This is a genomic window from Streptomyces sp. NPDC050534 (assembly GCF_044457745.1).
GTDB lineage: Bacteria > Actinomycetota > Actinomycetes > Streptomycetales > Streptomycetaceae > Streptomyces.
This window is the reverse complement of the sequence record NZ_JBITHF010000010.1, coordinates 1-56,862: the sequence shown is the minus strand read 5'-3', so window position 1 is coordinate 56,862 and position 56,862 is coordinate 1. Positions and strand designations below refer to the sequence as shown.

The window sequence follows — 56,862 nt, the reverse complement described above, 5'->3', positions numbered from 1 at the left end:
CCGGAAGGGCAAGATCCCGGCGCGCGTCATCGACCAGCGGTTCGGCCGCGGTGCGGTCCTGGAGGAGGCGGTCAACGACGCGCTTCCGAAGTTCTACACCGAAGCGGTCAACGAGGCCGAGCTGAACGTCCTGGGCCAGCCCGAGGTGGACATCACGGACCTGAAGGACGGCGAGACGCTGAACTTCACCGCCGAGGTCGACATCCGACCCGCCCTGGAGATCCCGGACTACTCCGGCATCGAGGTCGAGGTCGACGCGGTCGAGGTGACCGACGAGGACATCGAGAAGTCCGTGGAGCAGCTGCGTGAGCGCTTCGCGTCCACCTCTCCCGTCGAGCGTGCCGCCGAGGACGGCGACGTCGTCACGATCGACCTCGAGGCCAAGGTCGAGGGCGAGGTCCTCGAGGACGGTGTGGCGAGCGGCGTCTCCTACACCATCGGCTCCGGCGAGCTGCTGGACGGCATCGACGACGCCGTGAAGGGCCTGGAGGCCGGTGGCGAGGCCACCTTCGCCTCCGAGCTCAAGGGCGGCTCCGCGGCCGGCAAGGAGGCCGAGGTCACCGTCAAGGTCACCCAGGTCGCCGCCCGCGAACTGCCCGAGCTGGACGACGACTTCGCGCAGCTCGCGTCCGAGTTCGACACCCTCGAGGAGCTCAAGGCGGACAGCCGCAAGCGCCTGGAGAACATGAAGCAGTACGACCAGGCCACGCAGGCCCAGGAGCGCGTCCTGGAGAAGCTGCTGGAGCTCGTCGAGGTGCCCGTCCCCGAGAAGCTGCTCGAGGACGAGATCAACACCCGCAAGCACAACCTGGAGCACCACCAGCTCGGCCAGATGGGCCTCGACCTCGAGAAGTACCTCGAGATCCAGGGCAAGACGGTCGAGGAGTTCGACGCCGAGACCAAGGAAGCCGCGGTCAAGGGCATCAAGACCCAGTTCGTCCTCGACGAGCTGGTCAAGCAGGAGAAGCTCAACGTCAACCAGGAGGAGCTCACCGAGCACCTCATGCGGCGTGCGGCCTCCTCCGGCATGTCCCCCGACCAGTTCGCGCAGGCCGTCGTCGAGGGCGGCCAGGTTCCGCTGCTGGTCGGCGAGGTCGCCCGCGGCAAGGCCCTCGCGGTCGTCGTGGAGTCCGCCACGGTCAAGGACACCAACGGCGAGGTCATCGACCTCGACGACGAGGACGAGACCGAGGCGGCCGCCGACGTCGCCGCCGAGGCCACGGAGGCCGACGCCACCGAGGCCGAGGAGAAGACCGAGGGCTGACGCCCACGGCGCCCTGTACGGGTCGTAGGACGGGTCCCGGGTCATGTTGCTGACCCGGGACCCGTTTGCCTACCAGGGGCCCGGGGAAGTCCGCGAGCGACCGCGGACGACCCCCAGCCTCCCGCGTACGAAATGTCACCGCGGCGCTACGCCCCCGGCGAACAGTCCCCGCTCCGGGATTCACCGAAGGGACCAGCGCGTTAGGGTCCATGAATACGGGCCGGAGAAGTCGGCGGGAACCGCCGGAGGCCCCCGCAGGGAAACGTGAGACGGCCCGGCGCCGTCGTAAGACGAGCAGGTGGATACGTGACGAATCTGATGCCCTCAGCCGCCGGCGAGCCTTCCATCGGTGGTGGCCTCGGCGACCAGGTCTACAACCGGCTGCTCAACGAGCGGATCATCTTCCTCGGCCAGCCGGTCGACGACGACATCGCGAACAAGATCACCGCACAGCTGCTGCTCCTTGCCGCGGACCCGGACAAGGACATCTACCTCTACATCAACAGCCCCGGCGGATCGATCACGGCCGGCATGGCGATCTACGACACCATGCAGTTCATCAAGAACGACGTGGTGACCATCGCCATGGGCCTCGCGGCCTCGATGGGTCAGTTCCTGCTCAGCGCGGGCACCCCCGGCAAGCGCTTCGCGCTGCCGAACGCCGAGATCCTGATCCACCAGCCCTCCGCGGGTCTGGCCGGTTCGGCATCCGACATCAAGATCCACGCCGAGCGGCTTCTGCACACCAAGAGGCGCATGGCCGAGCTCACCTCGCAGCACACCGGCCAGTCGATCGAGCAGATCACCCGCGACTCGGACCGTGACCGCTGGTTCGACGCCTTCGAGGCCAAGGAGTACGGCCTCATCGACGACGTCATCCCGACGGCCGCCGGAATGCCGGGCGGCGGCGGCACCGGGGCGGCCTGAGGCCCCCCGCACAGCCCCCAGCCGACCGCCACAGCTCCTAGGAGAGAGACAGTGAACGACTTCCCCGGCAGCGGCCTGCACGACCGCACGCGCGCCGAGTACACGGGTCCGGCCGCCGAGTCCCGCTACGTCATCCCGCGCTTCGTCGAGCGCACCTCGCAGGGCATCCGCGAGTACGACCCGTACGCGAAGCTCTTCGAGGAGCGGGTGATCTTCCTCGGCGTGCAGATCGACGACGCCTCCGCCAACGACGTCATGGCGCAGCTGCTGTGCCTGGAGTCGATGGACCCCGACCGGGACATCTCGGTCTACATCAACAGCCCGGGCGGCTCCTTCACGGCGCTTACGGCCATCTACGACACGATGCAGTTCGTGAAGCCCGACATCCAGACGGTCTGCATGGGCCAGGCGGCGTCCGCCGCCGCCATCCTGCTGGCCGCCGGTACGCCGGGCAAGCGCATGGCGCTGCCGAACGCCCGCGTGCTGATCCACCAGCCCTACAGCGAGACGGGCCGCGGTCAGGTCTCCGACCTGGAGATCGCCGCCAACGAGATCCTCCGGATGCGTTCGCAGCTGGAGGAGATGCTGGCCAAGCACTCGACCACGCCGATCGAGAAGATCCGCGAGGACATCGAGCGCGACAAGATCCTCACGGCCGAGGACGCGCTGGAGTACGGCCTGATCGACCAGATCATCTCCACCCGCAAGATGAACAACGCGTCCGTCCGCTGACACTGAGGGACACGGACGCTGTATCGTCTGCCGCCCCTTGGCACTGTTGGTGTGCTTTGACACGCTGCACGTCAAAGTGAACCGCGCCAAGGGGGGCCCGAACGGGGGGCTCGGCAAGGTACCGTCGGATGAAGGCAGCACCAGGAGCCGCTGGACCTAGGCGTCTCCCAGGCGAAGGGGAAGCACACCGTGGCACGCATCGGTGACGGCGGCGATCTGCTCAAGTGCTCGTTCTGCGGCAAGAGCCAGAAGCAGGTCAAGAAGCTCATCGCAGGGCCCGGTGTGTACATCTGCGACGAGTGCATCGACCTCTGCAACGAGATCATCGAGGAAGAGCTCGCGGAGACCAGCGAGGTGCGCTGGGAGGAACTCCCCAAGCCCCGCGAGATCTACGAGTTCCTCGAGGGCTACGTCGTCGGCCAGGAGCCGGCGAAGAAGGCCCTCTCGGTGGCGGTCTACAACCACTACAAGCGTGTCCAGGCCGGCGAGAACGGCGGGGCCAACGGCCGTGACGACGCGATCGAGTTGGCGAAGTCCAACATCCTGCTGCTCGGCCCCACGGGCTCGGGCAAGACGCTGCTCGCGCAGACCCTGGCCCGCATGCTGAACGTCCCGTTCGCCATCGCGGACGCGACGGCGCTGACGGAGGCGGGTTATGTCGGCGAGGACGTCGAGAACATCCTGCTGAAGCTGATCCAGGCGGCGGACTACGACGTCAAGAAGGCCGAGACCGGGATCATCTACATCGACGAGATCGACAAGGTCGCGAGGAAGAGTGAAAACCCTTCCATCACGCGCGACGTGTCGGGCGAGGGCGTTCAGCAGGCCCTGCTCAAGATCCTTGAGGGCACCACGGCCTCGGTGCCGCCGCAGGGCGGGCGCAAGCACCCCCACCAGGAGTTCATCCAGATCGACACGACGAACGTGCTGTTCATCGTGGGCGGTGCCTTCGCGGGCCTGGAGAAGCTCATCGAGTCCCGGGCCGGCGCGAAGGGCATCGGTTTCGGCGCGACGATCCGCTCCAAGCGGGAGCTCGAGGCCAAGGACCAGTTCGAGGACGTCATGCCCGAGGACCTGGTCAAGTTCGGCATGATCCCCGAGTTCATCGGCCGCCTCCCCGTCATCACCTCGGTCCACAACCTCGACCGCGAGGCGCTGCTGCAGATCCTGGTGGAGCCGCGCAACGCCCTGGTGAAGCAGTACCAGCGCCTCTTCGAACTCGACGGTGTGGAGCTGGACTTCGAGCGCGAGGCGCTGGAGGCCATCGCCGACCAGGCCATCCTCCGCCAGACCGGCGCGCGCGGCCTGCGCGCCATCATGGAAGAGGTGCTGATGTCGGTCATGTACGAGGTCCCGTCCCGCAAGGACGTGGCCCGCGTGGTCGTCACGGCCGACGTCGTCCACTCGAACGTGAACCCGACCCTGATCCCACGGGACGCCCGCAACGGCCGGGGGCCGGGGGAGCAGAAGACGGCCTGACCGGCCTCACAAACCCAAGAAGTGCCCGACGCTGAGAAAGCGCCGGGCACTTTGCATGTCCCGGCCACCTGGTCAGAAGGATCACGCCATTCTGACGTCCGGCCACGGAACGGTGCCTGCTTCGTGATCTAGTGGATCCGACCGCATCGATCGCCAGTTCGAGTGATCGGTGGAATGGAAACGGGAGGGCTCCACATGAAGCAGCGGAAGTCGAAGAGGCTGCTCGTGGCAGCGGGAGTCGTTCCCCTGCTGACAGCGACGTCGGCCAGCGCCGCCCAGAGCAACTGCGTGAACTACATCGGAAACCACGGCTACCGAGTGGGCCCGAAAGTGAAGGCTGCCTGCAGTAACGGGCGGATCGCTCCCGGGCAGCCCAACCCGTACTGCGAGTACGACCTTGTGGCGGCGGGCGTCAAGAACGGTGACGCGTACGAGGCTTGCGTCAGGGCCTGACAAGGCAGCCGACGGAGCAACGAACGGGCGCCCGGCGGTCCGGCCGGGCGCCCACCGTCGCGCTCGGGTCACGCCTTGACGCGGACGTCCTTGCGGAGCTTGGCCGCGAGGGCCGAGGCTTCATCGATCGTGGTGGACTTGCCGGTGGCCATGGAGGCGAGATCGTACGAGAGCACGTACGTCAGCGTGCTGTGGTCACCCCAGATGCAGATCGGCATCTTGGTGGTCTTGCCGGACGACGTGGTCTCGGCGTACTGGCACTTCATGATGCCGTTCGAGAAGCCGGCCGGCTTGACCACCTCCGGGCTGCCGACGAGCTTGGTGTCGGAACCGGAGGACGAAGAGGACGACTCCTTCTGGGAGTTCTCCTTGGATTTGGCGAACATCGCGTCGACGGCCTTCTCCGGGTCGTCGATGGTGCCGTACACACCGGCGAACATGAGGCTCTTCGCGGTGAGGCCGGACCCCGAGGTGTAAGTGGCGCTGACGTCCTTGGCGTTCTTGACCCCCCACGACTCCGCGTCCTTGACGTCGTCGCTCGTCATGGTGTTGGTCTCGCTGTTGCCGCTCTTCTTGTACTCGCCGCTGAGTACCGACGACTGCGCCACCAGCTTGTGCGGCCCGTCGTCCGCGATGCCCCCGCCACCGCTGCTGGACCCCCCACCCCCGCCCACCACGAAGTACACGCCGACGCCGATGGCGACGACGACCGCGACCGCGCCGAGGATCAGGCCCGTCTTCTTGCCGCCGCCACCGGGCTGCGGCGGCTGCGGGGGATACGGCTGCTGGCCGTACGGGGCCTGGCCGTACGGGGGCTGCTGGGGCGGTACGCCCTGCGGGGGCTGCTGCGGGTAGCCGTAGCCCGGCTGGGCCGGCGGCTGCTGAGGGTAGCCATAGCCGGGCTGGGGCGCCTGCGGCGGCTGCTGGCCGTAGGGTCCCGGCTGACCGTACGGTCCGGGCTGCTGGGGCTGCCCGCCGTACGGGCCCGGCTGGTTGTGACTCATTTCTGGGTTCCCCTCCAGAGGCTTATGTGGCCTGAACATCTTGACGGAAGGGGTGGGTGCGCGTCGCGCGCGGGGGGTATTGATGCTTAGTTGTTGGCAGGTTGTTCCAGATGTTCCACATACCGACGCAGCCCGCCAGACGAGTGTGCCCCAACAGATGCCGCGTAGTAGTGCTTTGTCCATGCATGGTCGCTCGTGCTCCCCGACTGCCGTATGGCTCGTTCTGCGGCCCTTCTCAATCGCTTGGCAAGGTTCATGATGGACGTGTCGGCCCGATAACTCACCGTGATCTCGACGAGGTGGGCCTGGACGTGTAACTGCTCGATCTCCGCCTCGAGTTCTCGCGCCTCAGTGCGCATCGCGTGCTCGGCTACTGAGAACAGTTCGGAGGTGAGAGGCGAGCGGCGAAGCTCGGTTGCGAATGCCAGGAGCGCGCGAAGGTGTGCCAGTCCTGGGCCGTGCTTCGCTCGGAGGCTTGATGCTTGGCATGCCTGCGCGCGGGCCGCTTCGAAGGGTGGGCTGCCCGCCAGGCATCCAACTGCGATGACGTCCACATCGGGGTCCGGCCGATGTAGACGGGCTCTGGAAACCCGTTCTCCTTCCTGGAGTTGAGGGCGTACACGGCATCCCGGGATACGCCGAGCCGTGTGAATGCCCTGACGGTCTTCCGGTGGGGCCGGTTGAGTCGGGTAGATGGGGGACTAGCTGTGAAGAGGCGCAGGAGAGCAGCCGGGAAGACCAACGAAGCCGCTGGCATCGGTCGCAAGTACCGCCTCCATCCCACACCTCAGCAGGCCGAGCGACTCAGGGAGTGGGGGCACACTTGCCGTGCTGTCTGGAACGTGCCGCTGGAGCAGCGGCTCTATGTGTACGACCAACGGCGCAAGCATCTGTCGGCTGGTGAACAGTGCCGCTATCTGACCAAGGCGCGCCACGATCTCGAGTGGATCGCCGACCTTCCCTCTCAGGTGCCGCAGCAGGTCCTCAGGCACTTCGACCAGGCTTACCAGAACTTCTGGAACCCGGAACATCCAGCACGATTCCCCCGATTCAAGAAGCGCGCCTCCCGCTTGGCGATCCCCCTGCCAGGGCAGGCGGTGCGGGAAACAAGCTGAACCGCAAATGGGCCTGCGTGCGTATCCCCAAGCTAGGGGAGGTCAAGTTCAGGCTGACCCGTCCGCTTGGCGGCCGGATCAAGACTGCGGCGATCCGAAGGGATGCGGCAGGACGTTGGCACGTCAGTTTCGGCGTCCATACGGGAAGAGATGCCGCGCCGCCGAACGGACAACCGCCAGTCGGAGTCGACTTCGGCGTGAAGCAGGCGGCGTACCTCTCGGCTGAGACGGAGCCTCGGCTCATGCCTCACACGCTGACCAAAGGCGAGCAGCGGAGGCTGGCAGGGCTGGAACGACGTAGAGAAAGGCAGATCCGGGAAGCCAAAAGACATTGTGGGGGCAAGTACAGCAACCGACTACGACGCACACTCCGCGCCATCGCGGAGTTGAAAGCGCGGCAAGCCCGTCGCCGAGCGGACTTCACGCACAAGCTCACCACCGACCTGGCCAAGAGCCACGGCCTGGTCGCCATCGAAGATCTTCGTGTGAAGCAGATGACGCGCAGCGCCAGGGGCACGCAGTCTGAGCCCGGCGTACACGTCTCTCAGAAAGCGGGCTTGAACCGGGCGGTCCTCGACAACGCTCCGGGCGAGCGACGGCGACAGCTGGCTTACAAGTGGCCGGCCTACGGATCCGAGCTCATTCTGGTGCCGCCGGCCAGGACATCGCAGACATGTGGTGCCTGCAACCTCTGGGACCCCGCATCACGGACCACCCGGGACACCTTCGCCTGCACGGGGTGCGGGCACACGGACGACGCGGACCACAACGCCTCGGTCGTGATCCTCGGTCGCGCCTTCCCCGACCAGGCTGGCGCGGCCTCAGCCGCAGGACATTGCGGTGTACAGCACGCATCGACAGGCCAAGCCCGGCCTGCCACGCCCCGTACGTGTACGGGGAGCACGCGTGAACCCCTGAACCCCTCGTCCGCGGTGGCCCAGTCACTGTCGGATATCGAGGGCTACAAGGAATCCCTGCAGGTCACTGCCGGGAGGATGTCAAAGAACAAACGCGTTTCGGGACTGCCCCGTGACACCCCTAAACTGAGCGCGTGACCGAGAACGCTCAGCAGCAGCCACCAGCGCCCTTCACCGAACTGCCGACCCAGTACGCGCCGGCCGACGTAGAGGGGCCGCTGTACGAGCGCTGGGTGGAGCGGGGCTACTTCGAGGCGGACGAGAAGAGCGACAAGCCTCCGTACACCATCGTCATCCCGCCGCCGAACGTCACCGGCAGCCTGCACCTCGGGCACGCCTTCGAGCACACCCTCATCGACGCGCTGACGCGCCGTAAGCGCATGCAGGGGTTCGAGACGCTGTGGCAGCCCGGCATGGACCACGCCGGCATCGCCACGCAGAACGTCGTCGAGCGCGAACTGGGCAAGGAGGGCAAGTCCCGACACGACCTCGGCCGTGAGGCCTTCGTCGAGCGCGTCTGGCAGTGGAAGGCCGAGTCCGGCGGGCAGATCTCCGGCCAGATGCGCCGCCTCGGCGACGCCGTCGCCTGGTCCCGCGAGCGCTTCACGATGGACGAGGGCCTCTCCCAGGCCGTCCAGACCATCTTCAAGCGGCTCTACGACGACGAGCTGATCTACCGCGCCGAGCGCATCATCAACTGGTGCCCGCGCTGTCTGACGGCGATCTCCGACATCGAGGTCGAGTACCAGGACGACGACGGCGAGCTCGTCTCCATGAAGTACGGGGAGGGGGACGACACCATCGTCGTCGCCACCACCCGCGCGGAGACGATGCTCGGCGACACGGCCGTCGCCGTTCACCCCGAGGACGAGCGGTACAAGCACCTCGTCGGCAAGCTCATCAAGCTCCCGCTGACCGACCGCTCCATCCCCGTCGTCGCCGACGAGCACGTCGACCCGGAGTTCGGCACGGGCGCCGTCAAGGTCACCCCGGCCCACGACCCGAACGACTTCGAGATCGGCCGGCGCCACGACCTGCCGGCCATCACCGTGATGGACGAGCACGCCGTCATCACCGTCCACGGCCCCTTCCAGGGCCAGGACCGCTTCGAGGCCCGTTCGGCGATCGTCGCCGCGCTGCGCGCCGAGGGCCGGATCGTCTCCGAGAAGCGGCCCTACGTCCACTCCGTCGGCCACTGCTCGCGCTGCAAGACCACGGTCGAGCCGCGCCTGTCCATGCAGTGGTGGGTCAAGGTCGGCCCGCTCGCCAAGGCCGCCGGCGACGCGGTCCGCGACGGCCGCGTCAAGATCCACCCGCAGGAGATGGAGAAGCGGTACTTCGACTGGGTCGACAACCTCCACGACTGGTGCATCTCACGGCAGTTGTGGTGGGGCCACCGCATCCCGGTCTGGTACGGCCCGAACGGCGAGGTCGTCTGCGTCGGCCCCGACGAGCAGCCGCCCGGCACCGAGACGGAGGGCTGGAAGCAGGACACGGACGTCCTGGACACCTGGTTCTCCTCCGGTCTGTGGCCGTTCTCCACGCTCGGCTGGCCCGAACAGACCGAGTCGCTCGCGAAGTTCTACCCGAACTCCGTCCTGGTCACCGGCTACGACATCCTCTTCTTCTGGGTCGCCCGGATGATGATGTTCGGCCTCTACGCGATGGACGGCACCCCGCCCTTCCACACCATCGCTCTGCACGGCATGGTCCGCGACCAGTTCGGCAAGAAGATGTCGAAGTCCTTCGGCAACGCGGTCAACCCGCTGGACTGGATGGACAAGTACGGCTCCGACGCGCTCCGGTTCACCCTCGCGCGCGGCGCCAACCCGGGCGTCGACGTCCCGATCGGCGAGGACTGGGTCCAGGGCTCCCGCAACTTCGCCAACAAGATCTGGAACGCCACGCGCTTCGCGCTGATGAACGGCGCGACGGTCGAGGGGCCGCTGCCCGACGCGTCGGAGTTGTCGTCCACGGACCGGTGGATCCTGTCCCGGCTCGACTCCGTCGTGGCCGAGGTCGACGCGCTCTACGAGGACTACCAGTTCGCGAAGTTGTCGGACGCGCTGTTCCACTTCGCCTGGGACGAGGTCTTCGACTGGTACGTCGAGCTGTCCAAGACGACGTTCCAGGCGGGCGGGGCGGCCGCGAAGGTTTCCCAGCGGGTCCTCGGCGAGGTCCTCGACGTCACCCTGCGGCTGCTGCACCCGGTCGTCCCGTTCGTCACGGAGACGCTGTGGACCACCCTCACCGGCGGCGAGTCGGTCGTCGTCGCCGAGTGGCCGACGGCTGTGTCCGTTCCCGGTGCCGACGCACCGGGCGGCTTCCGTGACACGGCCGCCGAGAAGGAGATCGAGTCCCTCCAGTCGGTCATCACCGAGGTCCGCCGCTTCCGCGCCGACCAGGGCCTGCAGCCCGGCCAGCGGGTCCCGGCGCGCCTGGCCCTGGACGGTACGGCCCTGGCCCCGCACGAGGCCGCCATCCGTCAGCTGCTGCGCCTGCAGCCGGAGGGCGAGGACTTCACGGCCACGGCCACCCTGCCGGTCGCCGGCGCGGAGGTCGCTCTCGACCTCTCCGGCACGATCGACGTCGCGGCGGAGCGCAAGCGCCTCGCCAAGGACCTCGCCGCCGCGGAGAAGGAGAGGGCCCAGGCGACGGCGAAGCTCGGCAACGAGGCGTTCCTGGCGAAGGCCCCCGACAACGTCGTGGACAAGATCCGGGGCCGCCTGGCCAAGGCGGACGAGGACATCGCCCGCATCCAGGCCCAGCTGGACCGCTTGCCTCAGCAGTAAGCACCCCAGGGGCGCGGGGAACTGCGCGACCAGCCACAGACTCCCCGCGCCCGCCGACCATGACCGGCCACCCCACTCCGTGGGCACGCTGTCAGTCCGCCTCCGTAGACTGGCCCCGTGAGCGACCAGAACGAGCCCGACCCCTTCGACGAGCTGATCGCGGAGGAGACCGGCCGAGACCCCGATCTCGCGGTGATCGAGGCCGGCAGCCGCACCCTGCGTACCCAGGGCGGTCCGCCGGAGGCAGACGTGCCGACGCGCCCCGAGGACCCCGAGACGGACGCCGCGCTGCGCGAGGTCGAGACGGAGCTGGCCTCCCGGTGGGGCGAGACCAAGCTGGAGCCGTCGGTCAGCAGGATCGCCGCGCTGATGGACCTGCTGGGCGAGCCGCAGCGCGCGTACCCCTCGATCCACATCACGGGCACGAACGGCAAGACCTCCACGGCCCGCATGATCGAGGCCCTGCTCGGCGCCTTCGACCTGCGCACCGGCCGCTACACCTCCCCCCACGTGCAGTCGATCACCGAGCGCATCAGCCTCGACGGCGCGCCCATCGGCGCCGAGCGCTTCGTCGAGACGTACGAGGACATCAAGCCGTACATCGAGATGGTCGACTCCCAGCAGGAGTACCGGCTGTCCTTCTTCGAGGTGCTGACCGGCATGGCGTACGCCGCCTTCGCCGACGCGCCGGTGGACGTCGCGGTCGTCGAGGTCGGCATGGGCGGTTCCTGGGACGCCACGAACGTCATCGACGGGGACGTCGCCGTCGTCACCCCCATCGACCTCGACCACACCGACCGGCTCGGCGAGACACCCGGCGAGATCGCCACGGAAAAGGCCGGGATCATCAAGCAGGACGCCACGGTCATCCTGGCCCAGCAGCCCGTCGACGCGGCCCAGGTGCTGCTCAAGAAGGCCGTCGACGTCGACGCCACGGTGGCCAGGGAAGGGCTCGAGTTCGGCGTCGTCTCCCGTCAGGTCGCCGTCGGCGGACAACTGCTCACCCTGCGCGGCCTGGGCGGCGAGTACGACGAGGTGTACCTCCCCCTGCACGGCCCGTACCAGGCGCACAACGCCGCCGTGGCGCTCGCCGCCGTCGAGGCGTTCTTCGGCGTCGGCGCCCAGCGGCCCGAGCCGCTCGACATCGACACCGTGCGCAAGGCGTTCGCCGCCGTCTCCTCGCCGGGCCGTCTGGAAGTCGTACGGCGCTCGCCCACCGTCGTCCTGGACGCGGCCCACAACCCGGCGGGCGCCCGCGCCACCGCCGAGGCCGTGGGGGAGGCGTTCGACTTCAGCCGGCTGATCGGCGTCGTCGGCGCGAGCGGCGACAAGAACGTACGCGGCCTCCTCGAGGCCTTCGAGCCGATCTTCGCCGAGGTCGTCGTCACGCAGAACTCCAGCCACCGCGCGATGGACGCCGACGAACTCGCCGCGATCGCCGTGGAGGTTTTCGGGGACGAGCGCGTCCAGGTCGAACCGCGGCTGCCCGACGCCCTGGAGGCCGCGATCACGCTGGCCGAGGAGGAGGGCGAGTTCGCGGGCGGCGGTGTGCTCGTCACCGGCTCCGTCATCACCGTCGGCGAGGCCCGACTGCTCCTGGGAAGGCGCTGACCACCTTTGCGTACGCTCTGTGCTTCGACCCTGATCGGCGAGTTCTTCGTGATCGGCTTCGCCGGCCTGGTCGCCATGAAGGACCCCGACCTGACCACGGCGACGGTGTGGACGGTCAGCGGCATCGCGATGTTCCTGTGCCTGGCGCTGTGCGGCGTCGTGACGCGTCCGGGCGGGATCGCCCTCGGCTGGATCCTCCAGGTGGCGCTGATCGCCTCCGGCTTCGTCGTCCCGACGATGTTCTTCCTGGGCGCGGTCTTCGCGGCCCTGTGGTGGGCCTCGGTGCACTACGGCAGAAAGATCGACGAGGCGAAGGCCCGGTTCGCGGCGGAGGCCGCCTCCTCCACTCCTGACGCTGCGTAACTCCGGCCCGGACACGCCCTGTAATCTTCGAACACCTCGCACAAGCCTTGATCCATAGGAGCCCGCAGTGAGCCAGCGCACCCTCGTCCTGCTCAAGCCCGACGCCGTCCGCCGTGGCCTGAGCGGCGAGATCATCAGCCGCATCGAACGCAAGGCCGGCTGGCGGATCACGGCGCTGGAGCTGCGCACCCTGGACCAGGAGACGCTGGAGCAGCACTACGGCGAGCACAAGGGCAAGCCCTTCTACGAGCCGCTGGTCGAGTTCATGGCCTCCGGGCCGGTCGTGGCGCTGATCGTCGAGGGCGAGCGGGTCATCGAGGGTGTGCGCGCGCTCGCCGGACCGACCGACCCGATCGCCGCCGCCCCCGGCTCCATCCGCGGCGACTACGGCGTGATCGTGCGGGAGAACCTCATCCACGCCTCCGACTCCGAGGAGTCCGCCGAGCGCGAGGTGAAGATCTTCTTCCCCGGCCGTGCGTGAGCCCCGGCCGACAGAAGTGTGAGGTCGAGGCGTTTACCCTCGACCATCTGGCATATGCGTGGCGATCGAGGGAACGAGAGCCCCCGAACGCCCCTCTCACCAAGCGAACGCACCCAGCATCTGCTGACAATGGCGGAGACCCTTACGCAGTGTTCGTGCAGGCGCCATTACGATGGAAGCCTTCACGTCACAGCACCCACTTCGCCTACCTGAAAAGCCCTCAAAAGCTCCCAGGAAGGCCAGACGAATCCTGATGGGGAACTCAATGTCGTTCATCGGCCGTGACATGGCTGTCGACCTCGGGACCGCCAACACGCTGGTGTACGTCAGGGGTCGCGGGATCGTACTCAACGAGCCGTCAGTCGTCGCGATCAACACCAATACCGGTGGCATCCTCGCGGTCGGCGCCGAGGCGAAGAAGATGATCGGCCGGACTCCTGGCAACATCGTCGCCGTACGACCTCTGAAGGACGGCGTCATCGCCGACTTCGAGATCACCGAGCGGATGCTCCGCTACTTCATCCTGAAGATCCACAAGCGGAGGTATCTGGCCCGTCCGCGGGTCGTCGTCTGTGTGCCCTCGGGCATCACGGGCGTCGAGCGCCGTGCCGTCATCGAGGCGTCGTCCCAGGCGGGCGCGCGCCAGGTCCACATCATCGAAGAGCCCATGGCGGCCGCCATCGGCTCCGGCCTCCCGGTCCACGAGGCCACGGGCAACATGGTGGTGGACATCGGCGGCGGCACCACCGAGGTCGCGGTCATCTCGCTCGGCGGCATCGTCACCGCCCAGTCCATCCGCGTCGCGGGGGACGAGCTGGACAACGCGATCATCCAGCACATCAAGAAGGAGTACAGCCTTCTTCTCGGTGAACGGACGGCCGAACAGATCAAGATCACGATCGGTTCGGCGTACGAACTGGACTCCGACGAACACACCGAAATCCGCGGCCGGGACCTCGTCTCCGGGCTGCCCAAGACCGTCGTGATCTCCGCGGGCGAAGTGCGCAAGGCGATCGAGGAGCCGGTCAACGCCATCGTCGACGCCGTCAAGACGACCCTGGACAAGTGCCCGCCGGAGCTGTCCGGCGACATCATGGACCGGGGCATCGTGCTGACGGGCGGCGGGGCGCTGCTGCGCGGACTCGACGAGCGGCTGCGCCGGGAGACCGGCATGCCCATCCACATCGCCGAGGATCCGCTGGACAGCGTGGCGCTCGGATCCGGCAAGTGCGTCGAGGAGTTCGAGGCGCTCCAGCAGGTGCTGGACGCCCAGCCGCGCAGATGAAGTAACTCTTCGATTCCGCCGTACGAGACGATCTCTTCTCGTGCGGCGGATCGTTGATATTGAGGCATAAGCTCACCCATAAGCCTCTGCACGCCCGACACCTGAACATCCAGACCTCTGCACATTCCTATGAGGAAGGCACGGCCGCCGCACGTGAGGGACACACGAGAGAGCCGGCTGCTCCTGGTGCTGCTGATCGCCATCGCGTTCGCGTTGATCACGGTGGACATCCGCGGTGGGGAGGACTCACCGGTCGACGGTGCCCGCCAGGTGGCGGCCACGGTGTTCGGCCCGGTCGAGGACGGGGTGTCGTCGGCGGTCAACCCGGTCGGGGACGCGGTCTCCGCGGTCCGCGACTCGGGCACCCGCCACGACCGGCTCGCCCGCCTGGAGACGGAGAACGCGGCCCTCAAGGCGAGGCTCGGCAGCGACGATCGCAACGCCAGCCGGCTCAGGCAGCTCGACAAGATGCTGAAGGTCTCCGCCGAGGGGCAGTACGGCATCAAGGGCGCTCAGGTCATCGCCATAGGAGCGGCCCAGGGCTTCTCCTGGACGATCACCATCGACATCGGCGCCAACGACGGCATCAGGCGCGACATGACCGTGCTGAACGGCGACGGTCTGGTCGGGCGGGTCACCAACGTCGGCCCCGACGTCTCGACCGTACTGCTCGCCAACGACCCGGACTTCACCGTCGGCACCCGCATGGAGAACAGCGACGAGCTCGGATTCGCCTCCGGACAGGGCGACCGCCCGCTGCGCGTCGAACTCCTCAACAGCAAGGCGGACGTGAAGAAGGGCGACCGGCTCGTCACCTTCGGCTCCCAGGCCGACAAGCCCTTCGTGCCGGGCGTGCCGGTCGGCGTGGTCTCCCGCGTCGACCCGTCCGGCGGCGCCCTGACCCGCACCATCTACGTGACGCCGTACGCGAGTTTCACCAAGCTCGACGTCGTCGGCGTCGTCGTGGAGGCCCCGAAGAAGGACCCGCGCGACACGGTGCTGCCGCAGAAGCCCAAGCCGACCCCCACGCCGACGGTCACCGTCACGGCCACCCCGTCGGCCAGTGCGCCCGTCCCCAGCCCGACCTCGTAGCTGTAGGAGCTGAATCCCCATGCGCGTCAACCGGATCCTGCTCTCCTCGGCCCTGATCGTGGTGGCCATGGTGCTTCAGGTCAGCGTCCTCGCCCGGCTCCATCTGCCGGGCGCGGTGCCCGACCTGCTGCTGCTGACCGTGCTGGGCCTGGCCCTGGTGTACGGCCATGTCGGCGGCGCCCTCGTCGGGTTCGGCGCCGGCCTGCTCGCCGACCTCGCGCCGCCCGCCGACCACGCCGCCGGGCGCTACGCCCTGGTGCTGTGCGTCATCGGCTATCTCGCCGGGCTGGTCAAGCCGGACCACGGACGGCTGAAGTCGGCCACCGGCCCGATGGTCGTCGTGGTCGCCGCCGCCATCGGCTCGACCCTGCTGTACGCGGGCGTCGGCGCCCTCGTCGGCGACACCGCCGCCCGTCATGTCGGCCTCGCCGGCCTGCTGTTCACGGCCGCGCTCTACGACCTGCTCCTCGCGCCCTTCGTGGTCCCCGGGATCATGTTCCTGGCCCGGCGCGCGGAGAACGACCCGCTCGCCGCGGAGGCGGCCTCCTCGTCCAAGAAGGCGACCGACATCTCCTCCGGCTGGATCTCCGCCGGGACCGGCCTCAAGGTCGGCGGCCAGCGAGGCGCCCTGGGCAGCCTGAAGACCAGGGCCAGAACCCGCACCGCGCGCGTGGGGCGCATCAAGGGGGTCAAGCGGTTGTGAGGGCACGTGAGTTGGCGGCCGCCGTTCACAGGTCCGTCGGATATGACACGTACACACACTGAGAGGGGGAGGCAGCCGCAGTGACCAACATCCCCGAGACCGGACGGACCCCACGGGTCCAGATCCGACTCGTCGTCATCCAGATCCTCGTCCTCTCCCTGCTCGGGACCCTCGGCGGCCGGCTGTGGTACCTGCAGATCCGTGAGGGCTCCGCCTACGCCAAGGAGGCGTCCGGCAACCACGTCCAGCAGGTCGTCCAGCCCGCCGTGCGCGGCTCGATCCTGGACGCGCGCGGCGTGCCGCTCGCCGACAACGAGACCCGCCTGGTGGTCTCCGCCTCCCGCACCGACCTGCTGAAGATGAAGGACGACGGCAAGGCCGTCCTGACCAAGCTGGCCGGGGTCCTGGGCATGAAGCCCACGGACGTCATGATGCGGGTCCGGCTGTGCGACGCCAAGACGCCGCAGCCGTGCTGGAACGGCTCGCCGTACCAGCCGATCCCCATCACCGACGAGGCCACGCCCCGCCAGGCCATGCAGATCCGCGAGCGTTCCGAGGACTTCCCCGGCATCAGCGCCGAACCCGAGGCGCTGCGCCGCTACCCGGCCCCCGGCAAGGCCAACACCTCCCAGGTCCTCGGCTATCTCTCGCCGGTCACCGACGAGGAGATCACCAAGGCCCAGCACACCAGCTCGCCGTATCTGCGCTCCGACCAGGTCGGCCGCAGCGGCCTGGAGCGACAGTACGACAAGGACCTGCGCGGCAAGGCGGGGGTCACCCGCTACGAGGTCGACAACCTCGGGCGTGTCATCGGCAAGGCCAAGTCCGATGCCGCCCAGCCCGGTTCGAACCTCGTCACCAGCATCGACTCCCGCGTCCAGCGCGTCGCCGAGTACGAGCTGGACAACGCGATGAAGATCGCCCGGACCCAGTACGACAAGGTCACCGGCGAGAAGTACAAGGCCGACTCGGGCGCCGTCGTCGTGATGGAGGCCAAGACCGGCCGTATCGTCGCCATGGCGTCCGCGCCGACGTACGACCCGAACGTCTGGGTCGGCGGCATCTCCGCCAAGGACTACAAGCAGCTCACCGGCAAGGGTTCCGACTACCCGCTGCTCAATCGCGCCATACAGGGTCAGTCCGCGCCCGGTTCGACGTTCAAGGTGGTCTCCACGGCCGCCGCGGTCGAGGCCGGCTACGCCTGGGACGGCGGCTACCCCTGCACCAGCTCGTACTCGGTCGGCGGCCAGGTCTTCAAGAACTTCGAGGGCGAGAGCTTCGGCCCCATCTCGCTGGGCCGCGCGCTCGAGGTCTCCTGCGACACCGTCTTCTACGGCCTCGCCGACCGCGAGTGGAAGAAGGACGGCGGCATCAACCCGAAGAAGGGCGAGCCGAAGGACTACTTCTACAAGGCCGCCCACCAGTTCGGCCTCGGCAAGCAGACCGGCGTCGACCTCCCGAACGAGGTCTCCGGCCGCGTCCCGGACCGCCAGTGGAAGCTGGACTACTGGAAGGCCAACAAGGACGCCTGGTGCAAGTCCGGCAAGAAGGACGGCAGTTACGTCGAGAAGATCGCCTACGAGAACTGCCTCGAGGGCAACAAGATGCGCGAGGGCGACTCGATCAACTACTCCATCGGGCAGGGTGACACGCTGCTCACCCCGATCCAGGAGGCGATGATCTACGGGGCGCTCGCCAACGGCGGCACCGAGTACGTCCCCACCATCGGCAAGGCGGTCATCAGCGCCGACGGCAAGACGGTCACGCCGATCAAGCCGCAGGTCAAGGCGAAGCTCCCGGTCAGCAAGGCCACCCTCAAGGGCATGGACAAGGCGCTCGCGGGCGTCATCACCAGCGGTACCGCCGCCTGGAAGTTCCAGGGCTGGCCGCAGGACAAGATCACGCTGCACGCCAAGACCGGTACCGCGGAGGTCTACGGCAAGCAGACCACCTCGTGGCTGGCCACGTACTCCAAGGACTACACGGTCGTCATGACGATCGCCCAGGCCGGTACGGGTTCCGGCGCTTCCGGTGAGGCCGTGCGCAACATCTACAGCTCCCTCTACGGCGTCCAGGGCGACGGCTCGATCGACCGGAAGAAGGCGCTGCTTCCCACCCCGCAGAAGGGCCTGCCGAAGGTCAAGACGGACGGCACGATCGACTCCCCGAAGGTCGGCAAGGACCCGGTCAAGGACCTGAAGAAGGCCCAGGAGAAGGGCGCGGCCACCCCGGGCGGGACCCAGCCGCCCGCGGCCACGGCCTCGCCGACCGCGACGACGAACCGGAACACCCGCAGGCGGGCGCGCAGGCGCGGGAACCGGAGGATGCTCACATGACCGGAAACAGCTTCTCCGTCCCGGGGTACGGGCCCCAGCGGGCGGGCTGGACGCGGATCTTCGCCCGCGACTCGCTCGCGCGCCGGCTGGACTGGCCGATACTGCTCGCGGCGATCGCGCTGTCGCTGATCGGCACGGCCCTCGTCTACTCGGCGACCCGCAACCGCACCGAGATCAACCAGGGCGACCCGTACTACTTCCTCATCCGGCATCTCATGAACACCGGCATCGGGATCGGCCTGATGATCGGCACGATCTGGATCGGCCACCGCGCCCTGCGCACCGTCATCCCGTTCCTGTACGGCCTCTCGGTCTTGCTGATCCTGTTGGTGCTCACTCCGCTCGGTTCCACCGTCAACGGCGCGCACTCGTGGATCGTGCTCGGCGGCGGCTTCTCCCTCCAGCCCTCGGAGTTCGTGAAGATCACGATCATCCTGGGCATGGCGATGCTGCTGTCGGCGCGGGTCGACGCGGGCGACAAGAAGTACCCCGACCACCGCACGGTCCTGCAGGCCCTGGGCCTGGCCTCCGTACCGATCCTGGTCGTGCTGCTCATGCCCGACCTCGGATCGGTCATGGTGATGGTGGTGATCATCCTCGGCGTGCTGCTCGCCTCCGGCGCCTCCAACCGCTGGGTGTTCGGCCTCATCGCGGCCGGCGCCACGGGCGCGGTCGCCGTCTGGCAGCTGCACATCCTGGACGAGTACCAGATCAACCGGTTCGCGGCCTTCGCCAACCCCGCGCTGGACCCGGCGGGCGTCGGCTACAACACCAACCAGGCCCGGATTGCGATCGGTTCGGGTGGTCTGACCGGCTCGGGACTCTTCCACGGCTCGCAGACCACCGGCCAGTTCGTGCCCGAGCAGCAGACGGACTTCGTCTTCACGGTGGCGGGGGAGGAGCTCGGCTTCGTCGGCGCGGGGCTGATCATCCTGCTTCTCGGCCTGATCCTGTGGCGGGCCTGCCGTATCGCCCGCGACTCGACGGAGCTGTACGGCACGATCGTCGCCGCCGGGATCGTCGCCTGGTTCGCCTTCCAGATCTTCGAGAACGTCGGCATGACCCTCGGCATCATGCCGGTCACGGGCCTGCCACTGCCGTTCGTCTCGTACGGCGGCTCGTCGATGTTCGCCGTCTGGCTGGCCGTGGGGCTGTTGCAGTCCATCAAGGCGCAGCGGCCCATGTCGGCGTAGTGAGCCTGGTGTTGCATCCGCCTTTGCCTGGGATTCGCCCCCGAAGGGCCCTGCCGCTCGGGGGTGAATCCCACTAGATTCAGTTCATGGCGGACACGAAGCGTGAGATCGAGCGGAAGTACGAATCCGACGACAGTGGCCTGCCGGACCTGACCGGCGTGACCGGCGTCGACGCCGTCGTCGACAAAGGTGTGGCGCATCTCGACGCCACGTACTACGACACCGCCGACGAGCGCCTCGCCGCCTCCTCGATCACGCTGCGCCGCCGCACCGGCGGTGCCGACGCGGGCTGGCACCTGAAGTTCCCCGTCGCCCCCGGCGTCCGCGACGAGATCCACGCCCCGCTCTCCGACAGCCTGCCGCGCAGCCTCGCCGGCCTGATCCGCTCCCGTGTGCGCGACGCCGAGCTGCGGCCCGTGGTCCGGCTGCTGTCCGACCGCGACATCCGCGACCTCGTCGACGCCGGGGGCCGGCTGCTCGCCGAGGTCAGCGTGGACGCCGTACGCGCGGAGCGGCTCACCGGCGACGGCGGCGTCGCCCAGTGGACCGAGCTGGAGGTGGAGCTCGCCGACGGCGGCGACCCCGCCTTCCTCGACAGGGTCGACAAGCGGCTGCGCAAGGCGGGCGTACGGCCGTCCGCGTCGGCGTCGAAACTGGCGCGGGCCCTGGCGGAGACGGCACCGCGCAAGAAGAGCGGGAAGACCGGGAAGGCCGTGAATGCCGGGAAGGCCGGCGGGCAACGGCGGCCCGGGCCCCCGGATACGGCCGGTGACCATGTCCTCGCCTATGTCCGCGAGCAGCGGGACGCCCTCGTCGAGCTCGACCCGGCCGTACGGCAGGACACGTACGACTCCGTGCACCGCATGCGCGTCGCCACCCGCCGTATGCGCAGCGCCTTCCTCTCGTACGCCAAGGTCCTCGACCGGACCGTCACCGACCCGATCGGCGAGGAGCTGAAGTGGCTGGCCGGCGAGCTCGGCGTGGACCGGGACCAGGAGGTGCTGGCCGAGCGTCTCACCGCGGCCCTGACCGAGCTGCCCCGCACCCTCGTCTACGGCCCCGTCCGCACCCGGCTGCGCACCTGGACGCACGCCCGGCACGGCGGATCGCGGCGCAGGCTGATCGGTGTCCTGGACTCCACGCGGTACCTGACGCTGCTCGACAGCGTGGACGCGCTGGTCGCCGAACCGCCGCTGCTGCGGGCGGCCGCCGGCAGTCCGGAGAAGGTGATCGGCAAGGCCGTACGCAAGGACTTCGGGAGGCTGGCCGGCATGGTGGAGCAGGCCATCGCCGCGGAGCCCGGCACCGAGCGCGACCTCGCCCTGCACGAGGCGCGCAAGAAGGCCAAGCGGACGCGGTATGCGGCGGAGGCCGCCATCGCCTCCCTCGGCGACCCGGCGACCGCGCTGGCCAAGTCGATGAAGTCGCTCCAGAACCTGCTCGGCGACCACCAGGACAGCGTCATGACCCGCCAGACCCTGCGCGAGCTGTCGGCCGTGGCGCACGCGGCGGGGGAGAACGTCTTCACGTACGGACTCCTCTACGGCCGCGAGGAGGCACGCGCCGCGGCGGACGAGGCGGAGCTGCCGGGGGCCTGGCGGGAGGTCACGGACGGGATGCGGGTGTGAGTGGCGGGCGCGGGCCGGTCGGTCCGAGGGGCCTCGTGGCGATCCGGCCGACGGGCCCCGCGGCGATCCGGGCGGTCAGGGCGACCGCGGCGCCGCGTTAGGCTAGATGGTCACCCCTGTCAGTTCCGTCCAGCCCCCCGAAGGTTTGCGAGATGCCTGCCGAAGTCGCTGCGGCCGCCGAGTCCGTGTTCCCGCAGCTCGAAGCTCTGCTCCCGCATGTGCAGAAGCCGATCCAGTACGTCGGCGGTGAGCTCAACTCCACCGTCAAGCCGTGGGAGTCCTGTGACGTCCGCTGGGCGCTGATGTACCCCGACGCCTACGAGGTCGGCCTGCCGAACCAGGGCGTCATGATCCTCTACGAGGTCCTGAACGAGCAGGAGGGCGTCCTCGCCGAGCGCACCTACAGCGTGTGGCCGGACCTGGAGGCGCTGATGCGGGAGCACGGCGTCCCGCAGTTCACGGTGGACAGCCACCGGCCGGTGAAGGCCTTCGACGTGTTCGGGCTCTCCTTCTCCACGGAGCTGGGCTACACGAACATGCTGACGGCGCTGGACCTGGCGGGCATCCCGCTGGAGTCGAAGGACCGCGGCCTGGACGACCCGATCGTGCTGGCGGGCGGCCACGCCGCCTTCAACCCCGAGCCGATCGCGGACTTCATCGACGCGGCGATCATCGGCGACGGCGAGCAGGCCGTGCTCGACATGACGCGGATCATCAAGGAGTGGAAGGCGGAGGGCCGCCCCGGCGGCCGCGAGGAGGTCCTCTTCCGCCTGGCCAAGACCGGCGGGGTGTACATCCCGGCGTTCTACGACGTCGAGTACCTCCCCGACGGCCGGATCGCCCGCGTGGTGCCCAACAAGTCGGGCGTCCCGTGGCGCGTGTCCAAGCACACGGTCATGGACCTCGACGAGTGGCCGTATCCGAAGCAGCCCCTCGTCCCCCTGGCCGAGACGGTCCACGAGCGCATGTCGGTGGAGATCTTCCGCGGCTGCACCCGCGGCTGCCGCTTCTGCCAGGCGGGCATGATCACACGCCCGGTCCGCGAGCGCTCCATCACCGGCATCGGCGACATGGTCGACAAGGGCCTGAAGGCGACGGGCTTCGAGGAGGTCGGCCTCCTCTCGCTCTCGTCCGCGGACCACTCGGAGATCGGCGACATCGCCAAGGGCCTGGCGGACCGCTACGAGGAAGACAAGATCGGCCTCTCCCTCCCCTCCACCCGCGTGGACGCCTTCAACGTCGACCTGGCGAACGAACTGACCCGCAACGGTCGCCGTTCGGGCCTGACCTTCGCCCCCGAGGGCGGCTCGGAGCGCATGCGCAAGGTCATCAACAAGATGGTCTCGGAGGAGGACCTGATCCGGACCGTCTCCACCGCCTACGGCAACGGCTGGCGCCAGGTGAAGCTGTACTTCATGTGCGGCCTGCCGACGGAGACCGACGAGGACGTCCTGCAGATCGCCGACATGGCGATGAACGTGATCGCCGAGGGCCGCAAGGTCTCCGGCCAGAACGACATCCGCTGCACCGTCTCGATCGGCGGCTTCGTCCCCAAGCCGCACACGCCCTTCCAGTGGGCGCCGCAGCTCTCGGCGGAGGAGACGGACGCCCGCCTGGAGAAGCTCCGCGACAAGATCCGCGGCGACAAGAAGTACGGCCGCTCGATCGGCTTCCGGTACCACGACGGCAAGCCGGGCATCGTCGAGGGCCTGCTCTCCCGCGGCGACCGCCGTATCGGCGCGGTCATCCGCGCGGTCTACGAGGACGGCGGCCGCTTCGACGGCTGGCGTGAGCACTTCTCCTACGACCGCTGGATGAGCTGCGCGGACAAGACGCTGCCCGCCTTCGGCGTGGACGTCGACTGGTACACGACGCGCGAGAAGACGTACGAGGAGGTCCTCCCCTGGGACCACCTCGACTCGGGCCTCGACAAGGACTGGCTCTGGGAGGACTGGCAGGACGCCCTCGACGAGACGGAGGTCGAGGACTGCCGGTGGACGCCTTGCTTCGATTGCGGGGTGTGCCCCCAGATGGACACGTCCATTCAAATCGGCCCGACCGGGAAGAAGTTGCTGCCTCTTACGGTCAAGAACACCGGCCCGGCAGCTGCTTCGAGCGGGCACTCGCACTGAGGTGAGCGAGGCGTCGCGGATCGTCTCCGAGGTCGGGTGTTGGTCGAGCGCCGATCGACCCAGGAGGCGTGACCTGCATGAAGGTGCTGGCCATCGCGACTTTGGCCAGCATCCAACCTGCCGTGGATGTCGGTGATCCGTAGATCGTCAGCACCCGCCGGACGTGCGGGGTGCGTCGGTGCCGATGTGCAGGGTGGCCGGGGCTGCGCAGCAGCCTCCGTCTTCGCTGCTCCGGGCCGCGTCGGGATCGTCGTAGAGGCCCGCGCCGCCGCAGACGCCGGTTTCGGGCAGGGTCAGTTCGACGCGTTCGGCGGCCTCACGGTCGCCGGCGATCGCCGCGGCGATGGATCGGACCTGCTCGTAGCCGGTCATGGCGAGGAAGGTCGGGGCGCGGCCGTAGGACTTCATGCCGACCAGATGGATGCCCTGCTCCGGGTGGGTCAGCTCGTTCACGCCGTGTGGGTAGACCGTGCCGCAGGAATGGACGTTGGGGTCGATGAGCGGGGCCAGCGCGGTCGGGGCCTGGAGTCGCTCGTCGAGGCCGAGGCGGACCTCGGAGAGGAAGGACAGGTCGGGGCGGAATCCGGTCAGCACGATGGCCTCGTCGACCGGGTCCAGGCGGCGGCCGTCCTCGGCGACCAGGACGAGCCGGTCACCGTCGCGTTCGACCGCCTGTGTGCGGAAGCCGGTGACCGCGCCGGCGTGACCGGCCTCGACCGCGGCCTTGGCTCGCAGGCCCAGGGCGCCGCGAGCGGGGAGCTGGTCGGCTTCGCCGCCGCCGTAGGTGTTTGCGCCGATGCCTCGACGCAAGACCCACGCGGTGTGCGTGCCCGGCTCGTCCTCGGCCAAGTCGGCGAGGTAGGCGAGTGCGGTGAAGGCGGAGGCGCCGGAGCCGATGACGGCCGTGCGCCTGCCTGCGTAGCGGGCGCGGACGGCAGGGTCCTTCAGGTCGGGAACCCGGTAGGAGATCTGGGCAGCCGCCGCCTTCTCGCCGAGTGCGGGCAGGCCGTCGGCGCCCATGGGGCCGGGGATGCTCCAGGTGCCGGAGGCGTCGATGACGGCACGGGCGGTGAGGCGTTCCTCGCCACCGTCGGCCGTCTGGATGTGGACGGTGAAGGGCTGCTGGTCGCGGTCGGCGTCGACGATACGGTCCCGTCCCGCGCGAGCCACCCCTGTGACGGTCGCGCTGTAGCGGACCTTGCCTTCGAGTACGTCGGCGAGGGGCTGGAGGTAGTGCTCCGCCCAGTCGGCGCCGGTGGGGTAGGTGGCGCCGTCGGGGCGGGTCCAGCCGGTGGGGGCAAGGAGCTTTTCGGCGGCGGGGTCCGTGACCTCCGCCCACGGGGAGAACAGCCGGACGTGCGACCAGTTGCGTACGGCGGTGGCGGCGGTGGGTCCGGCCTCCAGGACCAGCGGTTCGAGGCCGCGCTCGACGAGGTGAGCGGCGGCGGCCAGGCCGACGGGGCCGGCTCCGATGACCACGACGGGTAGCTGGTCGGTGGTGGGCTCGTTCACTGTGTTCCCCTTTGATTCGACGTCTGTCGATCCCCTGCGCGCCCCAGGATGGCATCTGTATCGACAGGCGTCAACATAGACATTTGTCGAATCAGTGATGATGCCTCACCTGGCCCGCTTGGTTCGATGTGTGTCAACATAGATGTATGTCGAATACCAAGGCGCTGCCGCTGCTGGAACCCGCCGTCGGCGAGGCGGCATGGCTGTGCTGCCCGCCGCTCACCGAGCGCCCGTTCACCGCAGAGGAGGCAGAGACGGCCGCCCGGATGTTCAAGGCGCTCGGTGACCCCGTGCGGCTGCGGCTGTTCTCGGCAGTGGCCTCGCACGAGGGCGGCGAAGCGTGCGTGTGCGACATCTCCGACGTGGGCGTCTCCCAGCCGACGGTGTCCCACCACCTGAAGAAGCTCAAGGAGGCCGGGCTGCTCACCTCCGAGCGGCGCGGCACCTGGGTCTACTACCGGGTTGAGCCGTCCGTGCTGGCCACGATGGGCAGGCTGCTGACCATCCCGTCGGCCGGGGTGTGACCAGCACGTCGGGATTCGGGCCCCCGGTGGCCGTCAAGCCACCGGTACGACGCGTGCTATGCACCACCTGCGCCGCACGTGCACGTCAGGAACTGCTCGTGCGCCGATCTCGTGGCAGTCCAGGCAGATCATCAGCCCTCCTGCGGCACCGGTGTCAGCTGTCGGGAGGCGACGAACGTCCGCCGCCAGGCGAGCGAGACGTAGACCAGGGCCACCAGCACCGGGACCTCGATGAGCGGGCCGACCACGCCGGACAGGGCCTGACCGGAGGTGACGCCGAAGGTGGCGATGGCGACCGCGATGGCCAGTTCGAAGTTGTTGCCCGCGGCGGTGAAGGCGAGCGTGGCGGTGCGGTCATAGGCCAGCCCGATGGCCTTGCCGAGGGCGAAGGTGCCGAACCACATGATCGCGAAGTAGGCCAGCAGCGGCAGCGCGATGCGGGCGACGTCGAGCGGCTGTGAGGTGATCGTCCTTCCCTGCAGGGCGAAGAGGATGACGATGGTGAACAGCAGGCCGTACAGCGCCCACGGGCCGATCTTCGGCAGGAAGTTCGTCTCGTACTTCTCGCGGCCCAGCTTCTTCTCACCGACGCGCCGGGTGAGGAAGCCGGCCAGCAGCGGGATGCCCAGGAAGACGAGGACATTCAGCGCGATCTTCCACATGGAGATGTTCAGGTGCCGGCCCTCGCCCAGGTTCAGCCAGTTGGGCAGGAGGTCGAGGTAGAACCAGCCGAGCAGGCCGAATGCGAGGACCTGGAAGACCGAGTTCAGGGCGACCAGGACGGCGGCGGCTTCGCGGTCGCCGCAGGCGAGGTCGTTCCAGATGATGACCATGGCGATGCAGCGGGCCAGGCCGACGATGATCAGACCGGTGCGGTACTCGGGCAGGTCCGGCAGGAAGATCCACGCCAGCGCGAACATCACGGCCGGACCGATCAGCCAGTTGATGACCAGGGACGACACCATCAGCTTCTTGTCGCCGGTGACGGCGTCGAGCTTGTCGTAGCGGACCTTGGCCAGAACCGGATACATCATGATCAGCAGGCCGATGGCGATCGGCAGGGAGATACCGCTGATCTCAACCTTGGCCAAGGCGCCGTTCAGGCCGGGAACAGCCCGGCCCAGACCGAGTCCGACGGCCATGGCGAGCAGGATCCAGACGGCGAGGAAACGGTCGAGCGTCGACAGCTTCGCGACGACCGAGGACTCCTCGGCGGACGCGGCTGGATCGGTGCGGGTCACGGGCAGGCCCTCTTGTTCTCGGCGGCGTGGCGAGCGGACTCGGCCAGCTCGGCGAACTGACCGGCGAGCGATGCGATGACGTCCGCGCGCAGTTTGTAGTAGGTGAACCGGCCGCACGGCTCCGTCTGAACGACCCCGGCCTCGCGCAGCACCTTCAGGTGGTTGGAGAGGTTGGTCTGACGGGCGCCCGTCTCCTCCACCAGGTGCGTGGTGCACAGCGTCTCTTCGGCGAGCAGGGTCACGATTTTCAGCCTGAGCGGGTCCGCCAGAACCCGGATCAGATCAGTGTCGACTGACGTCAGCATGCGCTGATACTGTCACATCAATGGTGGCTGATATCACCAGGCGCTGATGTGATTCGATCCCGTTCCGGTTCCCGTTCCCGTTCCGTTTTCCTTTCCCGTTTCCGTTTCCGTTGCAGAGGCAAGTGAGACCTTCGATGTCCGACAAGCCCTCCGTGCTCTTCGTCTGTGTTCACAACGCCGGCCGGTCCCAGATGGCCGCGGCATGGCTGAGCCGCCTGGCCGGGGACCGCGTTGAGGTCCGCTCCGCCGGATCCGACCCGGGTGAGCAGGTCAACCCCGCCGCCGTTGCGGCGATGGCCGAGGTGGGTATCGACATCTCCGCAGAGGTCCCGAAGGTCCTCACCGTGGATGCGGTCAAGGACTCGGACGTGTGCATCACCATGGGATGCGGCGACGCCTGCCCCGTCTTCCCCGGCAAGCGCTACCTCGACTGGATCCTCGACGATCCCGCCGGCAAATCCGTCGCCGACGTCCGGCCCGTCCGCGACGAGATCGAGCGCCGTGTTCGCGGCCTCCTCGACGAACTCGGAGTGCCGACGCAGCACTGACTCTTCCGGGTGTCCTCAGAAGCGCTTCACTCCGGTACGGAGCACGTGGGCGGCCATGGCTTCCAGGCCGCTTCATGAAGCGACCTTCGGGCTCAGGTTCGCGGATCGGCTACGCGGATCGGCTACGCGGATCGGCTAACACTCAGTCGCCGTCCGGCCCGGTGTGAGGGCGGCCAGGATCGGGGGCCGACGTGAAGACGGTGGTCTGGATGTCGCGGATGACTTTGTCCAGGCGCGCGGTCACGTCCATCACGGACGTCTGATGATCGGCCCGAAGAGTGGTGGCGAGACCGTTGAGGGTCATGGTGATGGCGAAGATCTCTTTGATGGTGCGGTCGCGCAGTGCCGCGGCGATGCGGTCGCGGTCCTCCATCTGGTGCATGAGTTCGAGATGGGCCCGCTGGGCGGCCAGTTGCAGGGCAAGGGCGGCCTGGCCGGCGAACAGCGTCAGCATGTCCAGCTCACCCTGGTCGAAGCGCGGACCGCCTTGGACGCGGGCTACGAAGAGCACCCCTGTGGTGTGTCGGCCCTCGGCCAGCGGCGCGATCATCACCGGTCCGAGTCGGTCCATGCCGGTGTCGCGGCAGGCGCCGCCGGGCACGTCCGTGATCATGCTGTCGCTGATCAGTGGTACTCCTTCACCGTAGACCCGGCCGCACAGCGAACCGTCCACCGGCAACTGCAGGCCGGCGAGGTCGGCCGCGTGGGGTCCGGTCGGCTCGCTCACCATGAGTACGGACGTGCCGGGAAGCGGCAGGGCGAGCGCGGCCATGTCCGCCTCCGCGACCTCGCAAGCCCGCTCGGCGATCAGACGCAGCGCCTGCCCCAGATCCTGCCCCTGCAGCAGTGTCGTGGTGATCTCGGCGTGAGCCCGCTCCCAGGCATGACGCCGCTCAGCCTGCACATGCAGCCGGCTTTGTTCGTCGCGCGCGGCTCGCAACTGTTCGTTGAGCCGCTGCATCTCCTGGGCGCGCGTGTAGAGCTCGGCCTCCATCTCCTCCTCGGCGCGGCTCGCTCCGCCGGCTCCGCCGCGGGCCTGGATGAACGCGGTGATCTCCTCCACCCGGTGGAGCAGCAGCACCACCTGGCCCTCGGCGTCCAGGACAGGGACGTTGACCGGGCTCCAGTACCGCTCCTCGAACACCCCCGGCCGCCCGGCCACCGGGATGTCGTACTTCTGCACCGCCATCGTGTCCCGCGCGCCGGTGGCCAGGACCCGGTTCAAGGAGGCGCTCAGGTTTCGCGTCCCGTCCGCGTGAGGATCATCGGGGTTGTCGGGGAACGCTTCGAACAGGAACCGGCCGACCAGGTCCTCATACGTACGGCCGGTGGCTTCCAGATACGCCGGGTTCGCGTCGACGATCACCAACCCGGTGGTCAGCACCAGGCATGGACTTGGGACAGCCCCGAACACAGCCCTGAAGTCGATGTCCACGCCGTCCATGACCTCTCCATCGGGAACAACTGTTCGCCGTTGTGGCGAGCAGTCTAAGAGCCGCGTCCATGCGGGAGCCAGAACCGAACGGCGCAGTGCCGCCTTTCCGGCCGCTCCCGATCACCGGGTGACGATCAGTCGGTTCGGAACGCGCACCCAAGGCATCCAGGAATGTTCGCAGGGCCTGCCCGGGCTGCGGGCGGTGTTTGCCGAGTTCCGTAGTGACTCCCCTCCCGGCACTCTTCGTGTGATTGAGCCGTTCGGCCCATGGCCGGGGTGGGCCGACGGGCCGAGTGTCTTACGAGGCGTTCTACTTGCTCTCGAACTCCGAGGGGAGCCGGCTCATGACAGGACATCCGCTTTCCGATGGAAGCGTGCTTGCCGCGCCCATCGATCTCAACGGGACCGGGAGCTATGTGCACTGGGGTGTGGTGCAGCTGTCCGTCGCCAACCTGGTGGTGATCGGGTTGATGCTGGTCGTCTTCGTGGCGGCCCTGCTCCTGCCGTTCCCCAGAGGGCGAGGCCGGCGATGAGCGGGGTGCCGGAGAGCGGCGGCGGCTGGACCGGAGCGGTACGGCGGAAGTCGGTGCGGGCACTGCCCCCGGACAAGCTGATGCCGGACACGCAACCCGCGTACATGGCCTCATGGATCTACGTCTTCGGTGTGCTCACCCTCACCTCGCTGATCGTCGTCCTGGTCACCGGTGGGGTGCTGGCCCTGAAGGGGCCGGCCTGGTGGCACGTCTCGGACGTCGGCAAGTACGTGAACAGCCTGCACCTGTGGAGCGTCGAGCTGTTCATGTTCTTCATGGTCATCCACCTGTGGGGCAAGTTCTTCATGGCCGCCTGGCGGGGTCGGCGGGCGCTGACCTGGATCACCGGCACGGTGTGCTTCTTCACCTCGATCGGCACGGCCTTCACCGGCTACCTGGTCCAGCAGAACTTCGACTCCCAGTGGATCGCAGGGCAGGCCAAGGACGGGCTCAACTCGGTGGGGATCGGCGCGTTCTTCAACGTGCTGGACTTCGGCCAGATGCTGATGTGGCACATCACTCTGCTGCCGTTCGTCCTGTTCCTGCTGACGGGCTGGCACCTCCTGCTGGTCCGGCTGCGCGGGATCGTGCCGCCGATCGACGCCACCGCACCTTCCGCGGACGCCATCACGCAGGAGGAGGCGGCGCCGTGATGAACCGACGTACCCGCAAGGCGGCCGTTCCCGACCCGTCCACCTTCCCGACCAGGCCGTACGACCTGGTCAAGGAGTTCACCATCACGTTGGTCGTGGTGGCGCTGCTGACCGTGGGCCTGGCCGCCGTGTTCTCGTCGCCCGACGTCACGCCGGTGACGCTGGCCTCCTGGTCGAGGGCCGACGGTGCCGACTTCACCGCGACCTCCGTGTCCGAACTCGGCGGCACCAGCGGTACGGCCGAGTACGGGCCGCCGTACAACCACACGCCGGGCGCGGCGCAGAAGCTGGGCCCGCTCGGGCTGCAGAGCGCCGCGGGGGTCCGCATCCCGGTGGACACGGCGAACGACTTCGTTCTGGGGCCGCTGCGCAACGTTCCGGAACCGCCCGTCGTCACCGCTGCCCTCGCCGCCTGGGACGCCGCCTCCGCCGCCCGGCACCAGGCATGGACCACGGCCTACTCCGATGCCCTGGCCAAGGCCCACGGCGGTGCCCCCGCGCAGGGCAACTACGGCCCTGTTCCCATCCTCACCGCGCGCCTGCTCCAACTCGCTCGCAGCGGCGCGCTGGACGGCCAGCTCCAGGCGCAGGGCAAGTTCTACGAGACCGACTACACCCGCTCGCTGCTCTTCCTCTCCGACGGCTCCTACCTGGAGTCCCTGGCCCGTGCCGAGCACCTGGGCGGTGACCAGTGGGGGATGATGAACGAGACCGGGAACTACCCGGGCCAGGCGTGGCTGTGGCTGTACACCTTCTGGTACCAGATCGAGCCCTTCAAGTCGTCCGGCAACGCCGACGCCCTGATCTGGGGTCTGATGGCCCTGCTCAGCCTCGCCCTGCTGCTGGTCCCCTTCATCCCCGGAGTGCGCTCGGTGCCGCGCTGGACGCGGGTCCACCGGCTGATCTGGCGCACGTACTACCGCGAACAGGCCGCGGATCGGGGCCGGCGGGAGTGATTCCCGCGCCCGGACAAGGGTCGGTGCGGCCGGTCTGATCCGGACGGTTCGATTCGGCCGGTCTGATCCCGACCGGTCCGATCCGGCCGACCTGATCCGGCCGCCTCGATCGCCGGGCCGGGCCCGGCCCGGCCGCGCTGCCCCTGTCCGGATGCAGCCTGCCCGGGCGGGTGACAGACTGTGGAGCCACGGAGTCCAGCTGTGATCGATCCGCTCGCCGACCGGTTGGGGACTGTTCATGACTTCCGAGACCTCCGGGACCTCCGCGGCACGGCACGCGCCGGGTGAGACCCTCGCCGGGCAGACGGTCGTGGTGGTGGGCGGCAGCGCGGGGATCGGTCTGGAGACCGCGCGGCAGGTACGTGCGGCGGGCGGCCAGGTGGTGCTCGCGGCACGCAACGCCGAACGTCTGAAGCGGGCGGCGGACGAGCTGAACGCGCTGAGCACGGCCGCCTTCGACGCCCACGACACCGATCGTCTGGAGCGCTTCCTCGGGGAGCTGCCCGGACAGGTCGACCATGTGCTGGTCACGGCGGGCAGTCCGTCGTACACCCCCCTCGACGAGATCGATCTGGCCGACGCCGGACGGGACTTCGGCGGGCGTATCGCGATGCTGCTGGCGGTGGCGCGGGCGAGCCGGGCGAAGGTCAGGGCCGGCGGTACGCTGCTGTTCATCGGCGGTACGGGTGGCCGGCGGCCCGCCCTCGGGATGGCCGTGACGGGCGCCCTCACCGCTGCGCTGCCCGCGCTGACCGCCAACCTGGCACTGGAGATCGCGCCGATCCGGGTCAACCTCATCGCGGCCGGATTCGTGGACACTCCGTTGTCGGCGTCCCTGCTGGGCGACCAACTCGACGCGCGCCGCGATCACTTGAGGAAGACTCTGCCGATCGGGCGGGTGGTCGGCCCGGCGGACGTCGCCGCCCTGGCCCTGCACCTCATGGCCAACGACGCGCTCACCGGCGCCACTTACGACATCGACGGCGGCCAGCAGCTCGTCGCACCCTGATCGCTCCGTCGTACCGCCCAGGGTGACGGTTGCTGGCTACAGTCATATCGTCACGGCCGGTTGCGGGGACAACCGGAGTTCTGGTCGGTTTCGGCCGGCGTCCTGGGGAGGGCTTGCGGTTCATGGGTCGTCGCTCTAGCGGTTTTGTCGGCGTCTGGGCCGAGATGCAACGCGAGCAGCAGCGTCAGGCGGAGGCCGAGGCCAGGCGGCAGAGGGAGCAGGCGCGGCAGGCGCGGGCCTATCAGCGGCAGGTCGCCCAGTCCCAGCGGGAGTACCGGCAGGCGGAGGCCCGGCGGCGTACCGAGGAGATGGAGGCGGAGGTCGCGGCGCTCCAGGGAATCCTTGCCGCCGGCTGCCGGGCACCGGCCTTCCGGGCGGCCTCGCTCATGCGCTCCGTGGACGTGCGGCCCTTCGCGCCGGGGCAGTTGGCCGTCCCCCTCTCCATGCCGGACCCGAACCAGTACCAGGCGCAGGGCGGCTGGACCGCGAACCGGCGCGCGCAGGCGGAGGCCGAGGCGCGGGCCCGCTTCGAGCGCGACTGGTATGCGGCGCAGGCCGCGGAGCAGCAGCGGCAGCAGCAGTTGGCCGCGCAGCAGCGTGAGTACACGCAGTGGGCACAGGCGCAGCTGTCGGAGGTGCGCCGGCACAACGCCGGCATCACCGAGGTCACCGAAGGGGTCCGCCGCAGGGACCCTGATGCCGCCGTGGAGTACTTCTCCGCGGCCCTCTACTCGTCGTCGGCGTGGCCCGAGGGATTTCCCCGGCAGGTCACGGCGGCCTACGACCCGGCGGCCCGGGAGCTGGTGCTCGACTGGGAGCTGCCGGGCTACGGCGTCGTCCCCGGGACGAAGTCGGTGCGGTACATGCCGACCGTCGACCAGGACAAGGAGACCCCGCGCCCGGTGGGGCAGCGCCGGGCCCTGTACCGCGAGGTGCTCGCGCAGTCCATGGTGCTGGTGCTGCACGAACTCTTCGCGGCCGACGAGTTCGACGCGCTCGAGTCAGTGGCGCTGAACGGCTTCGTGGACGACCACGATCCGGCGACCGGGCGGCGGGCGCACATCTTCCTGGCGACCGTCATGGCACGGCGGTGCGTCTTCGGCGGGCTGCACCTGGAGCAGGTGGACGCGGTGAGCTGCCTGACCGACGGCCTGCGGGGGCAGCTCGCGGCACGGCCGGACCAGCTCGCTCCGGTGCGGCCCGGGCGCAGGCCGCAGGACGTCGGGAACGCCGTCGTCACCCATGGCGGGGACGAGCCCCAGGGCGGGGACGAGGAACCCGATCTGTTCGAGATGGATCCGATCGCCTTCGAGATGCTCGTCGCCGACCTCTTCCGGGCGATGGGGATGCAGGCCGTGACGACCCAGCGCTCGAACGACGGCGGCGTGGACGTCGACGCCGTGGACCCCGCGCCGATCCGCGGCGGCAAGATCGTCGTGCAGGTGAAGCGCTACCGCCACACCGTGCCGCCGACGGCCGTCCGCGACCTGTACGGCACGGTGCAGGACGTCGGCGCCAACAAGGGTGTCCTGGTGACGACGGCGGGGTTCGGCCCCGGCTCGCACACCTTCGCCAACGGCAAGCCGCTGGAACTCGTCTCGGGCGGCGAACTCGTCGACCTGCTGCACCGGCACGGACTGCGGGGGCGTTTGGGCACGGGCGGACGGGCGACGCCGGCGCGGCCCGCGCCGCCCGGCGCCACCGCCCCGCCCGAGGACCACAACATCCTGGGCATGACCTGGTCCGGCGGGGTGGCGCTGGACGTGTGCGCGCTCGTCTGCTCCGGCGAGCGCGTCCTCAGCGACGACCACTTCGTCTTCTTCAACAACAGGCGGACGCCGGACGGTTCGGTGGTCGCGCTTGCGGCCACGCCGCCGGACAAGGCGGCCGTACGCGTCTCCTTCGACGCGCTGCCGGCGAGCGCCGACCGGCTCGTCCTGGTGGCCGCCGTCGACCCGCAGGCCGACCCTGGGGCCGACCTGTCGGGGTTCACGAACGCCTGCATCCGCCTGCTGGACCCGGGCATGACCGAACTCGACCGCCTCGTGGTCTCCGACGGCCGCCCCGGCGAGACCGCCTTGGTGCTCGGCTCCTTCCGGCGCAGGAGCAGCGGCAACTGGGAGTTCGTGCTCGGCGGCAAGGGCTACCCGGGCGGGCTGGAGCAACTCGTTCAGGACTACGGCATCGAGGTGGCGTAAGCGGATCACGATGCCGGGCGCGGAGTGCTCGCGGCGGGGCGGACACTGCGAAGGCTGCGCGGCTGATGCCGTATCAGCGAGTCGGACGGGGCATCGTGCCGGGCACGGCGTGCTCCCGCAGGGGGCCGATCCTCCAGCCCTGCGTCTCGCAGGTGTCGAGGATGCGGGGGAGTGCCCGGAGGGTGGTGCGCCAGGAGCCGGGGGCCGAGGTGCAGTCGGAGTCGTGCAGGAGGATCGTGCCGCCGCCGCGCAGGTCGCGCAGGACGGTGTCCTGGACCGATCCGGGCGTGGCCCGTCGGCGCCAGTCCTCGCCCCAGCAGGTCCACAGGACCGGGGTCAGGCCGAGGCGGCGGCAGGCCAGATGGGCGGCGGTCGTCATCACGCCGTACGGGGGCCGGAAGAGCGTCGGCTGCTTTCCGGTGGCGTCGGCCACGGCGTCGCGGGCGCGGGCCAGGTCGTCGTACGTGGCCCGGGGCCCGCGCAGCAGCAGGGGGCGGTGGTGCCACCCGTGGACGCCGATCTCGTGGCCGGCCGCCGCCGTCTCCTGCGCCGGTCCGGGCGAGCGGACCAGCATCGAGCCGAGCAGGAAGAAGGTGGCGCGGATTCCGCGCGCCGCGAGAAGGTCCACGAAGTGCGGGGTCGACAGGTGATCGGGACCGTCGTCGAAGGTCAGGGCTATGTGGTCCGGGCGGCCCTGTCCCGCCAGCCGGGGCATGGCCCTGTTGCGCAGGGGCCCGAAGGTCGAGATCACCGGTGCGGCGTGCACGGCGGCGGCGAGCGCGGGCAGCGCCACGGCCGCGGTGCGCAGGGCAGCGCGGCGGGCCGGGGTCATCGTCCGTCTCCGTCCAGGTAGTGGGCCACGGCGGCGAACCGCGCCGGGGTCTCGGCGTAGGTGTGGGCGAGCGGGGCGGCGACGCCGAGTGTGACGATGGCCGCCGCCGTGGATGCCGTCAGGGCGAGCCGCCGGCCGCGCGGGAGGCGGCCTGCGGGGGCCGGCCGTGTGCGCGGCGCGGGCTGCGGCCCGGTTCGCGCGGCGATGGCGGGCACGGGTCCGGGGCCGGTGCGGTGCAGGGTGAGTCCTGCCGCGCGCTGGGACCTGCCGCGCGGGCCGTGGAGGAGTTCGGTGAGCGTCGGGCCGAGGTCCGCGCGGTCGCGTATCCAGGCCGCGAGACCCGCCTCGTCGAGGGCGGCGGCGTTGGTCCGGCCGTGACCGGGGATGCAGCGGTAGCTCGCCACCGGCAGTCCGGCTGCCAACGCCTCCAGTGACGTCAGCCCGCCCGCGTTCTGGACCAGCACGTCGCAGGCGTGCATCAGGCCGGGCATGTCGCCCACCCAGCCGAAGGCGTGCTCGATCCCGTCCTGGCGCAGCTGCGCTGCCAGTGCCTCGTTCCGCCCGCACACCACCACCGGCACCGCGACCTCTGTCGCACTGATCTCGGCGGCGGCCCGCCGTATCGCGCCGACTCCCCACGAACCGGCGACCAGCAGGGCCAGCGGTGCGTGCCCCGGCAGCCCGAACCGGTCGCGGGCGGCGGCCCGTTGACCTTGGGTGCGCGGGGTGAAGCGCGGATCGGTGACCGGTCCGGCGACGGTGACGGCGGCCGCGCCCTGTGCGTGGGCCTGGGCCGCCGGCACCGCGTGCACGGCCAGGTGCGCGTCGATGCCGGGGGCCACCCACAGGGCGTGGACGGAGAAGTCGGTCAGGTAGGTGAGGGCCGGCACCGTCAGCAGCCCGCGCCGCCGCAGTCCGCCGAGGACCTGGCAGGCGCCGGGGTAGGTCGAGACGACCGCGCAGGTGTCCGGCCGCAGTGTCGCCAGCAGACGTCGCTGGGTACGGCGGAACAGTGCCCGCCACACGGCACCGGGGCGCACGGCGTGCTCGGTGGCCTGGTAGAGGCGCTGGTAACCCTCCGGTGCCCAGGTCAGCATGCGGCGGTAGGTGCCGCGGAGCAGCGTGCCCGTGCCGGCGGGCAGCAGGTCGAGGAGGTCGTACCGGTCCACCAGGAAGCCGTGCGCGGACAGCCGGGCGGCCAGTCCCGCGGCCGCGCCGTCGTGCCCCGCGCCGACACTCGCGGAGATGATCGCGATCCGCCGGGGCCCGGGCCCCGGCAGCAGCGGCACGGCGAACGGCGAAGGGGCCGGTTCCGGCACCCGGTCGTCACGGTGAAGCACGCTCGATCAGCCTCCTGACGGGATGTGCGCCGTGGGCTGTGGGCGCCGGGAGCCGAAGCTACTACATGATGTAAAAGTTGGGGAACGGCGCGGAGGGAGTGAGCGTGTAAATCTTCTACGACATGTAGAAATAGGATGCCGTCGTGGAACCGGAAGCAGGAGAGGTGGGCACGGAGTGCGAGCCGGGTGCGGGAAGGCGGCCGCCGGCGGTCGCGGGCCGCCTGCGCCGCTGGGCCGCGGCCGTGCTCCTGACGGTGATCCCGGCCGTGTACCTGGCGATCTCGGCCGACCAGAGCCACAACGTGACCGCCGCGCGGAAGTTGCGGGCCGAGCAGAAGGGGCTCGTCCACGAGACGCCCTCGGCGGTGCAGCGCGGCGTGTACCAGGTGCCGGTACCGCCCGGCGCGGGCGATGTCGCCTTCTTCGAGGCCAACACATGGGAGAAGGACTCGCTGTACGTGCAGTTCACCACCACCCGCGCCGGGCTCACCGGCTTCCTGGCCCGGACCGGCACCAGCCGCGCGCACCTGCGCCACGGCCGCGTCACGATCGCAGTTCCCCGCGGCCAAAGCGCCCGCGTCCGCTGGCGCTTCCCGGCGGGCCGCCACTGGGCGGGAACGACGCTGCCCGCACCGGGCCTGCATCCCTCACGCGAGATCACGGTGAACCTCGACGACCCGGGCAGACCCGCCGTGTACGTGGTCTCCACCATCCGCTTCGTCCACTACGGCCACGCGACGCGGCGCCCGTCCCGGCAGCATGGCTCCACCTCCCCCGGGTACCCCGCCGGTCGAGGCTCTGATCGATCCAGAGGTGATCCCTGATGGCCGCGCCTCAACTGCCGGGCGTGTTCGCCGACCTCGCGCCGCTCCTGAACCACTGGGGCTACACGGCGGTCGGCGGTCTGCTCTTCCTGGAGGACTTCGGCGTGCCCGCCCCCGGGGAGACGGTGCTGATCGCCGCCGCCGTGTACGCGGGAGCGGGGCAGCTGAACGTCGTCGCGGTCGCCGTGATCGCCTTCCTCGCCGCCGTCTGCGGCGACAACATCGGCTACGTCATCGGCCGGTACGGCGGCCACCGCCTCGTCACCCGCTACGGCAGCTACGTGCTGCTCACCCCGGCCCGGGTCGAGAAGGCGGAGGCGTTCTTCGTCCGCAACGGCGGAAAGGTCATCACGGTCGCCCGCTTCGTCGAGGGACTGCGCCAGGCCAACGGCATCGTCGCCGGACTGAGCGAGCTGCCCTGGCGCCGGTTCATCTTCTTCAACGCCCTGGGCGCGGCGCTGTGGGTGGGCGTCTGGGTGACTCTCGGCGAGCTGGCCGGAACCCACATCGGCACCCTGTACCCGACCATCCGGCGCTACGAGCTCTACGTGCTCGTCGGCGCGGGTGCCGTCCTGGCCGCCCTGGTGGCACGTCATCTGCTGCGCCGCCGCCAGCGGGGGCCGGAGCGCTCTTCCCCGTCGAGCCCGGTGGAGCGGGAGCGCACGGTGCGGGAGGAGAGGAGCCAGGGCTGAGGGTGGGGGCGCGTCCGGCGCCATTCGCAGGGCGGACGGCCGGGCTTCGGGCGCCTGCGGTCGCAGCCGTTGACCAGGGGCCGGCCCGCGACGCGTGCCACGATCCCCACCCGTGCGGCGGCATCGGCGGTGCCTGCTCCCGGCGGAGGCAGCGCGGATCGGCGCCCCGCCCCGACGCGACCGCTGCCGCGCGCGTCACGGCAAGGCCGGCCGACCCGCACCGGTCAGTCGGGGGCGCCGCCTGTGGCCTGGGCGGAGTCGGTGAGGGTGTCGAGGCGGGCGGCGAGGTCGGGGTGGTCGTCCGTCAGGTGGGGGCGTGCCGCGTTCAGGGGGCGGACGAGGGCGGTGGGATCGTCCCGCGCCAGGGCCGCGTCGAGCTGGCTGACGGGCAGGCGGGCGGCGGTGGGCAGGTCGGTGAGGGCGGTGATCTGGCCGGCGATGCGGCGCAGGTCGGCGGCGTTGTTCCGGGCCCAGGCGGTGAGGGTGCGGTCGGCGGCGCGGCGTTCGCGGGTGGCCTTGACGCGTTGTTCCCCGGTGCTTCCGGCCGGGCCGGGCCGGTTTCGCAGATAACGGCGTTCGGCGGCCTGGCGGCTGGCGACGCCGAGGGGGTGGGCGAGGTCGGCCCAGCTGGCGCCCGCGTCCCGGGCTGTCTCGATCAGGCCGGCCTCCCAGCCGGCGAGCTGCTCACGCACCTGCCGCAGCAGCAGGAGGGAGGCCAGGGCCTGCTCCCGCCCGGCATCCATGTGGTCGGGGGCCTCGGACGCCTCGTCCTGGGCGGCGCGCAGGGCGTCGTTGATGGTGTCCAGGGCCGCCGCGGCAGCGAGAAACGATGCCGGGTTCTGGGTGCCGGGACGGGATTCCGGTCGCTCGGCTGCTGTCACGGGTACCTCTCTCCGATGTGTCGTCCTTTCGATGACCCCATGTTTGTCATCCATTGGATGACATGTTACAACGGTTTCCGTGAGGCGCATTGGCAGGTACTGCCCTGAACCTTCTGGAGGTGTTTCACGATGTTGATGCGCACCGACCCCTTCCGTGAGCTCGACCGGCTGACCCAGCAGCTGATGGGCCCCGGCACCTGGTCACGGCCGTCCGCGATGCCGATGGACGCCTACCGCGAGGGCGACGAGTACGTGGTGGCCTTCGACCTGCCGGGCGTCAGCCCCGAGGCGATCGACATCGACGTCGAGCGGAACATGCTGACCGTCAAGGCCGAGCGCCGGCCCGTGGCGAAGAGCGACGACGTGCAGATGGACCTGGCGGAGCGTCCGCTGGGCGTCTTCTCCCGCCAGATCGTGCTGGCCGACACACTCGACACCGAGCGCATCAGGGCCGACTACGACGCCGGGGTGCTCACCCTGCGCATCCCGATCGCCGAGCGCGCCAAGCCCCGCAAGATCGCGATCGGCGGGGAGTCCTCCCGCAAGGAGATCTCCGGCTGAGCCCGGCGTACCGGGCCGGTCAACGGCGGAGGACGGGAGCCTGATCTCCCCCTCACCCGTCCTCCGCCCCCGACGGAGTGCAGCAGCTGAAGAAGGGCGGCGGCCGACGTGACCCTGCGACGGGAAGCCTTCCTCGACCATGTGAAGGAACGCGGCGAGTACCGCAGTGCGCAGGAAGCGGAGCGCGCAGCCCGCGTGGTCCTCGCCCTGCTGGGCGCACACCTGGTCGGCGAGGTACGCGCCCAGCTGGCGGCGCGCCTGCCGGAGGACTACGCCCTGATCCTGCTGAACCCGCTGCAAAGCGCCGAACCGCTGTCACCCGAGCGGTTCGTGCGGGCGACGGCGGCCTGGATCGAGGGGGCCACCGAGCAGACCGCGACCTGGGACGTCGGCGCCGTCCTCAGCACGGTCGCCGACGCCGCCGGTGACGACCTCGTGGGGCGGATCCTGCTCCAGCTCCCCGCCGGCTACGACCTCCTCTTCGGCCGCCCGCAGCCCACCTGACCACCCCCACGCACGGTGCCCGCGCGCCCTGCCGGGCACCGGCGTCCCCACCTCGGCGACAGAAAGGCAACCACCGCAGTGATGTCCGACCGGCTTGCACCGCTCGAGCACCTGCCCGCGATGACGTTCGAGCAGATGCTGGACAAGGTCCGTTACGAAGGGGCCTACCCCACCCGGGAACGGGCCGAGGAAGCCGTCCGTCTGGTCCTTTCGGGACTCGGGCGCCAGCTGACGGGCGAGGAACGCGTCGACCTGGCCGCCCGCCTGCCCCTTCAAGCGGCACGGATCCTCACCGAGCAGATCCCCGACACCCGGCCCCTCACCGGCTGGGCCTTCGTCAAGGACCTCGCCACCCGCAGCGGCGCCACCCTCGGCACCACCCGCTGGGACACCGGCTCCGTCCTCGTCGCCGTCGCCGCCCTGGCCGGCCCCGAACTGCTCACCCGCATCCTGCGCCGGCTTCCCGGCGGCTACGCACTGCTGTTCGGCCGCGCCGAACTCACCCAGGCCGCCTGACCAGCAGAGGAAATCTATTGTGGCGGCAGTAGACATTGGCGTGCTGCCGAGCTACTGTATGTGCCGTACCCAGGAAGTCGAAGTGGGCACGGCAGAGACGAACTGCCGTGCGAGCAGATCAGGCAGGACGCGACCCGAAGGGTCGTGGGCAGTACCCGCGGTATCCAGCAGTACGACCGAGAAGTCGAAGGTAAGGAGCCGAACGCCATCAGGATCGCCCGGGCGAGGACGTGTCCGCCCGGGTACCGCAAGGCCCCGGATTGGAAGGTGGTCCCCGGTCACGCATCCGCGATCCCCGCAGCCCCGCCCTCCCAGGCGGCCGCCGCGGATACAGAAGCCGGCGCAGCCCGCCGGTAGATGGTGTTGAAAGCTCGGGGCCCGGGTGCCGTACGGCACCCGGGCCCCTCGGCGAGCGACTGCGCACCCGAGGCGGCCGGCCGTAGGGATCCTCGTGCCGTTACGTCCGCTCGGGGCCGTCCCCGCGCAGCAGCTGCTCCAGCATCCGCTCGTCCTCCGCCGACAGGTCGGACACGAACCGGGCCAGCACGGCCGCCCGGTCCCCGCCCTCGTCCAGCAGCGAGTGCATCCCGGCCGCCGCGAGGCCCGGCTGGTCGTGCACGGGTGCGTACAGGTGGCTGCGGCCCTCCTTGCGCCGGGTCACCAGTCCCTTGTCGCACAGCCGCGTCAGGATCGTCAGCACCGTGGTGTACGCCGTGTCACCGACCAGGTGCTTTTGCACCACGGCCGCGCTCGCGGGCCCGCCGGCCGCCCACAGGGCCGCCAGCACCCCGCTCTCCAGCTCACCACGCGCACGCCGCCCGGACTCCCTGTCGCCCGCCACTCAGGCACCTCTTTCCGCTCGGCGTCCCGTCCGCCCACGGGCTCACTCTCCGGCCGGTCCAAATTACTACGAGACGTAGAAAAGCGGGCCGACGGACGCCCGCCGATCAGCAGGGCAGGTCGAGCGCGACGATGACGCCGTGCCCGTCGTTCTCGGCGTGCGCGGTGCCGCCGTGCGCGGTGGCCACCGCGTGGACGAAGGCGAGCCCCAGGCCCGACCCCTCGCCGGTGCGGCTCGCCTCGGCGCGGGCGAAGCGGTCGAAGGCCCGGGGCAGGAACCCGGGCGGGAACCCGGGTCCCTCGTCCCTGACGCACAGCCGGAGCCTGCCGTCCTCGACGGTGGCCATGACGTGGACGGCGCCGTGGCCGTGGCGCAGGGCGTTGTCGACCAGGTTGCCGAGGGCGGGCCGCAGCCACCGGGCGTCCACGTCGGCACTCGTGCCGGCCGCCTCGGCGGTCAGCGTGCGCCCGGTCTGTTCGGCGGTGTGCAGATGGGCGGCGATCGCGTCCTGGACCAGGTCGGACAGGGGCACGGGGGAGCGGGTGATGTGTCCGGTACTGCCGAGCTCCTCCAGGTCGAGGAGGGCGTTGGAGAGGTCGATCAGCCGCTGCACCTCGGTGTCCACGGAGCGCAGTGTGCCGGTGAGCTCCTGCGCCGAGCGGGGGCGGTGCAGGGCGACGTCGATCTCGGCCCGCATCAGGGTCAGCGGGGTGCGCAGCTCGTGGCTGGCGTCCGCAACGAACCGGCGCTCGCGTTCGGCGGACGCGTCGAGGCGGTCGAGCATGTGGTTGAGGGTGTGGCCGAGCCGGGTGATCTCGTCGTGGCGGTCGGCCGGCACGTCCAGGCGCAGGTGCTTGTTGCCGTCGGCCAGCGTCGTGGCCCCGCTGCGGTAGCGCTCGACCGGGCGCAGGGCGCCGCGGGCGGTGCGGTAGCCGGCGTAGGAGGCCGCGATCAGGGTCAGGGCGGAGGCGAACGCCAGCTGGGCGAGGAGTTCGCGCAGCGCCTCGTCGCGGTGGCCGCGCCGCACGGCGGCCACCACGATCCTGCCGTGCCCGTCCGCCGTGACGGGCCTGGCCTGCAGACGCAGCGTGCCCGAGGTGATCGGCAGCAGGGAGCCGATGTCGCGCCGGACGGTGGCACCGTGCACCACGCGCCTCAACTCGGCCGGGGTGAGCAGCAGTTGGTGGCGGAGGGCGGCGCTGGAGTGCAGGACGCGGCCCTGTGCGTCGAGGACCTGCTGCAGACTGCCGCTGGGTCCCGGCGGCAGTTGCTCCCCGGCGCGCACGGCCCGGTCGAGGCTGCGCTGGTAGGTGGTGAGGTCGTCGTCGAGCTGCTGGTCCAGGGCGGTCCTGACCCGCCAGTAGACGAGGCCGGCCGCCCCGGCCAGGACCAGGGACATGGTGACGGCGACGGCCAGCACCAGGCGCGTGACGACGGGCAGTCGCCGGAACCACGCCCGGGCCCGGTCGCGCGGGTTCACGGGGCGGTCTCCAGGCGGTACCCGCGCCCGCGCAGGGTCGTGATCGTCGTACGGTCGAAGGCCCGGTCGACCTTGGCGCGCACCTTGGAGACGTGCACGTCGATGGCGTTGCTGCGCAGGTCGGTCTCGCCGTCCCAGACCTCGTCGAGCAGCTGGAGGCGGGTCACGACCCGGCCGGCGTTCTCCATCAGCACCCGCAGCACGTCGAACTCGCGGCGGGACAGGTCGAGTTCGGTGTCGGCCCGCCAGGCCCGCTGCTGCTCGGCGTCCAGGACCAGGTCGCCGGTCTGCAGACGGCCCAGGCAGTCGGGGCGGCGCCGGGAGATGGCCCTCAGCCGGGCCAGCAGCTCCTCCATCGCGAACGGCTTGACCATGTAGTCGTCGGCGCCCGCGTCAAGCCCGGCCACCCGCTCGTCGATCGCGCCGCGCGCGGTGAGCAGGATCACAGGCACGTCGATGCCCTCGGCGCGCAGGGTCCGGCACACCTCCACCCCGTCCAGGCCGGGCAGCATGACGTCGAGGACCACGGCGTCCACGCGCGGGTCGCGGGCGGCGGCCAGGCCGGACCGGCCGTCGTAGCGGCCCTCGGCGGTGTGACCGGACTCGGTCAGGTAGTGAGCGACCAGGTCCGTGAGGCGGATCTCGTCGTCGACGACCAGGTAGTGCATGGCGGTCAGGCTAACGGCCCGCGCACACCGCTCCCGTCCGGGGCCGGTACGAGGCTTCATGGTCTGTTCATGTCCCGTCCCTACCGTCGTTCACGTCGCGGTGCTCCGCGGACCGCGACCGGTCCGCCGTCCGACGTGCCGTGACGGAAGGGACAGTCATGCACGCAGCGGTCACGGTGCTCGCCGCCAAGGGCATCACCGACCACATCGCGCCCGCGGACCTGATGGCCCGCGGCGGTCTGGACGTCATAGCCCTGCTCCTCCTGGTCGGCTGGCTCTACCGCCGCCGCCCCAGCGCACCGGCGATGCCCCTCGTCCTGGCCTCGCTGAACATCGGCCTGTTCGCGGCGATGAGCACGATCAGCTCCGGCAAGTTCCCCGCCGGTGTCGGCTTCGGCCTGTTCGGCATCCTCTCCCTGGTGCGGCTGCGCAGCGCCGCGTTCACCCTGCGGGACGTCGCCTACACCTTCGTCACCCTGGTCATCGCCCTGTGCACCGGGCTCCCGCACCGCCAGACCTGGCTCGTCGTCGTGCTCGGCGCGGCCGTGCTGGTCGCCGTGCTGCTGGTCGACGACCCCCGGACGTACGAGCCGCCGACCCGGACCGTGAGACTCACGCTCGACCGGATCTATCCCGAGCCCGCCCTCATCGCCGAGGACGTGGCGCTCCGCTTCGGGCAGGCGCCGCTCTCCGTGGAGGTCGACGAGGTCGACTACGTCCGCGAGACGACCCGCGTCTCCGCCCGCTACCCCGCCCTGCCGGACGCGAGCGAGCCCGCTGCCGACGCCGTACCGGCCGAGCGGGTGACGGCTGCGTGACCCCCGCGTTCTCCCTCGCCACCGGGCTCGGACTGTCCGCCCTGCGGGGCGCGACGCTGGCCGAGGTCGACGCCGCCGCGGCCCTCCAGCACCGCACCGACCGCAAGTACCTGCTCCCGCTCGACGAGGCCCGGACGTTCGTCCGCCTGCTCGCCGGCAGCCATCACGTCCTCGACCTCGGCGGGCGCCGTACGACGAGCTACCTCAGCACCTACTTCGACACCGAGCACCTCGCCGCCTGGCGCGCCCATGTCCAGGGCCGGCGCCGCCGCTGGAAGGTCCGCACCCGCCTGTACGCGGAGGACGGGCTGTGCCGGGCGGAGGTGAAGACCAAGGACGGCCGCGGCGCCACGGTCAAGCACGCGCTCCGGATACCGGCGGACGCGTACGGCCGGCTCGGCCCGCAGGCCGCCGGGTTCGTGGGCGACGTGCTGGGCGGGGCCGGTATCCCGGTCACGGCCGGGGAGCTGGCCCCCACCGCCGAGATCCGCTACGTCCGCGCCGCCCTCGCGGATCTGGAGCACGGCACCCGCGTCACCCTCGACGGCGCGCTCACCTTCCGGCACGGCGCCCGCGGCGCCGCGCTCGACCCGGGCCTCGTGCTCGTCGAGACCAAGGGCGGCGCCCGGCCCGCCCCGGCCGACCGGCTGCTGCTGCGGCTGGGCGGCAGGCCCGTGCCGCTCAGCAAGTACGTCGTCGGCCAGTCCCTCCTCACGCCCGGCCTGCCCGACAACGACGTACGCCGCCTGGTCCGCACCCACTTCACGACCCAGGCGCGTACGCAGCCGCTCCTCGAAAGGACCCCCGCCGCATGAACGCCCCCCATGGCATCAAATGGCCGTACGCCCTGATCGCGCTGCTCGCGGTCGCGGCCGCCGCGTTCGGCGTGCTGCGGCCGCAGCTGATCCCGGCCGCCGCCTCCACCTCCGCCGCCAAGAAGAAGCCCGGGGCCACGGAACGGGTCAAGCAGAACCCGCCGCCCAGGCTCTTCGGCGACGCCGAGATCGCCTCGACCGGCCAGCAGGCGGTGGCCCAGCGTAAGAAGGCCGACGCCGCGTTCGCGCAGTGGAAGGCCGCGCACGGCACCGTCCGCGACGACAAGGCGTTCGCCGCCTGGGCGGCGCGGCAGGTCCCGGCGCCGCCGTCGGCCGGGCAGCGCACCGCCGAACTCCACCAGGTCCAGGCGCTCGCCGGGTCCCGTACCGCGGCAGGGAAGAAGGCCGCGACCTGGCTGGAGCTCTACGGCAAGAAGGACATCTGGAAGCTCTACCTCCACGACCAGCGCGAGCTGATCCCCGCCCAGCAGGGCACGGCCGAGAAGGCCCAGCTCAAGGCGGCCCTGAAGCTGGCCAAGACGATCAGCGACCAGCTCGCCGCCAAGGACAGGCAGCCGGCGCCGTTCGTCCTGGAGCCGAGCCTGCGCCCGGACAAGCACATCAAGCCCGGCGCCAAGGGCCCGTACTCCTATCCGTCCCGGCACGCCGCCCGTTCCGCCGCGGCCGTCACCTTCCTCTCGGCCCTCTCCCCGCACCGCGCCGAGGACTACGAGTGGATGCGCGCCGAGGTCCTCTACTCCCGCCTCTACATGGCCGGTCACCTGCCCAGCGACCTCACGGCGGGCACCTTCCTCGGCGACCTCGTCGGCGACTACGAACTCGCCGTCAGCGGTCACTGACCCCCTCCCGCGGGCGGCGGGTCCCCGGGCTCAGGCGCCCGCCGCGGAGCGGCCGCGGTGGGCGACGTGCCGGATGCCCGTCGACGCGGCGACGCGGTCGAGGCCGTAGACGGCCGCCGTGCACAGCACCACCCAGGCGGAGAGGATCACCAAGCCGCTGTCGAGCCCGTCGTGGTGGAAGTAGGCGAGCCCGTTGATGGCCCGCACCCCGACACCGGCCGGCATGACCGAGGCCAGGGGCTGCAGCCAGCCGGGCAGGAAGGACGGGGGCAGGACGCCGCCGCTGGAGGCGTTGCCCATGACCAGCATGAAGATCGAGCCGAGCGGGATGCCGAGCGAGCCGAAGATCCGGATGAGCAGACCGGTCCCGGCCGCCACGGCGCCGGCCATGAGCGCGACGACACCGGCGAGGGCGAGGAAGGACCCGGGTATGGCGTCGAAGACCGTGCTCGCGATGAGTGCGGTGGCCAGGCCCCCGGTGACGGCGAAGACCGCGAGGCTGAGCAGGCGCTGGGCGAAGGACAGGCGCGGCGCCAGCTGGTACGTCATCTGGCCGAACAGGAATCCCGCGAGGACGAGCCCGAACGAGGCGTAGAAGACGGACAGTCCGCGGCTGTCCCCCTTCGACAGCGGGAGGATGTCCCGCACCTCGATCCGGCTCCCGTCGGGGGTGGCGGCGTGGCCGAGCGGAGTGACCATCGCCTGGACGGCCAGGCCGTTGGCGCCCGCGTACAGCAGGCGCGGCGGGCCGGAGGTGTCCACATAGGCGGCGTACGCGGTGCGGTGCTCGACCGCCGAGCGGGCGGCGTCGGCGTCCCGGTAGCGCTCCAGCTGGAACGCGTCGGGCGCCGCGCGCTGCAGCCGTACGTCGAAGAGCGCCGCCGCCCGGTCCGAGGCGGCCACGGCGACCGGCAGCCGGTGGGGCGTGGGCGTGTGGAACGCGGCGAGGAAGACGGCGACGAAGACCAGCCCGATGGTGAGCACGGTGACGACCGGGGCCAGCACCGCCTTGGGGCCGGTCAGGCCGGGCCGGACGGGCGCCTCGTCGGGCGGTGTCCCCGCGCGGTGCCGGCCCACGTCCGGATTCGTGTCGGGCTTCATGACGTCCTGCTTCAGCACGAGCGCATCTCCTGGTGAATCGCGCCTCCCCGGGGAGGTTGCGGATGCCTCCCGCACCCGCAAGTCAGCAAGTGCTGACATAACGACTGTAGGCGAATCCGGCGCCCGCGTCCAAGGAGGGCCGTGGCGGCCCGGAACCCTCCTGGTGCGCATGTGAGGGCCCCGGCATGGCAGAGTCGCCGGGAGTGACAGGCCGTAACAGGAGGGATGTCGCGCCGATGAGCGCCGAGAAGCCCGCGCGCCGGAGGGACTCCGCGCGCAGCAAGGAGCTGTTGGTGCGGGCCGCGGGCGAGCTGCTCGCCGAGCGCGGGTTCGAGCGCACCACCGTGCGCGACATCGGCGAACGCGCGGGGCTCGACCAGGCCCTGATCGCCAGGTACTTCGGGGGCAAGGCACAGCTCTTCATCGCCGTCCTGCGCGCCGAGGCGGGCGGCGAACTGGAGCTGGACCTGCTCGATCCCGAGCGGGTGGGGGAGCTGTTCGAGCGCATCGGGCAGCGCGGTCCCGGCCCCATCTTCCAGGCCGCGGTCCAGCGCCCGCGCGACCCCGCGGTCGAGACCGCCACCCACGAGGAACTCCGGGTCCGGCTGATCGCGCCCTTGAAGGAGGCCTACGAGCGGCAGGGGCTGGACCGGCCGCAGCTGAGGGCCGAGGTGGCGGTGGCCGCCTTCGTCGGCGTGCTGCTGGGCCGCGGCTCCGGTGCCTTCGAGGAGCTGGCGGACGCCGGCCCGCAGGAACTGCTGCCCCTGGTGCAGAGCCTGCTGAGCCGGTGAACGGGCGGCCCGGACTTCCCGGACCCGAACTCCCCGGACGAGGAAGGGCGGTTCGGCGGCGGGCGCCCTAGTCTGACGGCATCAAGCGGTTCTCCTCACCTGCGCGGGAGGTCTCATGGCCGGGACGAGCGATCTCCTCACCACGGCACGGCAGGAACACCTGAAGTACTACGCGGCGCTGAGCAGGCACCTCCCCGATCTGGAGGGCGAGGTGATCGCCGCGGCGCACGACGCGATCCGCGGCCTGGCCGCGCCCGCCCCGGACACGCACCTGCCCTCCTCCGTCTACCCGCCGGTGCTCGAGGCCCTCGCTGCGGCGGTCGAGTACTGCGAGTTCACCGGGCACCCTGAGGGCGTGCGGTACTACCGGTACTGGCATGCCCTGCTGGTGGCCGACCAGGCACTGTGCGACTGACCGATCCGGGATCCGCGGCGGCGATTGCGGCGTCCAGGTCTGTATGGAACTGCAGAAGCCGCCCGCCGGGACACCGGAACAGCAGCCCGCGCGGCAGGCCCCCGAGGGATGTCTGGTCGTCGCGATCCGTCTTCCGGTGCGGATCGTCGTCCTCGTGCTCGTCCTGCCGCTGCGGATGGTGTGGGACGCGCTCGTGGCCGGCGGGCGCTTCCTGAACGACACCGTGCTGCGGCCGGCAGGACGGGCGCTGCTGTGGACCGCGCGGGTGCTGCTCGTGTGGCCGTGCGTCGCGCTGTGGCGATACGTCGTCGTGCCCCTGGGCGGGGCGCTCACCCGGCTCGGGCACGTACTCGTCGCCGTACCGCTCACCTGGCTCTACCGATACGCCCTGACACCCCTCGGGCACGCCCTCGCGTGGCTCGCGCGGTACCTCGTCGTCGTGCCCGCCCGGTGGCTGTACGCGTCGGTGCTGACGCCGGTGGGGCGAGCGGTCGCCTGGTGCGCGAAGGGGCTCCTGCGGGGCGTGGGCCTGATCGCCAGCGGAGTGGGGATCTGCCTGTACTGGGTCCTGCGGGTGCTGCTCGTGCTGCCCGCGCTCGCCCTGTGGCGGTGGGTGCTCACGCCCGTCGGGCGCCTCCTCGCCGTCGTCGGGCGCGAGGTGGGGCAGGCGCTCGGGCATGCCTGGCGGGTCGCCGGGCGGATCTCGCTCACCGTGGGCCGGGTCCTCGCGACCCTCTTCCGGTGGATCTTCGTGGAGCCCGTGCGCTGGTTCCACCGCACCGTGCTCACCCCCGTCGGCCACGTCGTGCGGGACATCGTGCTGCGGCCCGCCGCCGAGGCGGCACGCAGCGTGGGTCGGACGGCCCGGACGGCACTCGCCTCCGCGCGGGAATCCGTGCGGCAGGCACGGGCCGACTTCCGGCGCATGCTGTTCGGCGAGCCCCCGGAACCGGTCGAGGCTGTGGACCGGCGGGAACCTGTGGGCCGCGCGGCACGTACTCTTGATAGCAGTACGACCGCACTCACGAAGGACTGAACGACACTGGGCAAGCGACAGCCCGAAGGCCCGCCGCCCGCACCCGCGGTGCAGCGCATCCGACTGCGCTACACCAAGCGCGGCCGCCTCCGGTTCACCAGCCACCGTGACTTCCAGCGCGCCTTCGAGCGTGCGCTGCGCCGCGCCGAGGTGCCCATGGCGTACTCGGCGGGGTTCACGCCGCATCCGAAGGTGTCGTACGCCAATGCCGCACCCACCGGCACGGGCAGCGAGGCGGAGTACCTGGAGATCGCCCTCACCGAGGCGCGGGATCCGGAGCAGCTGAGAGCACTGCTCGACGAGTCGCTGCCCGACGGGCTCGACGTGGTCGACGCGGTCGAGGCCCGCACCTCCGGGCTCGCCGACCGGCTCACGGCTTCCGTGTGGGAGCTGCGGCTGGAACGCGTCGACCCGGCGGAGGCGGAGCGCGCCGTCGCGGCCTTCAACGCCGCCGAGACCGTCGAGGTCCAGCGCATGGCCAAGAACGGCGTGCGGACCTTCGACGCACGCTCGGCGGTCGCACAACTGGAAACGCACCGTTCGACGGCTGATAGGCCGACCGACCAGCCCTGTGCGATACTGCGGCTGGTTGTTCGGCACGTGACGCCTGCCGTACGACCCGACGACGTCCTGTCCGGTCTCCGCGCCGTGGCCGACCTGGCGCCGCCGGTCCCCGCAGCGGTGACCAGGCTGGCGCAGGGGCTGTTCGATGCAGAGACCGGCACGGTGACCGACCCGCTCGCGCCCGACCGCGAGGCGGCGACGGCCCTACCCATGGCCGACTCCGCTGCCGCCGCGAAGGCGCCGGCGTAAGGAAGGTCCCGCGAGGGACGGACGTCGAAAGCGCAGCCCTGGTACTCGGGAGCCACCTGGGTCGGGCAGCGCACCGACCAGAAGACTTTCGCCAGGCCGTACGCATGAGGTGTACGGAACCGGCGAGACAGGACACGGAAAGCTCCCGTGCGGCGCCCGCGCCCCGGACGGCGGCACCGCGCATCGCGCGAGCCGCGGACGTCACCGGCGTTCTGCCGGACCAGGCGCGGCGCCCGGGAGCCTGACGGGAGAAATGCCCGCATGCTCGAACCGACCGAACCCGCAGAGTCCTCGACGGGCTCCGAACTGAACACTCCGAGCGACACCTTGCCGCCGCGTCGTCGGCGCCGTGCCGCTTCCCGCCCGGCGGGTCCCCCCGCCGCGGGCGCCTCCGGGACCCCGGAGGAGATCGTCGCGCCGGCCATACCGGCCGACGGCGACCAGAAGGCCGACGAGGACGAGACCGCCGAGGTGGCGGCCACCACCGCGTCCGAAGAGGCCGTAGAGACCCAGGAGACCGAGGCACCCGCGCCCGCCGCGCGTTCGCGGCGCCGTGCGACCCGTCGTGCGTCCGCGCCGGCCGGGGCACCCGCCGAGGCGGAGACGGCCGAGACCGTCGTGGCCGCCGCTCCCGCCGAGACGGAGACCGCGGCCGAGGAGAGTGCGGCCGTCGCCGAGGCTCCGGCCGAGGACGCAGCTCCTCCGCGTACGCGCCGTCGCGCCACGCGCCGTGTGTCCGCGCCCACCGCCGCGGAGGCGACTGACGCGGAGGACGCCGGGACGGCTGCCGCGGCCGAGACCGCCGAGCCTGCCGCCGAGTCCGGCGAGGCCGCCGAGGAGGCCGCCCCGCGCCGTACCCGTCGCCGGGCCACGCGTCATGTGACCTCGCCCGCAGAGGAGACGGCCGTGACCGACGCCGAACCCGCGGAGGAGGCCCCCGAGGAGCCTGCCGCGCAGCCCGCCGCCGTCGCCGAGGAGGCGCAGGCGCCCGCCGCCGAGCAGGCCGAGGAGGAGGCCGCGCCGCGGCGTTCGCGGCGCCGGACCGCCCGCAAGGCCGCGACCGGGTTCTCCGCGCCTGCCCGGACCGCGGAGGCGGAGGACACCGAGGACGCCGCGAGCGAGGAGCCGCGCCGCCGGGCGCGCCCCGCCGTCGCCGTGTTCCAGGCGCCCGTCTTCACCGAGCCGCAGTTCCAGACGCCCGAGCGGGCCGCCGCCCAGGCCGCCGCCGAGCAGGCCGAGGAGACCGCCGAACCGGAGGAACTCCCCGAGGAGCGGTCCGCGGCGCGCCGCCGGCGCCGCCGCCGGGGCGGCGCGTTCGGCGACGAGGCCGAGACGCAGACCACCGAGACCGCCGAGAGCGTCGAGAGCGCCGAGGACGAGCCGGAGGAGGCCGAGGACCAGGCCGAGGACGCCGCCGAGGGCGACGACTCCGAGGAGACCGGTTCGCGCCGTCGCCGTCGCCGGGGCGGCCGTCGTCGCCGTCGTGGCGAGTCCGCCGACTCCGGCGGTGACGACGAGTCGGACGAGTCCGACGACACCGCCGCGCAGGACGCCGAGGACACGGCCGAGCAGGCCGAGGACGACGACGAGGAGGACACCGACGACAGCGGCGGCTCGTCCTCCAGCAGCCGCCGTCGCAGGCGCCGTCGCCGTCGCTCCGGTGACTCCTCCACGGACGCCGAGCCCGGCGAGGGCGACCCGGAGCGCACCGTCGTCAAGGTCCGCGAGCCCCGCCCGAAGTCCGAGCCGTCCGACGAGGTGCAGTCCATCAAGGGCTCCACGCGTCTGGAGGCCAAGAAGCAGCGCCGCCGCGAAGGCCGTGAGCAGGGCCGCCGCCGCGTGCCGATCATCACCGAGGCCGAGTTCCTGGCCCGCCGTGAGGCCGTCGAGCGCGTGATGGTCGTCCGGCAGAGCGGCGAGCGCACGCAGATCGGCGTCCTGGAGGACGGCGTGCTCGTCGAGCACTACGTCAACAAGGAGCAGTCGACCTCGTACGTCGGCAACGTCTACCTGGGCAAGGTCCAGAACGTGCTGCCGTCGATGGAGGCCGCCTTCATCGACATCGGCAAGGGCCGCAACGCCGTGCTCTACGCCGGTGAGGTCAACTTCGAGGCGCTGGGCATGGCCAACGGCCCGCGCCGTATCGAGTCCGCCCTGAAGTCCGGCCAGTCGGTCCTCGTCCAGGTGACGAAGGACCCGATCGGCCACAAGGGCGCGCGCCTGACCAGCCAGGTCTCCCTCCCGGGCCGCTACCTCGTGTACGTCCCCGAGGGCTCGATGACCGGCATCAGCCGCAAGCTGCCCGACACCGAGCGGGCCCGGCTGAAGACCATCCTCAAGAAGATCGTCCCCGAGGACGCGGGCGTCATCGTGCGCACCGCCGCCGAGGGCGCGAGCGAGGACGAGCTGCGCCGTGACGTCGAGCGGCTCCAGGGACAGTGGGAGGAGATCCAGAAGAAGTCGAAGAACGGCAACGCCCCGACGCTGCTGTACGGCGAGCCGGACATGACCGTCCGGGTCGTCCGCGACATCTTCAACGAGGACTTCTCCAAGGTCGTCGTCAGCGGCGACGAGGCGTGGGAGACGATCTACGGCTACGTCTCGCACGTTGCGCCCGACCTCGCCGACCGCCTGTCGAAGTGGACCTCCGAGGTCGACGTCTTCGCCACGTACCGGATCGACGAGCAGCTCTCCAAGGCGCTGGACCGCAAGGTCTGGCTGCCCAGCGGCGGTTCGCTGGTGATCGACCGGACCGAGGCGATGGTCGTCGTCGACGTCAACACCGGCAAGTTCACCGGCCAGGGCGGCAACCTCGAGGAGACCGTCACCAGGAACAACCTGGAGGCGGCCGAGGAGATCGTCCGCCAGCTGCGGCTGCGCGACCTCGGCGGCATCATCGTCATCGACTTCATCGACATGGTCCTGGAGTCCAACCGGGACCTGGTGCTGCGGCGTCTGCTGGAGTGCCTGGGCCGCGACCGTACGAAGCACCAGGTGGCCGAGGTCACCTCGCTGGGCCTGGTGCAGATGACCCGTAAGCGGGTCGGCCAGGGCCTGCTGGAGTCCTTCTCCGAGACCTGCGTCCACTGCAACGGCCGCGGTGTCATCGTGCACATGGAGCAGCCGACCTCCGCCGGTGGCGGCGGCAAGCGCAAGAAGCGCGGGCGCGGCGGCGACGGGCACGTCCACGAGCACGAGACCGGCCAGGCCGTCGAGGCGGAGACCGCCGAGGAGACCGAGGCCGAGGTCGCCGCCGAGGTGGCGGCGCCGGTCCCGCTGGCCGAGCCCGACTTCGCGCCCGACGAGGAGCTGTACAGCAGCGTCGCCGAGGCGGAGGCCGCGGCCGGCCGTGGCCGTTCGCGGCGCCGGTCGGGCCGCCGGGCGTCCGCTCCGGCGGGTGCGCCGCGGCGTGAGGAGCGCAAGGCCGAGGCTCCGACCGCTCAGGAGGTCACCGTCGAGGCCGAGGTGGAGCGCCCGGTGCAGCCGGAGCCCGCCGCCGAGGTGCTCGCCGAGCCCGCGGCCATGGAGGACGCCGTCGCTCCGGCCGAGACCCCGGCCGCCGAGCAGGCGGCGCCCAAGGGGCGTGGACGCCGTCGCGCCACCCGCAAGGTGTCCGCTCCGGCGGGGTCGCCCGCGGGGGCGGAGGCCACCGTGGTGACGGTCGCCGAGTCCGCGCCGGCCGCCGAGGCCGAGCCGGCCGCGGAGCCCGAGGCTCCGGCGGAGAGCGCGGCTCCGGCCCGCCCGCGGCGCCGTGCCGTGCGCAAGGAGACCGCGCCCACCGCGTCCGAGGAGACGGCCGTCGTGGTCGTCACGTCGGGCACGGCGGACGAGGCGCCGGCCACGGAGGAGGGCGAGGCGGCTCCGGCCAAGAAGACGGCGCGTAAGACGGCCAAGAAGGCCACCGCGAAGAAGGCCGCCACCAAGAAGACGGCGGCCAAGAAGACGGCGGCGAAGAAGACCACGGCCAAGAAGGCGGCGAAGACCGCCAAGACGGCCGCGGCCAAGTCGACGGCGAAGAAGACCGCGGTCTCGGCCGCCGCCGACGAGAGCTGAGCCGCGCGAGCGGAGCGATGCAGTGAGCGTGCGGCCGGTCATGTGACCGGCCGCACGTCTGTGGGGCCCGGCCCGGTTTGACCCCCTCGGCACCGGCCCCGTAACCTTGACCGTCGGCGTGTCCATGGACTAGGACGCGCCACATCCCCGTAAACCTCTTCCTCCGGAGCGCCGGGTGCACTGCACCGGCCGCCCTGGAGAGGCCGCCCGTCTTCCGGACGGCTGGACTGCGGGGGTGCCGTTCCCGAGCGAGAGAGTGAGATCCGCGTGTACGCCATCGTGCGCAGCGGTGGTCGCCAGCACAAGGTTGCTGTCGGCGACATCGTTGAGGTTGACAAGATTTCCACTGCCAAGGTTGGCGACACGGTCGAGCTCTCGACCCTGCTCGTTGTCGACGGCGAGTCCGTGACCAGCGACCCGTGGGTGCTGGCCGGTATCAAGGTCCAGGCCGAGGTCGTGGACCACCACAAGGGTGTGAAGATCGACATCCTTCGCTACAAGAACAAGACCGGCTACCGCCGTCGTCAGGGCCACCGCCAGCAGTACACGGCGATCAAGGTCACTGAGATCCCCGCGGCTGCGAAGTAAGGGACTGAGGAGAGATGGCACACAAGAAGGGCGCATCGTCCACCCGGAACGGTCGCGACTCCAATGCCCAGCGGCTCGGCGTGAAGCGCTTCGGCGGTCAGGTCGTCAACGCGGGTGAGATCATCGTCCGCCAGCGCGGCACCCACTTCCACCCCGGTGCGGGCGTCGGCCGTGGCGGCGACGACACGCTGTTCGCGCTGCAGCCCGGTGCGGTGGAGTTCGGTACCCACCGTGGCCGCAAGGTCGTGAACATCGTTCCGGTCGCCTGAGTCTTCTGACTTCACGGCTCAGACCGAACGTTTCGCGAGGCGGACCTCACTTCCCGGTCGGGAAGGCGGGTCCGCCTTTCGCGTGTTACAGCAGAGACATATCCGTACGTATTCGCAGTGCTGGAGGCACCTACCATGACCACCTTCGTGGACCGCGTCGAACTGCATGTCGCCGCGGGTAACGGAGGCCACGGCTGTGCCTCCGTCCACCGTGAGAAGTTCAAGCCGCTCGGCGGGCCCGACGGCGGCAACGGCGGGCGCGGCGGGGACGTGATCCTCACCGTCGACCAGTCGGTGACGACGCTGCTCGAGTACCACCACTCCCCGCACCGCAAGGCCACCAACGGCAAGCCCGGCGAGGGCGGCAACCGCTCCGGCAAGGACGGCCAGGACCTGGTGCTGCCGGTGCCGGACGGCACGGTGGTGCTGGACAAGGCGGGCAACGTGCTCGCCGACCTGGTCGGCCACGGCACCTCGTACGTCGCCGCCCAGGGCGGCCGCGGCGGACTCGGCAACGCGGCGCTGGCCTCGGCCCGCCGCAAGGCGCCCGGCTTCGCGCTGCTCGGTGAGCCGGGGGATCTCCAGGACATCGTCCTGGAGCTGAAGACCGTCGCCGACGTGGCGCTCGTGGGCTACCCGAGCGCGGGCAAGTCCTCGCTGATCTCGGTGCTGAGCGCCGCCAAGCCGAAGATCGCCGACTACCCCTTCACGACGCTGGTCCCCAACCTGGGCGTGGTGACGGCCGGTTCGACCGTCTACACCATCGCCGACGTGCCGGGGCTGATCCCGGGCGCCAGCCAGGGCAAGGGCCTGGGCCTTGAGTTCCTGCGGCACGTGGAGCGGTGCAGCGTGCTGGTGCACGTACTGGACACGGCGACGCTGGAGTCCGAGCGTGACCCCGTCTCCGACCTCGACGTCATCGAGGAGGAGCTCAAGCAGTACGGCGGGCTCGACCGGCGGCCGCGGCTCGTCGTCCTCAACAAGATCGACGTACCCGACGGCAAGGACCTCGCCGAGATGGTGCGCCCGGATCTGGAGGCGCGCGGTTACCGGGTCTTCGAGGTGTCGGCGGTGGCCCATCTCGGCCTGAAGGAGCTGTCGTTCGCGCTCGCCGACCTGGTGGCGAAGGCGCGTGCCGCGCGGCCGCAGGAGGAGGCGACCCGGATCGTCATCCGGCCCAAGGCCGTCGACGACGCCGGCTTCACCGTGACGCAGGAGGAGGACGGGCTGTTCCGGGTGCGCGGCGAGAAGCCCGAGCGCTGGGTGCGGCAGACCGACTTCAACAACGACGAGGCCGTCGGCTATCTGGCCGACCGGCTCAACCGCCTCGGTGTCGAGGAGGAGTTGATGAAGGCGGGCGCCCGGTCCGGCGACGGCGTGGCGATCGGCCCCGAGGACAACGCCGTGGTCTTCGACTGGGAGCCGTCGATGATGTCCGGGGCCGAGATGCTCGGCCGGCGTGGCGAGGACCACCGCTTCGAGGCGCCGCGGCCCGCGGCGCAGCGGCGCCGTGACCGTGAGGCGGAGCGGGACGAGTCCCTCAAGGAATTCGACGGGTTCGAACCGTTCTGACCGGTGTTCCGATCGATGTTCTGATCGGCTGAGCCGAGACGCGGGGGGCGGCGGGGGGGGCCCCCCCCCGGGGCCCCCGGGGCCCCCCCCCCCCCCAAAAATAGGGGGGAACATAACGTAATGTAAAAACCCGCCCATCCCCGGCAATTAATGGGTCGGGCGCCCCCCGGT

The 56,862-nt window shown here is 70.6% G+C and carries 54 protein-coding genes and 1 pseudogene (1 of these 55 only partly in view); 42 read left to right on the top strand and 13 right to left on the bottom strand.

Features of this window, described 5'->3' with window-relative positions; all coding sequences use genetic code 11:
- The 5 genes from tig to ACIBN2_RS30355 form a co-directional block, all read left to right on the top strand.
- Positions 1-1,264, top strand: the 3' portion of a protein-coding gene (gene tig / locus ACIBN2_RS30375; RefSeq protein ID WP_399139085.1) for a trigger factor. The gene continues 131 nt to the left of window position 1, outside the view; only the last 1,264 of its 1,395 coding nucleotides appear in the window; its start codon lies beyond the left edge, outside the window; the stop codon is at positions 1,262-1,264.
- 318 nt (positions 1,265-1,582) lie between these two features.
- Positions 1,583-2,191 (top strand): ATP-dependent Clp protease proteolytic subunit, encoded by a 609-nt coding sequence (locus tag ACIBN2_RS30370; RefSeq protein ID WP_399139581.1) that lies wholly within the window; start codon positions 1,583-1,585, stop codon positions 2,189-2,191.
- 51 nt (positions 2,192-2,242) lie between these two features.
- A complete protein-coding gene (locus ACIBN2_RS30365; RefSeq protein WP_399139083.1) occupies positions 2,243-2,923 on the top strand; it encodes an ATP-dependent Clp protease proteolytic subunit in 681 nt (226 codons plus the stop codon).
- A 189-nt stretch (positions 2,924-3,112) separates the two neighbouring features.
- Complete coding sequence (gene clpX / locus ACIBN2_RS30360) at positions 3,113-4,402, top strand: ATP-dependent Clp protease ATP-binding subunit ClpX (protein WP_399139082.1); 1,290 nt, start codon at positions 3,113-3,115, stop codon at positions 4,400-4,402.
- 195 nt (positions 4,403-4,597) lie between these two features.
- Positions 4,598-4,855, top strand: coding sequence for a hypothetical protein (locus tag ACIBN2_RS30355; RefSeq protein ID WP_399139081.1), 258 nt, complete (start codon positions 4,598-4,600; stop codon positions 4,853-4,855).
- A 68-nt stretch (positions 4,856-4,923) separates the two neighbouring features.
- Here ACIBN2_RS30355 and ACIBN2_RS30350 read toward each other — a convergent pair whose 3' ends face one another.
- Positions 4,924-5,859, bottom strand: coding sequence for a hypothetical protein (locus tag ACIBN2_RS30350; RefSeq protein ID WP_399139079.1), 936 nt, complete (start codon positions 5,857-5,859; stop codon positions 4,924-4,926).
- 86 nt (positions 5,860-5,945) lie between these two features.
- Positions 5,946-6,413: a transposase gene (locus tag ACIBN2_RS30345; protein ID WP_399139077.1), complete on the bottom strand. Its 468-nt coding sequence runs from the start codon at positions 6,411-6,413 to the stop codon at positions 5,946-5,948.
- A 93-nt stretch (positions 6,414-6,506) separates the two neighbouring features.
- Here ACIBN2_RS30345 and ACIBN2_RS30340 point away from each other — a divergent pair.
- The 14 genes and pseudogenes from ACIBN2_RS30340 to ACIBN2_RS30275 all read left to right on the top strand — a co-directional run.
- Positions 6,507-6,686: pseudogene (locus ACIBN2_RS30340) on the top strand (helix-turn-helix domain-containing protein); the annotation flags it as partial.
- A 15-nt stretch (positions 6,687-6,701) separates the two neighbouring features.
- Entirely contained in the window at positions 6,702-6,974 is a 273-nt protein-coding gene (locus ACIBN2_RS30335; protein WP_399139614.1) for a hypothetical protein, read from the top strand.
- A gap of 17 nt (positions 6,975-6,991) precedes the next feature.
- On the top strand, positions 6,992-8,029 hold the full coding sequence (locus tag ACIBN2_RS30330) for an RNA-guided endonuclease InsQ/TnpB family protein (RefSeq protein WP_399139075.1): 1,038 nt from the start codon (positions 6,992-6,994) through the stop codon (positions 8,027-8,029).
- Positions 8,026-10,683, top strand: coding sequence for a valine--tRNA ligase (locus ACIBN2_RS30325; protein ID WP_399139073.1), 2,658 nt, complete (start codon positions 8,026-8,028; stop codon positions 10,681-10,683). The genes ACIBN2_RS30330 and ACIBN2_RS30325 overlap by 4 nt, the downstream gene beginning before the upstream one ends.
- A gap of 117 nt (positions 10,684-10,800) precedes the next feature.
- Entirely contained in the window at positions 10,801-12,294 is a 1,494-nt protein-coding gene (locus ACIBN2_RS30320; protein ID WP_399139071.1) for a bifunctional folylpolyglutamate synthase/dihydrofolate synthase, read from the top strand.
- 6 nt (positions 12,295-12,300) lie between these two features.
- Complete coding sequence (locus ACIBN2_RS30315) at positions 12,301-12,657, top strand: DUF4233 domain-containing protein (RefSeq protein WP_399139070.1); 357 nt, start codon at positions 12,301-12,303, stop codon at positions 12,655-12,657.
- 67 nt (positions 12,658-12,724) lie between these two features.
- Complete coding sequence (gene ndk / locus ACIBN2_RS30310) at positions 12,725-13,138, top strand: nucleoside-diphosphate kinase (RefSeq protein WP_399139069.1); 414 nt, start codon at positions 12,725-12,727, stop codon at positions 13,136-13,138.
- A 265-nt stretch (positions 13,139-13,403) separates the two neighbouring features.
- Complete coding sequence (locus ACIBN2_RS30305) at positions 13,404-14,423, top strand: rod shape-determining protein (protein ID WP_399139067.1); 1,020 nt, start codon at positions 13,404-13,406, stop codon at positions 14,421-14,423.
- Between the two features lie 153 nt (positions 14,424-14,576).
- Positions 14,577-15,515: a rod shape-determining protein MreC gene (gene mreC, locus ACIBN2_RS30300; protein ID WP_399139066.1), complete on the top strand. Its 939-nt coding sequence runs from the start codon at positions 14,577-14,579 to the stop codon at positions 15,513-15,515.
- A 19-nt stretch (positions 15,516-15,534) separates the two neighbouring features.
- Positions 15,535-16,218 (top strand): rod shape-determining protein MreD, encoded by a 684-nt coding sequence (gene mreD, locus ACIBN2_RS30295; RefSeq protein ID WP_399139064.1) that lies wholly within the window; start codon positions 15,535-15,537, stop codon positions 16,216-16,218.
- A gap of 80 nt (positions 16,219-16,298) precedes the next feature.
- Entirely contained in the window at positions 16,299-18,554 is a 2,256-nt protein-coding gene (mrdA, locus tag ACIBN2_RS30290; RefSeq protein WP_399139062.1) for a penicillin-binding protein 2, read from the top strand.
- Entirely contained in the window at positions 18,551-19,747 is a 1,197-nt protein-coding gene (rodA, locus tag ACIBN2_RS30285) for a rod shape-determining protein RodA (protein WP_399139060.1), read from the top strand. The genes mrdA and rodA overlap by 4 nt, the downstream gene beginning before the upstream one ends.
- Positions 19,748-19,833: 86 nt before the next feature.
- Positions 19,834-21,375: a CHAD domain-containing protein gene (locus tag ACIBN2_RS30280; protein WP_399139058.1), complete on the top strand. Its 1,542-nt coding sequence runs from the start codon at positions 19,834-19,836 to the stop codon at positions 21,373-21,375.
- 152 nt (positions 21,376-21,527) lie between these two features.
- Positions 21,528-23,507 (top strand): TIGR03960 family B12-binding radical SAM protein, encoded by a 1,980-nt coding sequence (locus tag ACIBN2_RS30275; protein ID WP_399139056.1) that lies wholly within the window; start codon positions 21,528-21,530, stop codon positions 23,505-23,507.
- 147 nt (positions 23,508-23,654) lie between these two features.
- Here ACIBN2_RS30275 and ACIBN2_RS30270 read toward each other — a convergent pair whose 3' ends face one another.
- A complete protein-coding gene (locus ACIBN2_RS30270) occupies positions 23,655-25,019 on the bottom strand; it encodes an FAD-dependent oxidoreductase (protein ID WP_399139054.1) in 1,365 nt (454 codons plus the stop codon).
- A gap of 146 nt (positions 25,020-25,165) precedes the next feature.
- Between ACIBN2_RS30270 and ACIBN2_RS30265 the strand changes: the two genes are divergently transcribed.
- Positions 25,166-25,543, top strand: coding sequence for an ArsR/SmtB family transcription factor (locus ACIBN2_RS30265; protein WP_399139052.1), 378 nt, complete (start codon positions 25,166-25,168; stop codon positions 25,541-25,543).
- A 131-nt stretch (positions 25,544-25,674) separates the two neighbouring features.
- Here ACIBN2_RS30265 and arsB read toward each other — a convergent pair whose 3' ends face one another.
- A complete protein-coding gene (gene arsB, locus ACIBN2_RS30260) occupies positions 25,675-26,784 on the bottom strand; it encodes an ACR3 family arsenite efflux transporter (RefSeq protein WP_399139050.1) in 1,110 nt (369 codons plus the stop codon).
- The gene (locus ACIBN2_RS30255; protein WP_399139048.1) at positions 26,781-27,089 is read right to left on the bottom strand and encodes an ArsR/SmtB family transcription factor; all 309 of its coding nucleotides are present in this window, start codon (positions 27,087-27,089) and stop codon (positions 26,781-26,783) included. Before ACIBN2_RS30255 ends, arsB begins: the two co-directional genes overlap by 4 nt.
- A 134-nt stretch (positions 27,090-27,223) precedes the next feature.
- Here ACIBN2_RS30255 and ACIBN2_RS30250 point away from each other — a divergent pair, with 134 nt between their 5' ends.
- Entirely contained in the window at positions 27,224-27,637 is a 414-nt protein-coding gene (locus ACIBN2_RS30250) for an arsenate reductase ArsC (protein WP_399139046.1), read from the top strand.
- A 142-nt stretch (positions 27,638-27,779) separates the two neighbouring features.
- On the opposite strand, the gene ACIBN2_RS30245 is transcribed toward ACIBN2_RS30250, so the two are convergent.
- Positions 27,780-29,081, bottom strand: a complete 1,302-nt coding sequence (locus ACIBN2_RS30245) for a PAS domain-containing protein (protein WP_399139045.1) — start codon at positions 29,079-29,081, stop codon at positions 27,780-27,782.
- Between the two features lie 365 nt (positions 29,082-29,446).
- Between ACIBN2_RS30245 and ACIBN2_RS30240 the strand changes: the two genes are divergently transcribed.
- The 5 genes from ACIBN2_RS30240 to ACIBN2_RS30220 all read left to right on the top strand — a co-directional run bounded on the left by ACIBN2_RS30240 (position 29,447) and on the right by ACIBN2_RS30220 (position 34,421).
- Positions 29,447-29,605 carry a hypothetical protein gene (locus ACIBN2_RS30240; protein WP_399139043.1) on the top strand — a complete coding sequence of 53 codons (159 nt, stop codon included), beginning with the start codon at positions 29,447-29,449 and terminating at the stop codon, positions 29,603-29,605.
- Positions 29,602-30,258 (top strand): cytochrome b N-terminal domain-containing protein, encoded by a 657-nt coding sequence (locus ACIBN2_RS30235; RefSeq protein ID WP_399139041.1) that lies wholly within the window; start codon positions 29,602-29,604, stop codon positions 30,256-30,258. Before ACIBN2_RS30240 ends, ACIBN2_RS30235 begins: the two co-directional genes overlap by 4 nt.
- Positions 30,258-31,214: a hypothetical protein gene (locus ACIBN2_RS30230; RefSeq protein ID WP_399139039.1), complete on the top strand. Its 957-nt coding sequence runs from the start codon at positions 30,258-30,260 to the stop codon at positions 31,212-31,214. The genes ACIBN2_RS30235 and ACIBN2_RS30230 overlap by 1 nt, the downstream gene beginning before the upstream one ends.
- A gap of 238 nt (positions 31,215-31,452) precedes the next feature.
- Positions 31,453-32,223, top strand: coding sequence for an SDR family oxidoreductase (locus tag ACIBN2_RS30225; RefSeq protein WP_399139037.1), 771 nt, complete (start codon positions 31,453-31,455; stop codon positions 32,221-32,223).
- Positions 32,224-32,345: 122 nt separating this feature from the next.
- Entirely contained in the window at positions 32,346-34,421 is a 2,076-nt protein-coding gene (locus tag ACIBN2_RS30220; protein ID WP_399139035.1) for a restriction endonuclease, read from the top strand.
- A gap of 73 nt (positions 34,422-34,494) precedes the next feature.
- On the opposite strand, the gene ACIBN2_RS30215 is transcribed toward ACIBN2_RS30220, so the two are convergent.
- Entirely contained in the window at positions 34,495-35,253 is a 759-nt protein-coding gene (locus ACIBN2_RS30215) for a polysaccharide deacetylase family protein (protein WP_399139034.1), read from the bottom strand.
- Complete coding sequence (locus tag ACIBN2_RS30210) at positions 35,250-36,593, bottom strand: glycosyltransferase (protein ID WP_399139032.1); 1,344 nt, start codon at positions 36,591-36,593, stop codon at positions 35,250-35,252. The genes ACIBN2_RS30215 and ACIBN2_RS30210 overlap by 4 nt, the downstream gene beginning before the upstream one ends.
- A gap of 143 nt (positions 36,594-36,736) precedes the next feature.
- On the opposite strand from ACIBN2_RS30210, the gene ACIBN2_RS30205 reads away from it, so the two are divergent.
- Both ACIBN2_RS30205 and ACIBN2_RS30200 read left to right on the top strand, forming a co-directional pair.
- Positions 36,737-37,417 carry a hypothetical protein gene (locus tag ACIBN2_RS30205; protein ID WP_399139030.1) on the top strand — a complete coding sequence of 227 codons (681 nt, stop codon included), beginning with the start codon at positions 36,737-36,739 and terminating at the stop codon, positions 37,415-37,417.
- Complete coding sequence (locus ACIBN2_RS30200; RefSeq protein ID WP_399139028.1) at positions 37,417-38,109, top strand: DedA family protein; 693 nt, start codon at positions 37,417-37,419, stop codon at positions 38,107-38,109. Before ACIBN2_RS30205 ends, ACIBN2_RS30200 begins: the two co-directional genes overlap by 1 nt.
- Positions 38,110-38,333: 224 nt before the next feature.
- Here ACIBN2_RS30200 and ACIBN2_RS30195 read toward each other — a convergent pair whose 3' ends face one another.
- Entirely contained in the window at positions 38,334-38,990 is a 657-nt protein-coding gene (locus ACIBN2_RS30195; RefSeq protein WP_399139027.1) for a type III effector protein, read from the bottom strand.
- Between the two features lie 129 nt (positions 38,991-39,119).
- On the opposite strand from ACIBN2_RS30195, the gene ACIBN2_RS30190 reads away from it, so the two are divergent.
- The 3 genes from ACIBN2_RS30190 (at position 39,120) to ACIBN2_RS30180 (ending at position 40,571) form a co-directional block, all read left to right on the top strand.
- The gene (locus tag ACIBN2_RS30190) at positions 39,120-39,551 is read left to right on the top strand and encodes an Hsp20/alpha crystallin family protein (RefSeq protein ID WP_399139025.1); all 432 of its coding nucleotides are present in this window, start codon (positions 39,120-39,122) and stop codon (positions 39,549-39,551) included.
- A 108-nt stretch (positions 39,552-39,659) separates the two neighbouring features.
- On the top strand, positions 39,660-40,055 hold the full coding sequence (locus ACIBN2_RS30185; protein WP_399139024.1) for a DUF2267 domain-containing protein: 396 nt from the start codon (positions 39,660-39,662) through the stop codon (positions 40,053-40,055).
- Between the two features lie 81 nt (positions 40,056-40,136).
- Positions 40,137-40,571, top strand: coding sequence for a DUF2267 domain-containing protein (locus tag ACIBN2_RS30180; protein ID WP_399139022.1), 435 nt, complete (start codon positions 40,137-40,139; stop codon positions 40,569-40,571).
- Between the two features lie 457 nt (positions 40,572-41,028).
- Here the strand turns inward: ACIBN2_RS30180 and ACIBN2_RS30175 are convergent, their stop codons facing one another.
- From ACIBN2_RS30175 to ACIBN2_RS30165, 3 genes are all read right to left on the bottom strand, one after another.
- Entirely contained in the window at positions 41,029-41,412 is a 384-nt protein-coding gene (locus ACIBN2_RS30175) for a BlaI/MecI/CopY family transcriptional regulator (RefSeq protein ID WP_399139020.1), read from the bottom strand.
- 106 nt (positions 41,413-41,518) lie between these two features.
- Positions 41,519-42,892, bottom strand: coding sequence for an ATP-binding protein (locus ACIBN2_RS30170; protein WP_399139019.1), 1,374 nt, complete (start codon positions 42,890-42,892; stop codon positions 41,519-41,521).
- Positions 42,889-43,560 carry a response regulator transcription factor gene (locus tag ACIBN2_RS30165; protein ID WP_399139017.1) on the bottom strand — a complete coding sequence of 224 codons (672 nt, stop codon included), beginning with the start codon at positions 43,558-43,560 and terminating at the stop codon, positions 42,889-42,891. The genes ACIBN2_RS30170 and ACIBN2_RS30165 overlap by 4 nt, the downstream gene beginning before the upstream one ends.
- A gap of 158 nt (positions 43,561-43,718) precedes the next feature.
- Here ACIBN2_RS30165 and ACIBN2_RS30160 point away from each other — a divergent pair, with 158 nt between their 5' ends.
- From ACIBN2_RS30160 to ACIBN2_RS30150, 3 genes are read left to right on the top strand one after another with little or no spacing between them, the layout of a single operon-like run.
- A complete protein-coding gene (locus tag ACIBN2_RS30160) occupies positions 43,719-44,378 on the top strand; it encodes a DUF4956 domain-containing protein (protein ID WP_399139015.1) in 660 nt (219 codons plus the stop codon).
- A complete protein-coding gene (locus ACIBN2_RS30155) occupies positions 44,375-45,193 on the top strand; it encodes a polyphosphate polymerase domain-containing protein (protein WP_399139014.1) in 819 nt (272 codons plus the stop codon). The genes ACIBN2_RS30160 and ACIBN2_RS30155 overlap by 4 nt, the downstream gene beginning before the upstream one ends.
- A complete protein-coding gene (locus ACIBN2_RS30150) occupies positions 45,190-46,053 on the top strand; it encodes a phosphatase PAP2 family protein (protein WP_399139012.1) in 864 nt (287 codons plus the stop codon). Before ACIBN2_RS30155 ends, ACIBN2_RS30150 begins: the two co-directional genes overlap by 4 nt.
- Positions 46,054-46,083: 30 nt before the next feature.
- On the opposite strand, the gene ACIBN2_RS30145 is transcribed toward ACIBN2_RS30150, so the two are convergent.
- On the bottom strand, positions 46,084-47,172 hold the full coding sequence (locus ACIBN2_RS30145) for an ABC transporter permease (protein WP_399139011.1): 1,089 nt from the start codon (positions 47,170-47,172) through the stop codon (positions 46,084-46,086).
- A 218-nt stretch (positions 47,173-47,390) separates the two neighbouring features.
- Here ACIBN2_RS30145 and ACIBN2_RS30140 point away from each other — a divergent pair, with 218 nt between their 5' ends.
- The 8 genes from ACIBN2_RS30140 (at position 47,391) to obgE (ending at position 56,691) form a co-directional block, all read left to right on the top strand.
- Positions 47,391-47,945 (top strand): TetR family transcriptional regulator, encoded by a 555-nt coding sequence (locus ACIBN2_RS30140; protein ID WP_399139010.1) that lies wholly within the window; start codon positions 47,391-47,393, stop codon positions 47,943-47,945.
- Positions 47,946-48,060: 115 nt separating this feature from the next.
- Positions 48,061-48,360: a hypothetical protein gene (locus ACIBN2_RS30135; RefSeq protein ID WP_399139009.1), complete on the top strand. Its 300-nt coding sequence runs from the start codon at positions 48,061-48,063 to the stop codon at positions 48,358-48,360.
- Positions 48,361-48,403: 43 nt separating this feature from the next.
- The gene (locus ACIBN2_RS30130; protein WP_399139008.1) at positions 48,404-49,396 is read left to right on the top strand and encodes a hypothetical protein; all 993 of its coding nucleotides are present in this window, start codon (positions 48,404-48,406) and stop codon (positions 49,394-49,396) included.
- Positions 49,397-49,444: 48 nt separating this feature from the next.
- Positions 49,445-50,209: a TIGR03936 family radical SAM-associated protein gene (locus tag ACIBN2_RS30125; RefSeq protein ID WP_399139006.1), complete on the top strand. Its 765-nt coding sequence runs from the start codon at positions 49,445-49,447 to the stop codon at positions 50,207-50,209.
- Between the two features lie 261 nt (positions 50,210-50,470).
- Positions 50,471-54,262, top strand: a complete 3,792-nt coding sequence (locus ACIBN2_RS30120; protein ID WP_399139005.1) for an Rne/Rng family ribonuclease — start codon at positions 50,471-50,473, stop codon at positions 54,260-54,262.
- A gap of 267 nt (positions 54,263-54,529) precedes the next feature.
- Positions 54,530-54,850 (top strand): 50S ribosomal protein L21, encoded by a 321-nt coding sequence (gene rplU, locus ACIBN2_RS30115; protein ID WP_046259920.1) that lies wholly within the window; start codon positions 54,530-54,532, stop codon positions 54,848-54,850.
- A 14-nt stretch (positions 54,851-54,864) separates the two neighbouring features.
- Positions 54,865-55,119, top strand: a complete 255-nt coding sequence (gene rpmA, locus ACIBN2_RS30110) for a 50S ribosomal protein L27 (protein ID WP_037854440.1) — start codon at positions 54,865-54,867, stop codon at positions 55,117-55,119.
- 135 nt (positions 55,120-55,254) lie between these two features.
- Positions 55,255-56,691 carry a GTPase ObgE gene (obgE, locus tag ACIBN2_RS30105; RefSeq protein WP_399139003.1) on the top strand — a complete coding sequence of 479 codons (1,437 nt, stop codon included), beginning with the start codon at positions 55,255-55,257 and terminating at the stop codon, positions 56,689-56,691.
- Positions 56,692-56,862 lie beyond the last annotated feature (171 nt).

Coding starts and splice junctions, on each gene's coding strand:
- ACIBN2_RS30120 (WP_399139005.1), top strand. CDS start 50,471: ATGCTCGAACCGACCGAACCCGCAGAGTCCTCGACGGGCTCCGAACTG.
- ACIBN2_RS30265 (WP_399139052.1), top strand. CDS start 25,166: ATGTCGAATACCAAGGCGCTGCCGCTGCTGGAACCCGCCGTCGGCGAG.
- ACIBN2_RS30370 (WP_399139581.1), top strand. CDS start 1,583: ATGCCCTCAGCCGCCGGCGAGCCTTCCATCGGTGGTGGCCTCGGCGAC.
- ACIBN2_RS30255 (WP_399139048.1), bottom strand. CDS start 27,089: ATGCTGACGTCAGTCGACACTGATCTGATCCGGGTTCTGGCGGACCCG.
- ACIBN2_RS30220 (WP_399139035.1), top strand. CDS start 32,346: ATGGGTCGTCGCTCTAGCGGTTTTGTCGGCGTCTGGGCCGAGATGCAA.
- ACIBN2_RS30280 (WP_399139058.1), top strand. CDS start 19,834: ATGGCGGACACGAAGCGTGAGATCGAGCGGAAGTACGAATCCGACGAC.
- ACIBN2_RS30150 (WP_399139012.1), top strand. CDS start 45,190: ATGAACGCCCCCCATGGCATCAAATGGCCGTACGCCCTGATCGCGCTG.
- ACIBN2_RS30215 (WP_399139034.1), bottom strand. CDS start 35,253: ATGACCCCGGCCCGCCGCGCTGCCCTGCGCACCGCGGCCGTGGCGCTG.
- mreD (WP_399139064.1), top strand. CDS start 15,535: ATGCGCGTCAACCGGATCCTGCTCTCCTCGGCCCTGATCGTGGTGGCC.
- rpmA (WP_037854440.1), top strand. CDS start 54,865: ATGGCACACAAGAAGGGCGCATCGTCCACCCGGAACGGTCGCGACTCC.
- ACIBN2_RS30230 (WP_399139039.1), top strand. CDS start 30,258: ATGAACCGACGTACCCGCAAGGCGGCCGTTCCCGACCCGTCCACCTTC.
- ACIBN2_RS30355 (WP_399139081.1), top strand. CDS start 4,598: ATGAAGCAGCGGAAGTCGAAGAGGCTGCTCGTGGCAGCGGGAGTCGTT.
- ACIBN2_RS30305 (WP_399139067.1), top strand. CDS start 13,404: ATGTCGTTCATCGGCCGTGACATGGCTGTCGACCTCGGGACCGCCAAC.
- ACIBN2_RS30165 (WP_399139017.1), bottom strand. CDS start 43,560: ATGCACTACCTGGTCGTCGACGACGAGATCCGCCTCACGGACCTGGTC.
- ACIBN2_RS30235 (WP_399139041.1), top strand. CDS start 29,602: ATGAGCGGGGTGCCGGAGAGCGGCGGCGGCTGGACCGGAGCGGTACGG.
- ACIBN2_RS30350 (WP_399139079.1), bottom strand. CDS start 5,859: ATGAGTCACAACCAGCCGGGCCCGTACGGCGGGCAGCCCCAGCAGCCC.
- ACIBN2_RS30135 (WP_399139009.1), top strand. CDS start 48,061: ATGGCCGGGACGAGCGATCTCCTCACCACGGCACGGCAGGAACACCTG.
- ACIBN2_RS30250 (WP_399139046.1), top strand. CDS start 27,224: ATGTCCGACAAGCCCTCCGTGCTCTTCGTCTGTGTTCACAACGCCGGC.
- ACIBN2_RS30140 (WP_399139010.1), top strand. CDS start 47,391: ATGAGCGCCGAGAAGCCCGCGCGCCGGAGGGACTCCGCGCGCAGCAAG.
- ACIBN2_RS30275 (WP_399139056.1), top strand. CDS start 21,528: ATGCCTGCCGAAGTCGCTGCGGCCGCCGAGTCCGTGTTCCCGCAGCTC.
- rodA (WP_399139060.1), top strand. CDS start 18,551: ATGACCGGAAACAGCTTCTCCGTCCCGGGGTACGGGCCCCAGCGGGCG.
- ACIBN2_RS30160 (WP_399139015.1), top strand. CDS start 43,719: ATGCACGCAGCGGTCACGGTGCTCGCCGCCAAGGGCATCACCGACCAC.
- ACIBN2_RS30200 (WP_399139028.1), top strand. CDS start 37,417: ATGGCCGCGCCTCAACTGCCGGGCGTGTTCGCCGACCTCGCGCCGCTC.
- ACIBN2_RS30225 (WP_399139037.1), top strand. CDS start 31,453: ATGACTTCCGAGACCTCCGGGACCTCCGCGGCACGGCACGCGCCGGGT.
- ACIBN2_RS30130 (WP_399139008.1), top strand. CDS start 48,404: ATGGAACTGCAGAAGCCGCCCGCCGGGACACCGGAACAGCAGCCCGCG.
- ACIBN2_RS30245 (WP_399139045.1), bottom strand. CDS start 29,081: ATGGACGGCGTGGACATCGACTTCAGGGCTGTGTTCGGGGCTGTCCCA.
- ACIBN2_RS30190 (WP_399139025.1), top strand. CDS start 39,120: ATGTTGATGCGCACCGACCCCTTCCGTGAGCTCGACCGGCTGACCCAG.
- ACIBN2_RS30180 (WP_399139022.1), top strand. CDS start 40,137: ATGTCCGACCGGCTTGCACCGCTCGAGCACCTGCCCGCGATGACGTTC.
- obgE (WP_399139003.1), top strand. CDS start 55,255: ATGACCACCTTCGTGGACCGCGTCGAACTGCATGTCGCCGCGGGTAAC.